We start from the raw sequence: 57,671 nt of genomic DNA, 5'->3' as shown, positions 1-57,671 counted from the left end.
CCTGCACGAACGACAGACACGCCGCCATCGTCAGACCCGGCACAAGCAGCGGCAGATAGATGCGGCGAAACTGCTGCCAGGGGCTCGCGCCGAGCGTCGCGGCGGCGCTCGCCAGCGTCGGATCGATACCGGTCACATAGGAAAGCGTCAGCAGGAACGCGAACGGAAAACCCGACACGATCAGCGAGATCAGCACGCCCCAGAAGTTGTGCGTGAGCCGCACTTCGTCCGTGTACAGATGCAGTCCTTGCAAGGCCTGCGGAAACCAGCCGTGGGGGCCGAAATACGTCAGCATGCCGTCGGCAATCAGCACCGTGCCGAGCGTGACGGGAATCACCAGCAGCGTCGTGACCAGCTTCTGATACGGCGAATGGCGACGCAGCGCGAAGGCCACCGGCACCGACACCCCCACGTTGATCAAGGTCGCGGGCACCGCCAGTTTCAGCGTGACGAGGATGGTGGGCCACATCGACGTGTCGGTGAAGAACGTCACGTAATTGGCCCACACGCCCCCGCCGTTCATGGGCCGGAACGACAGCGCCAGACCATAGGCGAACGGGTAGATGAACAGCGCGAGGATAAAGATCAGCGCGGGCGCGACCAGCCAGCCTTTGGCGTCGCGCGCGGCAACAGGTGGCAAGAGCGCGGGCGCGTTCATGGCGCTTCACCGTTATAGACGAGCGTGCGAACCGGCGGCACGCGCAGGGTAATGCGCTCCCCCGCGACGAAATCGCCAGCCACGCGTGCCCACAAGTCGCCAAACGCGGCCTTCACGCGGATCAGGGAATCGCGGCCGCCGTATTCGACGGTGGTCACCTCTGCCTCGAAGGCGTTTTCTGCGCCCGGCGTGCTGCGCTCCATGTCCTCGGGACGCAGCGCCACGCTGACCCGCTTGCTGTCGAAGCCATGCATGGGCATGCCAAGCAGACGCACGCCATTGGCCGTCACCGCGACGGCTTCGCCCTGCATGCCTTCGAGCGTGAACTCGATCACGTTGCGATAACCCATGAAGCGCGCGACGTGCAGATTCTTCGGCCGCCCGTAAACTTCCTTCGGCGTGGCGACCTGCTGCACGACGCCCTCTTTCATCACGACGATACGGTCGGCCATCGACAGGGCTTCGTCCTGATCGTGCGTGACGTAGATGGTGGCGCGTTCGAGCTGGCTGTGAATGCGGCGGATCTCGGCGCGCATTTCGATGCGCAGCTTGGTGTCGAGATTCGACAGCGGCTCGTCCATCAGCACGAGCGGCGGTTCGATCACGATGGCCCGTGCGATGGCCACGCGTTGTTGTTGTCCACCGGACAACTGGCCCGGCAGCTTGCGCTCATGGCCCACCAGTTGCACGAGTTGCAGCGCTTCGCGGGCGCGGCGCACGGCCTCGCTCTTTGCCACGCCGCGCATCTTCAAACCGAAGCCCACGTTGTCGAGCACGGACATGTGCGGGAACAGTGCGTAGTTCTGAAACACCATGCCGAAGCCGCGCTTTTCCGGCGGCAGCACGTCGATGCGCTGGTCGTCGAGCCAGATGCCGCCGCCCGTCAACGGCTGCAACCCGGCGATGCAGTTGAGCGCCGTGGACTTGCCGCAGCCCGATGGTCCAAGCAGCGCGATGAACTCGCCGCGGCGAATGTTCAGATCCAGACCCTGCAACGCGGCTACCGCGTGTCCTTCGGCATTCGTGAAACTGCGGCTCACCGAGTCGAGACGCAACTGCTCAAAATGATGCTTCATGGCGGTTTCCTGATACTGGCGGCACAACGGGCCGTTGCATGGCCCAAGTGCCGCACGGATCGTGAGAAGGCTGTCGCCCGCTGCGTGCGTCACGCCAGGTGGCCGGCACGACCGGCTCGACCGACGCAACGCCCGCAGGCGGTCCCGGCTTACTGGCTCTTCTGCGCGCCGACTTCGCGATCCCACTTCTGGAACGCGGCAACCATCGCGGCGGCATCCAGCGGCAGCGCGCTCGGATGGCTCGTCAACATCTGCGCATACTCGGGACGGCCGTATTTCTTCAACACCTCCTGGCTATGCGCCGGCGCCTGATCGAGCGTCACGCCCTTGATGGCCGGGCCCGGATAGAAGTAACCGTCGTCGTACGTGAGGGCCTGCTGCGCCGGCTCGAGCATGAAGTTCATCAGCTTGTAGAGCACGTCGAGCTTTTCCTTCGGCACGCCCTTCGGGATCACCATGTAATGCGCGTCGGTCACCCACGTCATGTTGTCGAAGGCGGCTACCTTGAATTCGGCGGGCACGATGCCGAGCGCACGCGGGTTGATGTCCCAGCCCGTGACGGTGACGGTCATGTCGCGCGTGCCCTCGCCCAGTTCCTTCATCACTGCTGAGGTGCCGCCCGGGTAGTACGGCACGCAATCGTTCAGCTGCTTGAGGAAGGCCCAGGTCTTGTCCCAGCCGTGGATCGGATCGCGCGGATCCTTATCGCCCAGCACATACGGCAGACCCATCAGGAAAGCACGGCCCGGACCGGAATTGGCTGGGCGCGCATAGATCAGCTTGTTGGGGTGCGCCTTGCACCATTGCAGCAATTGATCGGGGGTCTTGGGCGGATCGCTGACCTTGGCGGGGTTGTATTCCAGCAGTGGACCAGCCGGCATGTAGGCCACTTCGAGGCCGAAGCCTTGCGCCAGGTCCTGCATCTTGCGCGGACCCGGTGCGTATTTGTCGAGCACGCCGGGGAATGCCGCCGCCTGGTCCGGCATGAGCTTGATCCACAGGTTCTGTTCGATGCCGGCAGCCAGCGCATCGGTGCCGGTCAGCACGAGGTCGATATCGGAGCGGCCCGCGGCCTGCATCGCCTTGATCTTGCCCGGCAGTTGCGGCGCGGGCGCATTGGTGTACGTGATGTTGCCGACCAGGTTCGGATACTTCGCCTTGAACGCTTCGAAGCCCTTTTGCGTCAGTTGCAGGTCACCCGCCACATCGACGATATTGAGCGTGACCGGGTCGGCGTACGCGGGCAACGCCATGCTCGCCCCCAGTGCGGCCCCTACTGCCGCGCACAGGCTCACCACTCTCGCCGACAGGCTGCCAGAACAAATCATTGCATCTCCTCGCTTCTTGGTATGGAAGTCCGCCGGTCGATTTATGGTGCAGGCGGTACGGGTCTCTCAATGGAACATAGCGAACGCAAACTGTTGATGTCAAGCAAATCATCGGATGCGGACGGCAGCCAGCGAAATGCTGCGATCACGCGTGAAGCCTTTAGAGACATAGCCTTGGCGGAAAATTCCCGAGGGCAAACCCCAACTTGCGAAGCACGATTGCAGGGCACTTGTTAGGCAACTTGAGGCTGATTGCGCGTCCGCTCGCGCGTTGCAGCTGAGGTTTCGTGGCTCCGTTGCGCCCGCCGCGTGGGACGAACGGCCCACGCCCACCTGCGATTCCTCAGCCGCCTTTTACGCCTTGCGTGTTCACATACAGCGAGTACAGCCCGTGGCTTGCCGCCATGAACAGACGGTTGCGATGCCGGCCGCCAAAGCAGACGTTCGCGCAACGCTCGGGCAGTGCGATATGGCCAATGGCCTCGCCTTCCGGCGTGAACACACGCACGCCGTCGAGTTCCTCCGTGCCCATGCCCCAGCCGCACCACAAATTACCGTGGATATCGACGCGGAAGCCATCGGGCGTACCCGGGCCCGCGTCGATCAGCACGCGGTTATTTGACAGCGTGGCGCCGTTCACATCGAATGCGCGGATCTTGCGCGGCTCGGCGCGCGATTCGACCACGTACAGCACCGACTCATCCGGCGAGAACGCGAGGCCGTTCGGTCCCAGCACGTCGTCGATCACCATCGTGATTTCGCCGCTCTGTCCATCCACGCGATACACGCAGGCCGGCAACTCCGACTCCTGCAATTCGCCCTCATAGAATCCGTCGATGCCAAAAGTCGGATCGCTGAACCAGATCGAACCGTCGGACTTCACGATCACGTCGTTCGGCGAGTTGAGACGCTTGCCGCGGTAACTGTCGGCCAGCACGGTGATGGAGCCGTCGTATTCGGTGCGCGTGACGCGCCGCGTCAGATGCTCGCAGCTCACGAGCCGCCCTTCGCGATCACGCGTGTGGCCGTTCGCATTGTTCGACGGCTGGCGGAACGGCGTGACCTGCCCGCTCGCTTCGTCCCAGCGCAGAATGCGGTTGTTCGGAATGTCGCTCCACAACACATAGCGGCCATCGCCGAACCAGACCGGCCCTTCCGACCAGCGCGCGCCTTGATACAGGCATTCCACTGAAGCCGACGCGAGGCGCAACGCCTTGAAGCGTGGATCGAGAATGCGGACGGCGGGATCGGGATAGCGTCGGTTGAGGTCTGTCATGCGGGGTCCTGTAAGGGGTTCGTCGAGACGAGCGGCGCATGTCTGGTCTGGACGAGCACGATCCAGACGCGCATGAGCCACTCAAGCCCATCAGCTTAACCGCACCTACTCCTGCGCGAGCTTGCCGTCGCGCAGCCGCCAGAGCTTCAGCGGATTGTCGTCGTGCAGGGCTTCCGGCAACAGTTCAGCCGGCAGGTCCTGATAGCAGACCGGGCGCAGGAAGCGTTCGATCGCCGTCGCCCCCACCGAGGTTGCCCTTGCATCCGAAGTGGCCGGGAACGGCCCGCCGTGCACCATTGCATGCGACACTTCGACGCCGGTCGGAAAGCCGTTCGCGAGAATGCGGCCCACCTTGCGTTCGAGCGTCGGCAGCAGTTGCCGCGCCAGCGCGTAGTCGTCGGGTTCGATCTGCAGCGTCGCCGTCAGTTGTCCTTCCAGATGCTCGGCCACCTTGATCATTTCCTCGACGTCGGCGCACGTCACGAACAATGAGGTGGGTCCGAAGATTTCGTCTTCGAGTTGCGGCGTGGCGAGAAAGTGCGCGGCGTTCGTCTCGAACAGCGCGGGCAAACCGGAGCACGCCGCGTCCGTGGCTGAACCTTGCGCCACGCTCTGCACGCCCGCCTGCTCGCCGCGTCGCGTGACGCTGTCCTTGTACGCAGTGGCGATACCCGCTGTCAGCATGGTCTGCGCGCCTTTTTTCGCCAGCGCCTGCGCGGCGGCGTCGATGAAGGGGCGGGTGTGCGGTCCTTCGAGCACCAGCACGAGACCCGGATTCGTACAGAACTGGCCCACACCGAGCGTGACCGAATCCACGAGGGCACTGGCCAGCGCTTCGCCGCGTTTCGCCAAGGCGCCGGGCAACACGAAGAACGGATTGATGCTGCTCATCTCGGCGAACACGGGAATCGGTTCGCGGCGCTTCGATGCAATCTCGACGAGCGCGAGACCGCCGCGACGCGAACCCGTGAAGCCCACCGACTTGATGGCCGGATGCGCGACGAGCGCCTCGCCGGTTTCATTGCCCGCGCCGATCACGAGCGAGAACACGCCCTCGGGCAAGCCGCTGTCGGCCACCGCTTTCTGGACGGCGCGGCCCACGAGTTCGGAGGTGCCGAGATGCGCGGGATGCGCCTTCACGACCACCGGACACCCCGCCGCCAGCGCCGACGCCGTATCGCCACCCGCCACCGAAAACGCCAGCGGGAAATTGCTCGCCCCGAACACCGCCACCGGGCCCACCGGCACCTTGCGCAGACGCAGATCAGGGCGCGGCAACGGCTTGCGTTCCGGCAGCGCGGAGTCGAGCGTGGCCGTCAGCCAGCGGCCTTCGCGAACCAGTGCGGCGAACAGTTTGAGCTGCCCCACCGTGCGCGCCCGTTCGCCTTCGAGACGCGCCTTCGGCAAGGCGGATTCGATATGTGCCCGCTCAATCAACGCGTCGCCCAGCGCCAGGATGTTTTCGCCGATGGCTTCGAGCAACCGCGCGCGCGTTTCGAGCGGCGCCTCACGGTACGGATCGAACGCGAGCGCTGCGAGTTCGCAGGCACGCTCGACGTCTGCCGTGCTGCCCGCGCCGAAGACGGGTTCGATTTCCGCGTGACGAACTGGGTCGAACGCGCGCAGCGCGCCCTTGCTTCCATGTACCGAGGAACCGCCGATCAGCATGTCGCCGTTAATCTGCATCTTGTCACTCCTGTGAAGCGCGGCACGGCCGGGCAGATGCCAGGCCGTGCCGCGTTGCAATCGAATTGGACCGGGCCGCTGGCGTTGCTGGCGCGCCGTGCAACGGCGCGGCGCTACCAGCAAATGGGCCTCGAGCTACGGTCATCAATGCGCCGGCGAAGTCTCCGCGGCGAACTGGCGTTCGAACGCCAGCAGCGTCTGCGTCGCGCTGTCGATATCCGCATGATGCTCCTTCGGGCTCGAACTGAGCAGCGGCAGCATCGGACCCATGTCGGCGATCTTCGAGAACGTCACCGCGTCGTGCAGCACGCGGATCAGCGAAATATCGTCGCGCAGGGTTTCGAGCGGCATGAAGGCGTTATAGAGACGCTGGGCTTCGCCGAGTTCGCCGGACTTGATGGCGTGCAGCAGCGCCATGACCGCGTGCGAGGCGATGCAGCCCGAACCGGTGGTCCAGGCGGCGAGGCCGAATTCACGCAAATGCACGATGGCCGGCCGCTCGCCCATGCCCGACACCACCTTGGCCGCAGGCACGCTTTGCAGCAGGCGGCGCAGGTAGGCGTCGTCCGACGGGTTCGCGCGCACGATGGCGTACTTCACCGCGAGCAAGGTGCCGCTGTCGACGAGGCGCGCGAGCGTATCCACATCCACGTAGTTTTCGCTCTTGATGTAGAGCGTGAGCGGGATACCGGCGGCATCCACGATGCGCTTGAGCCCGGCTTCCACCCCTTCCGAAGTCGTGAAGCCCGCGAGTGGCAGGACCATCGCCGTGCGGTACTGGGTTTGCGCGAGGATGCGCGCCTGATCGAGCATCTTGCCGTAATCCGGGCCAATGGCCGGAATCACGCGCGTGTCCGGACCGGCGCTTTCCGCAAGCATATCGAGCAGCGCGCGGTATTCGCTGACTGCGACGTGATACAGGTTGGCGTTGCCGCCGTACAGCAAGGTGCGCACGCCGCCCGCCTCGATGTGGCGGATCAGCCTCTGGTTTTCCGCGGCGTCCAGCGAATAATCGGCGCGGCGGGCCAGCGGCGGCACGGCCATGACGGTGGCGGAGAATTCGCTATCCAGAATGGGAGAGACTTTCATGGCACCTCTGCACGGTATCGAAGAATTGATGTCAAGGTAGCACTCGGGCGCTCCAGTTGTCAAACAACATTTCGCTTTTACATCGCCCACGGTTTTGACTGGGCTACCCCCGCTCGGGACGAGAAGTCTTTCCAATCAGTGCTTTCCCTCAGAGCATAGGCGCGCTGCGGCGAATCCTACGCGCTACGAGGTTGTCCTAAGTTCGTTTGACAACCTCATGCGACGGTGGCGGCGCGAAAGACTGCAGCCTCTGTGCCCAGTCTCGCGAGCGCCTGCCCTTTGTGGACTTGTTCTCTGCCGTGAATCGACATCATTCGACCCACGCGCATTATTTCGTTTTACTGTGCCACAGATACATTTGAGACGTACGGTCAAACTAATGCGGGAAATCACCGCGGACAACGACCGCTATATCAGCGCTGCAATATTCTGAAACAATTCACCGAATCACTTCTAGAAACACGCTGTAAAGCAATTGTTAAATCCGGCGAGAGCCTTACCAGTCAAGCGATTTAACGATAAAACCACCGATCTGTGCCGCCTCCAGCCGGTAAACCGAAAGCCTGAATGATTAGGCAATTTTTGGCCAAATGAGGCTATTTTTGAACGATTCGGCCATTTTCCCAAACACGCTTGACGCGACCATGAATCTCCACGCCCGGATTTTGGTCACGGGATAATAAAAAATGATAAATTGGAGAGCAATACATGCCGGTCGCGAGTTCGCGCCTGCGTTTCCGCAGCTAAACCGCTGCGACGGGGGAATGACAGTGTCGCTGCATATTATCGAGCAGATGTCGCCACTACTGGATGCCCCGGATGAAGCGACATGGTTCGACGCAATTGCAAAGCTCGTCGATAGCTGGGGTTTCGACAGACTGCTCGTCGCCATGCTGCCGCGCCCCGGCATGCGCCTGGAAGACGCTTACATGCGCAGCACCTATTCCCCTGCATGGAGACAGACTTATCTGGAGCAGGGCTTCGCGCACATCGATCCAACCGTCGCTCATTGTCTGACGCACTCCACGCCGCTCATCTGGTCGCCGGAATTGTTCGTCACCCGCGCACAACGGGCGCTCTACGACGGCGCCTGCCTGCACGGCCTGCGCTCTGGCGTGTCATTGCCCATTCACGGACCGCAACAGGAAGTCGGCATCCTGAGCGTAGCGAACAACTTCAAGTGTACGGATGCCTTCTGGGAGCAGATCGACGCCGTGCTGCCCAAGCTGGTTTTGCTGCGCGATCTGGTGATCGACACCGGACGGCAGCATCTTCATACGCACATGCAGGCGCGCATGCCGCAGTTGACGCCGCGTGAGCGCGAATGTTTGAAATGGACGGCGCGCGGCAAATCCACGTGGGAAATCTCCCATATCCTCAGTTGCTCGGAAGCGGCCGTGAACTTCCACGTCAAGAATATCCGGGCAAAATTCGGCGTGAATTCACGGCGCGCGGCCGCCGTGATTGCAACTCAACTAGGTCTTATTGATCCGGGCTAAGAAAGGCCGCGGCTTCCTTGCTGTAAATCACCCGCTCTGCACGGCCTAAATCGCTATCTGTAATCGTTTTCGTCAAATAAAGCCCTAGCAGGATAGAAACCGGCGGCGGAATTTCAGCGCCCGATTCAAAGCGGCTGCCGCGCGACTGCGTTACGCCAAATCGCGCCCAGAAACGACGCTGGCTTTCCTTACGGTTTTTGCGAAATGCGATGATCAGGTGACGATCCACCGGAGACGTAGTCTCTTCTGTCTCGTCAGAGGCACGGTTTTGAATACCGAAGGGGGCCTTCCAGTGATTTTCGAGTAATTCCATGATAAATCCCTCGGGTTGAGTGGTTGTTATTTGTATGAATTTTGCAAGACCCGCAAATCCGATACACCTATCCAGGTAGGTAGGTACATTTTCAATTCAACGTGCATATCCCGGTTTGGCGGGATAGAGGGACTCGGCAAGGATTGCCGCTTGCTCACCGCAAACTCACCGCGCGCTCAATTTCAGCTGCGCCGGAACGTGATGTGCGCGATCCGGCGTACCGTGAACGCGGCCACCAGCGCCGCGATGCCGGTTAGCACCACGCCGATATGGATGGATTGCACCAGCACCTGGCGTGCGGCTTCCACCAGCGCCGGCCCGGCCAGCCCGGCCCGGTTGAGTGCGCCGAGCACGCTGTCACGCAGCGCCGGGTCGATCAGAATGCGCGGATCGGACAGCCTGGGCAGCCACGTCGAGGCCACCGGCTCGCCCAACACCCGCAGCGAACTCGCCACGCCCGCCTCGTAGCGCCGGTTGATGATGGTGGCGACGATGCTCGTGCCCAGCATGCCGCCCACCATGCGCGTGGACTGCAGCAGCGCCGTCGTGATGCCGAACCGTTCGCGCCCGGCAATCTCCTGGCCGAACACGTTCAGGTTGTTGAGGATGAAGCCGAGTCCGATGCCGACCGCGCCCATCGCAAGTTCGAGATACAGATGCGGCGTCGCGGGCGTGGCCAGCGCAATGCCGACCGATGCAATCACCAGCAGCATGAAGCCGATGGAGAGGATCAGCGTCGGCTTCGGCATGTGGATCACGATGCGCGTGTTGATGACGCTGCCGAGCGCAATGCAGGCGGCGATCGGCGTAGCCAGCAGACCCGCTTCCTGCGGCGTCAGTCCGAAGCCGCCTTGCAGCAGCAATGGCGCGAAAAAGATCAGCGAGAACATCACGAAGCCAGATAGCAGCGAGAGCGTGAATAGCGTAACCAGTTGCTCGTCCTTGAACAGGTCGAGCGGGATGATGGGATGGGTTGCGCGTCGCTCGCACACCAGCAGCGCGACCGCGCCGACCAGGACCAGGGCGGCGAGCAGCAGGTTGGTGCCGGTCAATCCGGACTTCGGCACGGCTTCGATGAAGGTCTGCAGGCCGCCGAGCACCAGCGCCACCAGCACGGCCCCGCTCCAGTCGATGCGCACCTCGCCCGTCACCGCGCGCCGGTAATTCGGCAGATGCGCCCAGATGAAGTACAACGCCAGCACGCCCACCGGCAGATTGACGAGGAAGGTCGAGCGCCAGCCGAACTGCTGGCTGAGCCAGCCGCCCAGCGACGGCCCCGCCGCCGTGCCGATGCCATACGCGGCCGCCATGATGACCTGCCAGCGCACGCGTGCGCGGGGATCGGGGAACAGGTCGGGAATCGACGCGAACGCGGTGCCGACCATCATGCCGCCGCCCACGCCTTGCAGGCCGCGCGCTACCACCAGAAACGGCATGCTGGGCGCGACGCCGCACAGCAGCGAAGCGAGCGTGAACACGATCACCGCGGCGATCACGAAGCGCTTGCGTCCGAAGTAGTCGCCCAACCGGCCGAACACCGGCACCGTCACGACGGAAGCGAGCAGGTAAGCGCTCGCAATCCACGCGTAGTACTCAAAGCCACGCAGTTCGGAAACGATGGACGGCAGCGCGGTACTGACCACGGTCTGATCGAGCGCGACCAGCATGTTGACCAGCGCGATGCCAAGCATGGCCAGCAACGCATCACGGAAAGGCAGGGGACGGGAAGAATTCACTTGGCAACGGCGCCGTTTGGCGCGCCAGAGAGCCGGACACAAGGCCAGACGGATTGAAAGGAACGGACCGCTCGATGGGTCGCGTTGGTGCGTCGCGTTCATCGGCCAGGTTGGAGGGGCGCTGCACGCACCCCGTCACAGGCCACTACGCCCGCTGACGCGCGGGCCGAAACGCCGACCGCCTCAGGAACCGAACATGCGCTCCAGTGCGTTTTCGAGGTGCGTCTGCATGGCGCGCCCGGCGCCGAGGCTGTCTTTTCTGCGGATCGCCTCGAGCACCGCGAGATGTTCGGCCTGCACGAGCCGCTGGCGCTCCAGCGTCTTGACGAGCGAGAGGTTACGCGACAGGTTCATGCTGAACACGATCTGCTCTTCGATGAAGGACATCACCGTGATGAAGAACGGATTCTTCGAAGCCCGCGCAACAGCCAGATGAAACGAAAAGTCGTCCTTCGCGCCGATGCCCTGGGTCTCGACGATGCGCTCCAGTTCATCCCACGCGCGCTGGATTTCGGCGATGTCTTCCGGCTCGGCTTTCTCGGCGGCAAGGGTGGCCGCGCCCGCCTCGGTGACGATGCGAAACTCGTAGCAACGGCGGATATCGGAGAGCGTTTCGAGCGGCGCGAAGCGGCGCACGTCCGGGTCGGGACGGCGTGCCACCGTCGTGCCGGAGCCGTGCCGCGTGACGATGATGCCGTCGGCCCGCAGACGCGCCAGCGCTTCGCGCACCGTAGGCCGAGAGGTCTCGAAGCGCTCGGCAAGGGCGTGTTCGGTGGGCAGACGCTCGCCCTCCTTGTACTCGCCTTCCATGATGCGATTCAGAATGTCGCCGTAGATCTTGTCCGGCAAGCCGGTCGATTTGCGCTCGTTCATCATGGGAGGATCAGCTTGTCAGAATAGGATTTGATTGTAAGGCAAACGCTGTTGGCCAATCTTCCGAATAACGGTCATTTGCAGTCGCGATACGCCCCGAACCGCGCCAGGCGGCGCTGCGACACTATGACCCCACATTTCGAAATTTGCCAACTGTTTGATTAACATCCTGGCAACAGTGCGACACTTTGGGCGATTATTGAAACGGTATTGAACACGGGATGGCTATGCCGCTCATGCCTGACGCACGCTCAGCGCAAACCCAATCCACCCAGTGTGCAATGCCATGCCCCGAACCCTTCCGACATGGAGTCCGATATGTACAAACGTATCCTCGTAGCGGTCGATGGTAGCCACACTTCCCGCCGTGCCTTCGACGCAGCCCTGAGCCTCGCCAGTTCCGAGGGCGCCGAGTTGCAGCCGTTCTACGTGGTGGAGAACACGCCCATGTATTTCGAGGCGCCGGGCTACGATCCTTCCATCCTGCGCAACCGGCTCATCGAACAGGGCAAGGAACTCGGCACCGAGCTGACAGAAGCGATGCGCGCCAAAGGGGTGACGGGCAGCGTGATGGTGGGCGAGGCGTCCTCCACGGATGATATTTCAGTGGTCGTGCTCAAGGCCGCGGCAGACTTCAACGCCGATCTGCTCGTCATGGGCACGCATGGCCGCCGCGGCGTGCAGCGGCTGTTGCTCGGCAGCGTGGCGGAGCGTTGTGTGCGGCAGGCTGCATTGCCGGTGCTGCTCATCCCGGCGGCCGCCGGGCAAGCCGATCAGCCGGACGACGCGAGCGCCTGAACAAGCGTGCGGGCGGCCGGCTCGGTGGGTGCCGCACCGGACCCGCGCTGGCGTCCCTGCGCGACATGCCGTCGCGAATTCACACGGCATACCGGAGTTCACGGCGCGTGTCGAGTGCAGGCAAAAGCGTGATCTCGCTCAAGCACCGGCGGCGCAATCGCGCGTCATTTTGCCGCGAAACAGCGGGTAATCATGGTGGGACAATGGTTCGGTCTTCTTTCAACCGGCCGTACACCATGCTTACGCCCACCGCAGTGACCTCCGCCCCAGTCCGTCGCATGCCTGGCATCCCGCCTCGCTCCGCCGGGCGCAGCGCCGCACGTTGTTCGAGTTGCGCGATGCGTCAGTTGTGCATGCCGCAAGGACTCTCCCCCGACGAACTCCCCAAACTCGAAGCGCTCATCTGCACCGCGCGCCCGGTGCGACGCGGCGAAGCGCTATACCGTTCCGGCGACTCGTTCGATCATCTGTATGCCGTGCGCTCGGGCTCGCTGAAAACGACGATGGCACACCGCGACGGCCGTGAGCAGGTCACCGGCCTGCGCCTTGCCGGAGAAGCGCTCGGGCTCGACGGTATCAGCGTAGACAAACATGCCTGTAGTGCAACCGCGCTCGAAGACAGCACCGTCTGCATCATCCCGTACCCGGCGCTCAAGAAACTGTGCCGTGAAATTGGCTCGATGCAGGAGCGGCTGCATAAGCTGATGGGCGAGCAGATCGTCCGCGAGGCCGCGCAGATGATGGTGCTCGGCTCGCTTTCCGCGGACGAACGGGTCGCGGCTTTCCTGCTCGACGTGTCCGAGCGCAACGCGGCGCGCGGCTATTCGTCAGCGGAATTCAACCTGCGCATGACCCGTGAGGACATGGGCAGCTACCTCGGCACCACCCTCGAAACGGTAAGCCGTACCCTGTCAAGATTTCAAAAGCGCGGCCTGATCGACACGCAGGGCAAACTCATTCGCATCATTGATCTGGAAGGACTCAAGCAGGTTTAGGCCGCGCGGGGCCCAGCGGGGCGCCCGTGCAAAACTGTTTCGCCTTGGCATGTGTCCTGCGAGCAGGTACAGTCTTTGGACTGTCCCCCTGAAGGAGACCCGGCGAAATGAACCGTGACCCCGCCCCGCATCCTCCGCTGGTCCAGCGTTTGATCGACGCGCGCCATGTGACCGACGCGCTGTTCTCGATCGTCAAACCCGAGTACCTCTACGAACGGCCGATCCGTGAGCGCCACCGGATCGTGTTTTACATCGGCCATCTGGAAGCGTTCGACCGCAACCTGTTCGATCAGCGCCTTTTCTCACTGCCCGCCTTCAACCCGGAACTGGACGCGCTGTTCGCGTTCGGCATCGACCCGGTAGACGGCGGCCTGCCCACCGACGTGCCAGCCGACTGGCCGTCGCTGGAAGTCGTGCGTGGCTACGGCGAGCAGGCGCGCGAGCAGATCGACCGCGCGCTGGCCGCGCTGAACCTGGACGACGCGCCCACTGGTAGCAGCACCCAAACCGGCTCGACAGAGCAATTGTTGAATGTCGCGATCGAGCATCGTCTGATGCACGCCGAGACGCTCGCCTACATGCTGCATCAATTGCCGCACGCGCAAAAAATCGCCCAGCACAGCGAGCCCGCTCCTGCACAGCATCCGCAGCGCACGGGGCCACTGGACACGACGCCAATGCTTCGCGTACCCGCCGGCTCGACCTTGCTCGGCATGCCGCGCGAGGGCGGGCGCTTCGGTTGGGACAACGAGTTCGGCGAACAGCGCATCGACGTGCCGACCTTCGAGATTGACCGCTACATGGTGACGCACGAGGCCTACCGGCGTTTCATCGACGCCGGCGGTTATCACGAGCGCGCGTACTGGACTGACAAGGACTGGGCCTGGAAGGAAAGCGAACACATCGAACATCCAGCCGGGTGGTCGAAGCGCGATGGCAGCGGCGAGTGGACCTTGCGCACCATGTTCGAAGAAATTCCGTTGCCGCTCGACTGGCCGGTGTACGTCAGTCATGCCGAAGCGAGTGCCTATGCGCGCTGGGCCGGCAAGGCCTTGCCCACGGAGGCGCAATGGCAACGCGCGGCGCACGGCGCGCCGCACGCCACGATCGGCAATTTCGATTTCCGCAGCTGGGACCCGCAGGCGGTCGACGCGCATCCAGACAACATCAGCGCATTCGGCGTGGAAGGGCAGTACGGCAACGGCTGGGAATGGACCTCGACCCTGTTCGACGCCCTGCCCGGCTTCGAGGCGTTTCCGTTTTATCTGGGCTACTCCGCCAATTTCTTCGACGGGCAGCATTACGTGCTCAAGGGCGGCTCGGCGCGCACGGCGCAATGCATGTTGCGGCCGGCGTTTCGCAACTGGTTTCAGCCGCGCTACCAGTATGTGTATGCAGGGTTCAGGTGCGTGAAGGTGTGACCAATAAAGCGGAAGTTGAAAAGAAATTGCAGCTTCCGCTAAACGTCACACTCGCTTGCGCACTGAGACGGACGCGCTTCGCCGCTGAAACGGTGACGCTCGAGCATGATGCTTCGGGTCATCATGGCGATATCGTTGGCGATGAATAACTGCTCGCTCGAACTGAACAGGAAGTCCCGTTCCAGTGTCCGCTCAAACATCAATTCATAGTATTCGGGTGCGTCGACGAGAAAATCCGCTTTCTTCACCCCGTACATATGACTCTTCCAGCCGGCAGATTCGGCGCCTGTGATCGTGTTCTTCTGTATCTCGCCATGCTGTTCTGCCAATTCCGGATCGAGGAAATACACAACCAGCATGCGCGATACATTGCACTGGATGTGCAGGCGTAGCGCACCGAGCTGCTGGCTTGCGATCTCGTAGTAGCACTGAATCCGTGTTTCGCTAGGCAGCGTCGTGACGCGGGCCGGGAGCCTGATATCTGCCGACGGCTCCCCGAATCGTCCGGCGGGGCGCTCGATGAGTGACAGGGTGCGCGTAACCTCTTTGGTGAGAAAAGCTTCAGTCCTCGAGAGCAATTGCTCGGTGCTCAAGGTCCGGGAGTTATAGAGCAGGAATACCCAGATACCCAGACCGTAGAACGCGAGCTTGGTCAAATCGAGCACGGTGCTCAGATAAGTTGCCCGGTTCATCACAATCATCGCTGCAATGCCTGTCAGCAGAACCAGGCAGGCAAGCAGCAATGCCCCGGTAATGATGCGTCGCGTCTGGGCGGGAATGAAAGCGAAGTTTGTCAGATTTTCCATAGCAAGACCCGGTATATCGCCGCCGATTCGCAATTCCACCAACCTGTTCAGGCGTGGCTCGATCACGGCGTCCGCCCCTCCGGGCTCGCGCGCGTAAAAATGTTCCGGCACATTATAGTCGCGGGGCGAAAACCCCACGCAATAGAAACATGCCGAAGTGCAATCTCGCACCTGCTGCGGATTGCCATTTGGCTGATGGGTTTTCGTTAGTCGCCACTTCGACAATGCATCAGCATGGCCCAAGTGGTCCCTCTGTCCATTTTAATATGCATACCTTATCAATTAACCTGCACTGCTTGCGGCTCAGAGTGTCGCCGACACCGTTCGAAATTGCCAATTGTGACGAATTGCCGATTCGATTGATGGCGAACTTGTGAAATACCTCGGGGTGTATATTTTTATAAGGTTTTTTGCAAGCGGCACAGCCGAGTGGCTAGATCTAAAAACCGCAAAACGCACCAGCCAGTGGTCGAGTCGCGAGTCAGTCTAAGCGGATGGATCTCGCTCTCATCATGCCCGACGTACAAGGCACGCCCGATACCCGACAGATTCCGATTCAGCGTGTCGGGATTAAAGGAGTGCGTCACCCGATTTCAGTGCGAACACCGAACGGCGGTACACAGTCGACGGTCGGTACATGGAATCTCGGCGTGCATCTAGCCGGGGACGCCACCGTCAGCCTTTGACTTTCCTTTGATACGGAGTTTGTACATGTCAAGCGACACGAGATGCCCTTTCTCCCACACTGCCGGAGATGGTACGACCAATCGCGATTGGTGGCCAAACCAGCTTCGTCTTGATTTGCTTAGTCAACACTCAAGCAAGTCGAACCCACTCGACAAGGGATTCAACTATGCCGAGGCATTCAGGCGAGTGGACTTCCATGCCCTGAAAAAAGACATCGCCGCGGTAATGACCAACTCCCAGTCGTGGTGGCCCGCAGACTTTGGGCACTACGGTGGACTGTTCATTCGTATGGCCTGGCACAGCGCCGGTACATACCGCACCGGGGACGGACGCGGGGGTGGCGGGCGCGGTCAACAACGATTCGCGCCTCTTAATAGCTGGCCAGACAACGTTAGCCTCGATAAGGCGCGACGCTTACTCTGGCCAGTCAAACAGAAGTACGGTCAAAGTGTTTCCTGGGCTGACCTGATCACTCTCACGGGGAACGTCGCCCTGGAAAGCATGGGATTCAAGACGTTCGGATTTGGCGGCGGCCGAGAAGACACGTGGGAGTCAGACCAGGACGTCTACTGGGGTAGGGAGAAAACGTGGCTTGGCGATGACTTTCGGTACGGAAAGGGCTCCGCACCGCGCGACGAAGATTCGGATGGCGTAGTCGTCGCCGACAAGGAGACGCATGGCGAGCAAACCAGCCGCACCTCCAGCGGTCGTCACCTGGAAAATCCACTCGCGTCAGTACAAATGGGCCTGATTTACGTGAATCCCGAAGGCCCAGATGGCAACCCCGATCCGATCGCCGCGACGGTGGACATTCGTGAAGTGTTCGGTCGCATGGCTATGAATGACTATGAGACCGTCGCCCTGATCGCCGGCGGACACACTTTCGGCAAAACTCACGGTGCCGCCCCCGCCAGTCATGTGGGTCCGGAGCCGGAAGCGGCTGGTCTGGAAAACCAGGGTCTGGGCTGGAAGAACAGTTATGGAACGGGCACAGGACCTGACGCAATAACGAGTGGGATCGAGGTCACCTGGAGTAACACACCAACCCAATGGGGCATGGGGTTCTTTCTGAATCTTTTCGGGTATGAATGGGAGCTATCCAAAAGCCCCGCTGGTGCTCATCAATGGGTTGCAAAGGACGCAAAGGCCACTGTTCCACATGCGTACGATTCAACCAAAAAGCTGTTGCCAACGATGCTCACCACTGACCTCTCGCTCCGCTATGACCCGGCATACGAAAAAATATCCCGGCATTTCATGGCAAATCCTGACGAGTTCGCCGACGCATTTGCCCGAGCATGGTTTAAGTTGACACATCGCGACATGGGACCGCGTGTCCGCTACCTCGGTCCAGAAGTACCAGCCGAAGAATTGATCTGGCAAGATCCGGTTCCTGCTGCAGATCATCCGCTTATCGACGATAAGGACGCGGCGACTATAAAGGAACAGGTACTCGCGTCGGGACTATCCATCTCCGATCTGGTGTGGACCGCTTGGGCGTCGGCGTCTTCGTTCCGCGGTTCTGACAAACGTGGCGGCGCCAATGGCGCGCGTGTTCGTCTCGCACCTCAGAAAGACTGGGCGGTCAACGAGCCCCCCAGGCTGCAGCGCGTCCTAGCTGTTCTCGGTGAGATCCGCGACAGCTTTAACAAAACGGCGACGGGCGGCAAGAAAATCTCACTGGCAGATCTGATTGTGTTGTCTGGAGGGGCGGCTATCGAGCAGGCAGCTGAAGCCGCTGGTCACAATGCGCGGGTCCCGTTCACGCCTGGACGCACGGATGCGTTGGTCGAGCAAACCGATGAGCATTCGTTTGCCGCATTGGAGCCGTTCGCCGACGGTTTCCGGAACTTCGTAAAAGGACCATGCGGGGTGCCTGTCGAGCATCAACTGATCGACAAAGCACAACTATTGACGCTGACTGCGCCAGAGATGACCGTGCTCATTGGTGGACTGCGTGTCTTGAAGGCGAACACCGGAAATGATCTTCATGGCGTTTTCACCAACCGCCCGCAAGTACTAACCAATGATTTTTTCCGGAATCTGCTTGATATGGGAACAGCATGGAAGCCAGGTACTTCCTCTCCAGACATATTTGAAGGCTACGATCGAAAATCAGGAGAGCTGAAATGGACCGGAACGCGGGTCGATCTCGCGTTCGGCGCGAACGCGCAACTTCGCGCTATTTGCGAGGTATACGCAAGCGCCGATGCGCAACAGAAATTCCTGGATGATTTCGTGCTCTCATGGTCGAAAGTGATGTCGCTAGATCGATTCGATCTCGCTCGTTGAGACGCCTTGCGTCGTTGCCACCGGGTATGCCCGGTGGCAACTTTGATGAGATGTCTCGTGCGACGACAGGTCATACGCCAAAACGTCGAACATCAGACGCGCTCACGCTCCATTCCTACTTCGGCCCGCAGGCACTCGATATCACGATTTATTGTCGCCACGGCAATCACACGCCCACTGCGCATGTATCGCAGCGCGCAATCGCGCGCTGCGATATTGCCGTCCACTGCGATGGCATCCCAACTTTCTGCGTGCCCAACATAGTTGATCGGAACATCATAGTGCTGGCTCCAGAAGAAGGGGACCGCGTCGAACCTCTCACGACCGCCCAACATGTTCAACGCGCCCGTTTGTCCTTGACGCTGTGCGACGACCCAATGCTCCACTCGTATGTCGGCGCCACTGTGTGGATCGGGCCAGCGGGCGATGTCGCCTGCGGCAAAAATACCTGGAACGCTGGTCTGCAAATACGCATCGACCTTGACGCCTCGGTCGATCGTCAGACCGGCCTGCTCTGCCAGAGTCAGATTCGGCCGCACGCCGACTCCAATCACGACCAGATCAGCATCGATGCTGCCACCCATTTTGAGCGACACCTGTTTCTCATCAATCGCAAGTACGGTATTTTCCAGGTGAAAAATGACGCCGTGGTCCTCATGCAGCCGCTGGATAAAAGCACCCATCTCTGCGCCCAGGACGCGTTCCATCGGACATCGGTCTCGCGCGACAACGTGAACCTCCAGCCCGCGCGTGCGTAGTGCCGCTGCTGCTTCCAGACCTATGAAGCTTGCTCCAACGACCACAGCCCGACGCGCATTCGCCGCACGAGCGCTGATAGCGCGGCTGTCTTCGAGAGAGCGCAGAGTATGCACATGTGGCAGATCCAGACCCGGACCGGATAACCGACTAGCCTCCGCGCCAGTGCAAAGCAACAGGCGATCGAACGGTATCTTGCCTCCATCCCCGAGTTCTACTTCCTTCGAGACGATGTGAATGCGGGCGACGTTCGCGTTCAAGCGAAGGTCAATGCGTTGTTGTGTGTAGAACGCGTCGTCGCGAAGTGGCAGCCACTCCGCAGGCGCTGTGCCCGCCAGATAATCTTTGGAGAGGTTTGGTCGATCCACGGGTGGCGCCGCGTCGTCACTGAGCAACGTGAGGCTACCCGCATAACCGATTCGCCTTAGACGCTCAACCGCTGCAAAACCGGCTGCCCCTGCGCCGACAATGACGATCCTTTGTGGCACTGCTGGGTTCGGTAATGACACGGGACTGGCTGGCGGACTCATCCTTTTCAAAACATAGACTTTGTCACCTTGAACTGAAGTAGACCAACACGCGAGCGGACTAAAAGCCGGCGCCCGCTCCGCTTCGCCCGTACGCAGATTAAAACATGCGTGATGCCAAGGGCACCGCACCGTGTCGCCAACGATCAGACCTTCCGTAAGCGGAGCGTGGTAATGCGTACAAGCCGCATCTACGGCGAGGAAGCTATCACCGACCCGCGCAATCATGACCGCATCGTCACCGACATGTCCTGCGAACAGGCCAGCGTCTCCGATCGAACTGATTGGGACGCCTGCGGTGAGATCCGGATCGGCGTCGTCGTGTGCATTACCGCTCATGTGACCCTCCACACGTAGTCATCCATCCCCGCTCGCACGTCTACGACGCAAGCGTAATACCTCGGGACGGATTCCATAGTTAAGACGTGCGGATCCGCAATCCATCAACCTGACGACGAATTGATAAAGTGGGCGTAGATACTGTCACGATAGCGGCGACGGGCGTGCCGCTGCTTGTTGTATAGAGTGAGAGCGCGATCGGATAGATGAGAGATGAACGAAAGACCCACCGTCCATCGAATCGAAAAAAACCGCCGCCCCAGTGAGGCAAAAATCCGCTATCTGGGGCGGCCTGAAAGGGCACTGACAAGTGCCCTTTCAACAGCGCGTTTCTACAACACGTCAGAACTTGTACGTCGCGCCGATCTGAGCGTAACGGCCCACGTACGAGTACAGCGATGTATCGTAGCCCGTCTGGTCGATGCTGTTGAACCAGTACGGGTCATACGGCGGCGCACGGTTGAAGATGTTGTCGATGCCGGCGTACAGCGTCCAGTGCTTGAAGCCCGTGTATTGCGCGTACAGGTTGAACTGGCTATACGATGCAACCGTCGACGCGATGCCAGGGCCCGAGACCAGTTCCTGCGCGTAAGGACCGGTGTATTGCCACGTCAGCGAGGCATTCCACTGGTGATACGCCCAGTTCAAGGTCGTGTTGCCCTTCCAGCGCGGGAACGAAGCACCGAAAGTTTCGTACATCGCGCTGTTGTTACCGGCAGCGTTAGTCTCACCGTTCGCCAGACCCGGCGTCTTGAAGCTCAACACATACGCCCAGTCAGCCGAAACCGTGAACGTACCGAGCGGCGTGGGCAGCGACTGACGCAGCGTCGCTTCGAAGCCGTCCGTGTTCAGGTAGGACTCGTTGATGTACTCCGTGTTGACGTAGTTGATCAGGCCGGACGGCTGACGCACCACGACGGACGGATCGTTCGCATCCACCAGGCCTTGCAGCGGCTCGATACCGATCACGTTGGTGATGTCGATCTTGTACCAGTCGAAGCCGATATCCGTCGTGCGCGTCGGCGACAGTTCGAAGCCGATGTTGTAGTTCTTCGTGCGTTCCGGTTGCAGATTCGGATTACCCGCGGTCGCTTCCAGGAAGTAGTTGCCTTGCTGGTTGTACTGCGGCGAAGCCGGGTCCGTGTCCACCGCCGACTGATAACCGAAGCTCTTCGCCTGGCCATCTTCGACCAGCGTCGGCGCGCGGAAACCACGGTTGAACGACGCGTAGGTCGTGAAGGCCTGCACCGGCTGATAACGCAACGCGAAGCGCGGCGAGAACGCACCGCCGAAGTCGCTATAGTGGTCGTAGCGGCTCGACTGGCTGAACGTCAGGTTCTTGATGATAGGAATGTCGATCTGATAGTAGACGGCCGCCACGTTGCGCTGACCGAGCACCGTCTGATACGCCGGCGAAATGAACGAGCCATCGGCCCAGCCCGCGGCCGTATCGATCGATTCGCTCTGATGCTGGAACTGCGCACCCAGACCGAAGCCAACATCGCCAGCCGGCAGCGTGAACAGGTTCGGCGTCGAAACTGTCGCGTCGACCGTGTCCAGCTTCGAGATGGCCTGATCCTGCAGCGTGCCGAACACGCCATTCAAACCATTCGGCGTCGAAGCCGGGTTGTTGAAGTTGTAGCCGCCCGCCAGCAACTGGTTGTAGCCGGCCGCCGTGATTTCGTTCGAATACGAGTTCGACACTTCGCTTTGCGAGTGGCCGTACGACGCCGTCCAGTTCCAGTCGCCCCAATGCGGAACGCTGAAATCACCCTTCAAGCCCGTCGAAAGACGATAGAAGTTCGAAGTCGTCGTGACGTCCTGCGGATTGTTCAGGAACGGATAGTTGAGTTCGGTATCCGCGCCGTACGGGTTGTACGGATTGCTGCCGGCCACCAGGTTGGTCGTGTTGAGCGAAGCAGGCGCGCCGAGGCTCGGGCTGTAGATGGTCGGCGTGGACAGCCACGAAATACCGCCTACACCCGTCGTGCCGTGCAGCGTGGTCTGGTTGTAGCTCTCCCACGCATCGACCCAACCCTGGATGTTGTCGGTAATCTTGAAGTCGCCGTGGACCTTGATGTTCGAACGGTCCGACTCAGGGGTGAGCGACTGCAGATTGGAAATGCTGGTCTGGCAAACGGTGCCACCGAGCGCGCCGTAGGTCGAGCCGGCGTTGGCTGCGGGCACGATCTTGCCATTGGTACAGGCGCCTGCGGGTTCCGCGTTGCCCGTGTTCGGGTTCACCCAGAACGACGCCGGCGACCACGTGTTGATGCCGGAGGTCGTATCGCGCTCCGACATCGTGATGCCGCTGCTGTGATAGAAGCTGCCTGCGGCCGTGAAGTTGTAGCCGTCTTCGGTCAGATTGCCGAAGCCACCCAGAATGCTCAGGTTGTCGGTACCGTTACCACCGTGCTGCGCCCCGCCGATGCTGCCATCGAGCTGCAGACCCTGAAAGTCATGCTTGGTGATGATGTTCACCACCCCGGCGATGGCGTCCGAACCGTACTGCGACACCGCACCGGTCTTGACGATTTCGATCCGGTCGATCATGTTCGTCGGCAGCGTGTTCAGGTCGAAGAACGAATCGGTGCCGTTCACTGCAAAGGCGTAGGGGGCCGCGCGCTGACCGTCGATCAGCACCAGCGTGTACTTTTCACTCAGACCACGCAACGCGATACCTGCGCCGCCGGGCGCGAAGCTGTCCGGGTTCGCATCGCTCCAGCTACTCGCCGAGTTGGCGCTGGTTTGACGCAGATAGTCGGACACCGTCGTGGCGCCGCTCTGCTGAATGTCTTTCTGCGAAATGACCTGAACCGAATTGAAGCCCGTCTTGTCTGCCTGACGGATCAGCGAACCGGTCACCTCAAACGTCTTCAACTGCTTGACGTTCTTGGTGGCAGCGGCGCCTGAGGCCGCGTCCGGTGCGGCTGCCGCTGCGGTGCCCGTTGTTGCCGCAGCAGATGTAGCTGGTTGGCTTTGTGCCAATGCCGGAACCGCTATGGCTGCCGACAACGCAAACTCCGCCCAGATTATTCTTCTTATGGCCAAGGCCAATGCCCTTTGCTTCATTTTTCCCCTCATACGGAACGGTAAGGCCACACGATGTTGAACGGGGCGACGTCTTGTGAATATCGCTCCGCGACTCTCGGCTTCAATGCGCCGAATTCTTTTTGAACCATGCTGCAAGCGCATCTTCGTGCGTTCTTCTGGTCGAGGTACGAGGTTCGCGGGGACAGCAAAGCGTCATCTGCCATTGAATCGGATTACTAAATATTTCCTGTTTTGCGGCACAGCAAAATCCGGATCCGTCGAGATGATGTGAGCACCTCGATCCAGCTAACGGTTAGCTGATCGCCCAGACGTTTTGTCTTCCCACCTACCCGCACCCGATCCCGTTCAAGGCCGGCAAACCCTCTCTCAGACGGGTATCACGCGTTGCGGAACGATATTACTCACGTCAAAATTTGTTAGACAATAGCTAATGTTTTTTAAGTACTTCCGTGGTAGCCGCGCAACATGCCTGCACAGCTTTTTTTGGTTGTCGTTGGTGGCGAGCATTTGATGCCCGGCTCGTCGAGCGGAGGTTTCCAGCGCTTCGATAGCAACGACATTGGCTGGGCTATCTGATCAGGTGGGGTATTGATTGATTGCGGATTAGACTCGCGCGTGTCTTGCCTCGCGCAATTGATAGCGAGTTGTAAGCCTCTCAACATTGTGCCGGCGCGGATGCTTGTGCGATGGCCTGGCAGCGCTTGCCATACCCATGTTGGGTTCTGAAACGCTTATGGTTTTTTTGTTTCTGCAAGCGCGGCTATGGAAGGAAACTCGGCGACAAAGGCGTCGCGCGCGCGTAGCCCGACTGGCTTTTGTCCCGGCGTTGCAGCGTCATCCTGGATGAGCCGCGCAAAGACCAGCGTTTTGCCATTTCGCGTGGCCCAGCCGACAAACCATCCCCAGCCGTGAGCCTCATCGTCCGAACCGTCGGAGTTGGCGGGAAATCCTGTCCCGGTCTTGCCATGCGTGTCCCACCCACCGGCCAACGTGGCGACTTCGGTGATCTGGCTGGTCATGTCGTAGGCGTGCCCGCTAACCGGCAGCGTGCGATTGACGACTTTCGTTAAAAACGCGACCTGCTCCAAAGGCGAAATCTGCAGGGACGAGTCGATCCACGCGTGAGTGAGACCGTCGTGCCGGCTGTCCCCGCGAACATCGGCGTTACCGAAGGCAAATGCCCTGGTGTAGTTTGCAAAACGCGTCATGCCCAAAGATTGGGTAACCTGCTGGGAGAACCAGACCACCGAGTATTTGATCCACCGGCTCGGGTCGGTGGGTTGCCGCCATGCGTCGCCGCCCCAGTCAGGATAACCCGTGCGATACGGCAGCGTCGGGGTGTGAGCGTCCTTCAGGAAACCTGAGTCGAAACCCATCAGGCTGATGGCAATCTTGAAGGTGGAAGCCGGCGTGGTACGAAAAGCGCAATCGCCTTGCTGGGTGATGACGTGGCCACTGCTTGCGTCCGCAACGAGCGTGCAGATGGTATGGGCGTTTGCTGACGGCGTTGTTAGCGTCATTGCGGCTGCTATTGCCAATGCGAGCATTCGAAACCGGGATTTCATCTTTTTTTGATTCTCTTCGATTTACCAGGTTAAGCATAAGGCATACAAGTTTTAACACACCAAATGACGAACGCGACCAATAAACCTAAGCAAACGATTGCGCCAGATTGCACGCCATTTCCATAATCTCGGCCAATGTGCGCTTATTAACGTCCAATCATACAAAGGACACGCTAGACTCTAAAGAAGCAATCGCACGTGCCGTTATTCGCTAAAGAACGAGAGCATCTTCCATTCGCCACTGCCAACATAATGAATTAAATCATGAGCCAAAGCGAGCCGGTTTGGGGATTCGTGGACACAGAAGTGCGCGAAAGCGCTGGCCGGTTTCAGACAGATCTTCGTTTCGACATCGCATTGGGCTCGCGTCTGCGTAAGGGGTGGGGCGAGGTACGGGCGCGATCGTTCGAGAGCAAAGGCATGCTGCGCCTTTCGCATGATCGCGTATCCATCCAGACAACGGTTTCACGTTTGTTGAGCGCCGACCTCAACACCGATCTGCAATTGAGCCATTCCGACATTTTCAACGTGCGGGTCAACGGAAGGCTCGTCCAGTTTGATCTACTCAACGGTCCCGGCGAACTCGAGCCAATCATTCTGCGAGCGCACGACAAGAACGATGCTGCCGCAATCGTTGCCGCGATGCCGCGCCAGATGACGCCGCGCTACGCAACGGAAAATCACCAGCGACTTCGCTTCCTCGAACAGATTACGGCACGCACGCCCCATCTGTGGTCCACGTGGGCCATCGTTATCGTTACGTCGCTCGTTTATCTGGCAATGGCTGGAGGCGGTGCGGGGTTTTTAATCGCAAAGCCCTCGTATTTGATCGACCACGGCAGCAACTATGGTCCCTATACGTTAAACGGGCAGTGGTGGCGGCTACTGACTTCCGTCTTCCTGCACTTTAGCCTGACTCACATTACCTTCAACATGATCGTGCTGGTGCAGACCGGGCGCATTGCTGAACGGCTGTTCGGCAATGCGCGTTTCATGGCGCTCTATCTTTTTGCCGGTCTGACGGGCAGTCTGATGAGCTTGCTTTGGAACCCCGGCGTCAACAGCGCGGGGGCCTCGGGCGCGATCTTTGGCGTATTGGGCGGCCTGCTCGCTTACGTCTTGCGCTACGCCGAATTCATCCCACGCTCCATCTTTATCCGGCACTTCCGTTGGGCTGCGTTTTTCGCCGGCTACAACCTCTTCTGGGGTTTCACGCATCACGGTATCGACAATGGCGCGCATGTCGGTGGGCTCATCGGCGGTTTCATGCTTGCTTGTGTGCTTGCCCCTCCAGTCAGCAATGCAAGCTCGCCTGATGAACGGACCGCCGTGACCCTGGGTGCATCAGGCGCCCTCGCCTGCGCCGTCATTAGCGGACTCATATGGACGCTTTTGTCGCTGTCCACGCGTCCCGACAGACAGGAGGCGATGCATTTTACCGAGGCGCTGCATCGACTCGCCCCCACACTCGCCCAGGCGAGCACCGACCTGCGAGCGTTGCCACGCAAACCTACGACGCAAGCGCAGCGCGTCGAATTCGCGCAGCGGATAAGGTCCACTGTCTTGCCAGAATGGAATCAACTTTATGGCACCGTTTCCGGTCTGCAAGTAACAGCCGGTTCGGCAGAAGCGACGCGCAAAGACCGCATGCTGCACTATTTCAGCGATGTGTGCCAGGGACTATCACTGGCAGCGGACGTAGCTGAGGGCAAGCGACGCCAGGACCCTGTCGCGCAGGCACAGCTCCAGGCAATTCTGGACGATGTGAAGCGGACAGAGCGGCGTTGAGATCGCCCTACCCACCCCTCCGCCCCACCTGCCGCTCCCGCTTCGCCTGATACATCGCCGCATCGGCCGCGCCAATGGCCTGATCCACGGACAGAAACCGCACCGCGACCACGCCGGCACTCGCACCCGAGTAAGTCAGACGCGCTTCACGTAACGTATAGACACCCGCGGTCACCGCGGCGGCGCGCGTCGCCAGCTCGGCAGCGGCAAGATGCGCCTCTTCTTCGTCGACAGGACCCGGCCCGATGAAAGCAAACTCGTCACCGCCAATGCGCGCCAGCATGTCCGTCTCGCGGATGATCCCGGACAGCCGCGCCGCGCACTGCTTCAGCAGTTGATCGCCCGCAATGTGTCCATACTGGTCGTTGATCTGCTTGAAGCCATCCAGATCGAACATGCCGACCAGCACATAGGAACCGTCCCGCGCCGCGCGCGCCAGCAGGCGTCCGAGTTCATCGTGCAGCGCCTTGCGGTTCGGCAGTTCAGTGAGCGAATCCGTGAGCGAGAACCGGGTGAGATACTCGTTCGAACTTTGCAGTTGCGCGAGCAGCCGTTCGCGCTCGATATGCTGCGCAATCAGCTTTGAAAAGAGGTTCAGCGCGCTGCGCGCGCGCGGGCTGAGTTTCCGGCTGGTCTTGCCCGCCGCGCACAGCGTGCCGATCACCTCGCCGTTGCTGCCGCAGATCGGCGCGCTCGCATACGTCTCGATGCCAAGTGCCGCGGCTGCCTGAGAATCGCCCCACACTTCACTGACGTTGGACACATCGCGCCGGCCCTGATCCAGGCAGCGCTTGCACAGCGTGTCGGACCACGGCACCGTCAAGCCTTCTGGAATGAGCAGCTCGCCGGTGTTGCGGGCAATCTCGATGGACTGGACCGCGTTCTCCTAGTCGATCGACGTCAGGTAAGTCGATTCCAGCCCCGTCACAACCTCGAGCATCTCCAGCAGGGGTCGGGTGAGCGCCTCCAGACTATCTGCCGTCGCGACCGTCCGCGACAGACTTTCCAGCTTTTCCTCCATCCTTCGTTCCTCGCTATTCGGATTTTCTATAGAAACTGCTGTCTGAGCAGCATGCAGCACATCAGTCGTGCGTTCATTCGGTCACGCATTATCGCGCAGTGCGTGCAGATGCCGGACCTTGCCAAAAAGCCACTGAAAAATGGACTGGCCGTGCGCCTTTTCAGCGGGCATATGCGCATTCAGTTCGTCGAACATGTCTTTCCGGCTGGCCAGAAGCTGAACCAGTTGCGTCGCGACTTCAGGATGTCCCTGTAAAAATGAAGTCATTTCATCTTTCCCGAGCCGATACAGCACGGTGGGAATCAGCGTGGACACCGTCACGGACACGGGCAGCCCCGCGAGCAGGCCGATCTCGCCAAACGCATCACCCGGCCCCGGACGGGCAATTTCGCGCACGCCGGAGGCATCACTGAACTTGACCGAGAGCACCCCCGCGTGAACGATGGACAGACTATCCGGAATCGTTCCCGGCGTGATGATCACCTGGTTCGCGTCGTATTCGTGGCGGGAAAGCCGTTGTGCGAGCCACGTCACGTCGTCGTCCGTCAGGCTCGCGAACAGACTCGTGCGGCGGATCAACGCCTCCTTGAGGTCACGCGCGCCGTTGGCTGGTGCGGGCACGCTCAGCGCACGCAACGTCACGCCGGCGGCGGCAAGGTGCCGGTGACAGAGATCGAACAGTTCGTTGGTGGCGGCCCGCTTCTTGTCCATGTCATTGACGAAGCCGACCACTTCGTACTGCACCGAATTCAACGTCGTGCACTTCATGCTGGCATGCGGAGACGGTGAACCTAGAATCGCGTTGCAACCTGTCAGTGCGCGGCACAATGCATCCAGTACCGTTTTTGGCCGTGCTTCGGGTTCGATCTCGAGAATGATCGAGAAGCCGTGCACATTGTCAGGCCGGCTGTTGTTGAGGATCTTTGCCTTCGATGCCACCGCGTTCGGCACGATCAGCGTATTGCCCTGCCCGGTCAGCAAATGCGTGGCGCGCCAGTTCATCTCGACGACCTTGCCTTCCACGTCGTCAATCACCACCCAGTCCCCCACCGAATACGGCGCCGTGGTGTTGAGCACGATGCCCGCGAACACATCGCTTAGCGTGCTCTGAATGGCCAGACCCAGCACGATGGCAAGCGCCCCCGAGGTGGCCACCAGCCCTCTTACCGGCAACTCGAGCACGAAGCCAAACGCAGCCACACCCGCGGCCAGATAGACGACTGCCGCCAGCACATCCGAGAACAGACGCTGTTCTCTCCAGGAGCGCGGCAACACGAGCGCCTCGACGAAGAGCGTCAACAGCCGCGCGCCCTTCATCCACCAGATCACTTCGAGAACCTGCCCTGGCCAGTGAATCTCGGCAACGTTGGCAAAGGGCGCTGCGTGAAAAGGGTTGAAGCCGGCGCTGAACAGCACCCAGCTCAGCGCAGCGAACAGCGCGAGCCGGATGAAGAGCCGCAGAAGCTCATGCGTCGGATGCCGTGAACGCCACACCACGACATCGACGATGACGATCAAAAATCCCAGCAGCAAAGGGTAATTCATGGCCCGTTTCCGTGAGGCGGTGTCAGTTTGACTCGCGCAGCGTGCGCAAGCGAGTGCAGCTTGCCGGCGTCAAAATCCCGCCAGGGAACAGGTCTATCGCTTTCCTGAACGCAGTGCCGGCATCGAGCTGCAAACATTCGAGCCGCGCCGGCTCATGCAGGCCCTCGGCCACCCCGGGTTGGAGAATGGGCGCTAGCCCCTGCGGAATGTTCGTCGCCTTGATATCGTCAATCTGCCGATAAAGATGAGGGGCGCAGCGCAGCAGATTGCCTGGAAGACGCGGTGAAAGCGAACTGAAATGAGGTTCACCCAAAACCTGCTGTTCTCGCGGCAACAGAGCTTTCGTTGTGTAAGCAGGGCCGTCCCATCAGCCGAATCGGTCACGCCGCAGTGCGGAAACGATTATTCATTGTTTGGTTCCCGCGTCAATCGCGAGCGGCTATTTCCACGGTTGCTGCGTGGTCTTCATCGGCCAGCAGCGCCCAACGCTCGTGATCGCGCCACGCTCCGTCAATGCGCAGATAACGCGGCGAGAAACCTTCCTGCTTGAAACCGACACGCCGCACGAGCGCGATCGAAGCGATATTTTGCGGCTGGATATTCGCTTCGAGACGATGCAAACCAAGTTCATCGAAGGCATAGGCGGCCGCGGTCCGCAGCGCTTCTGTCATCAGGCCGGTCCGATTGAATTCCGACATGCCGTAGTAGCCGAGGTAAGCACTCTGAAAAACACCCGCCACGATCTCGCTGAGATTGATGACGCCGACCACCTTGTTCGACGCGACTTCTCGCGCAACGAGGCCCAGTGTCGATCCTGTCAGTCCGCGCGCAAACCAGCCATCGAATCCTTCCTGATCGGTGAATGCCGTGACCCACGGCCGGTGGTAATCCTGATTGGCGCGATTGGCTGCGATCAGATCGTCGGCGTCCGCGCGGGTCGCGCGACTCAGGCGAATAGGGCTCATGGTCGGTGTTTGACAGAATCGTGGGCCCTGCATTGTCGCTGATTCGCCAAACCCGTTGGCGTTTGACCGTTTGATGCATCCTGGCAACGCCCTGAGAAGAGGGAAACGTTTGGCACATTGACACTTTAATTTTGGTCGCCGATTAACACAGAACAAAACGTGGCTGGCGCGAATCGAGCGGTATCACAACCGCCTGGCATTCGGGGTTTGCATCGAGGGCATGCATTCGGCCGCAAAAACTCTGTCTGGACAAAGACCAAATTGACCATGCCTGGAACCTTGCGCGCGCGGATTACGGCCACCTGCGTCGCGATTGTCGTAGGTGCGTTGTGCTGCTCGGGATTCGTTTCGTACACCATCAACGCACGCGTCGACGAAGCCACCTTAAAGCAGAATCTACGCACCATTGCCGAGGGCAACGCGCAGGCGCTCGACGAGTGGGTTGCCTCACGTTCACTGGCGCTGGAGGCGTTCTCCGTTGACAGTCTGACGGACCCCTTACGATCGCTCAAGCAACTGGAGGCGTCCGGCGGTTTTGCGCTGGCTTATGTGGGCCTGCCGGACAAGCACGCCGCCGTGTTCTCTCACGATGTCGGCATGCCGCCTAATTACGATCCCACCACCGGGTCGTGGTATCCCGAGGCAGTGGCCGCCGGCAAGCTGTTCGTGCCGACGCCCTACACCGACATCATGTCGAAGAAACTGGTGCTCACGTTCGAGCGCCCCATTCTGGACGGCGGACAGGTCAAGGCCGTCGTAGCCGCGGACATCAATCTCGACCGCGTCGATGCCATTGTCAGCGGTATCCAGCCCTCGCCCGCCAGCTTCGCGTTCATCGTCGACGATCGCGGCGTCATCATTTCTCATCCAGAGGCCCGCTTCGATCTGAAGCCCGCCACCACCCTGTCTGCCGCGCTGACGCAAACCGCCCTGAGCGGCTTGTCCGCGAGCCACGATCCGTTCGAGGCGCAGATAGGCGGGCGCGCCAAACTGCTGCAGGGCGAGCCCATCGCCGGCACCAACTGGAAGCTGGTCGTCGCGCTGGACAAGGAAGACGCCATGACGGGCCTGCACAACAGCGTCAGCGCCACGCTCGTAACGGCGCTGGTGATCGCGCTGATTGCCGGTTTGATCGTGAGCGTCGCTACCGGATCAGCCTTCCGCCGTTTGTCAGCGGTACGTGCCGCGATGGACGATATCGGCTCGGGCGATGGCGATCTCGCCACCCGCCTGCCCGTCCATGGTCGCGACGAAGTGGCCCAGATCGCCCTGTCGTTCAACCGCTTCGCCGACAAGCTGTCGCGCGTGCTGCGGGAGATCCGCACCACCAGCGATTCAGTGAAAGTCGCCGCGGCGGAGATTTCGCACGGCAACCGCGACCTGTCGGCGCGTACCGAGCAAGCCGCGGCCAGCCTCGAAGAAACCGCCGGCACGATGGAAGAACTGGCCGGCACCATGCGCAATGCCGCTGACGCAGCGACGCGCGCCGGCGAGATGGCGCAACGGGCATCGAGCGTCGCCCAGCAAGGCGGCGCGGTGGTGGCGGACGTGGTCTCGACGATGGACGAGATCGCCGTGGCCTCGTCGCGCATCCAGGACATCATTGGCGTGATCGACGGCATCGCGTTTCAGACCAACATCCTCGCGCTCAACGCGGCGGTGGAAGCGGCCCGCGCGGGTCAGCAGGGACGCGGCTTCGCAGTCGTCGCAGGAGAGGTGCGGGCGCTCGCGCTGCGTAGTGCCGAAGCAGCGCGGCAGATCAAGGACCTGATCACCGACTCCGTGAATCGCGTCGATGCGGGCACCCAACTCGTGCAGCGCGCCGGTACGACGATGACGGATATCGTGGCGAACGTGCAGAAGGTCACCACCACGCTCACGGAGATTTCAGCCGCTGCAGCGGAGCAAAGCGCGGGCATCCTGCAGGTCAACCAGGCCGTCGCACAGCTCGACAACGCGACGCAACGTAACGCGGCGCTCGTTGAACAGGCCACGGGTGCGTCCGATCTGCTGCATGAACAGGCGAGCCGTCTCGCGGAAGTGGTGAACCAGTTCCAGCTCGGTTAACAGGTTCGGTGGTGGTTTTGCAGGCAGCTTTGGATGCGCACCTGGGCGAGCAAACGCGTGCCTGACCGATCAAGGCACGCTCACCTGCCGCCAGGGTTCCGCATGCTCCGGTGAATTCGCGAGGCAGATGTCCAATAGTTGTTTCGCACCCGCAAATCGTGCACTACACTCCAGTTCGCCACGCGCCTTTAAGCGTGGCTGACTCACGAAGTCACTCTCGTGTGGATTTGCGTGCTTCCCTTTAGCGCGCGTCCACCAACAACCAGGCAACGCGTGACAGTCTGGTGAAGCGCTTTGCCACCATCCCGTTGGCGCACCTTAGCGCTTCTCGCCCCACATCCCTGAGCAGACCGCTGTGACGACAGCCCTCCTACGTTCTCGCTGATCCCACATGGCACGGTAGCCCATTACATCTGCGGCTGCTTCGATTTCACTGTTTTAAGGCTCGTTCAAAGGAGACGTCGATGCGTGCATCCCTGCTCACATTCATGCTCGCTTGCAGCGCAACAGTGGCTTACGCGGCGGGTGGATTCGATTCACCGGAACCCCACGGCGTGGACCGTTACACGCCCAATGTCTACGACGCCCAAGGCAAATTCGTAGGACCCCTTGCTTCCGCGTCCGGCGTAAGTGGCGTATTCCTGACCGTGAATGGTGCGCTTACTTTCGTTCCCATCATTCACAGTGCCAAAAACTTTGCGCTCGGGAGGCTGGAGGCCGAACGATCGGCATCGCAGTACCAGTGGTCGGATGCGGAAAGCGAGGCTTTTGCTTCCGCCGACTGCGCGGGCAATCCGGTCATCACTCAAACGGGAGAGACGGAAGACAATTCCGTGGGACGCCCATCCATGCTGATCAGAAACGGCACCGACGTGACGCTATACGTCGCAGCCGATACCTATTCGAGCCTAAACATAGTGAACTCGGCGCGCGACCTGCTTCAGGGTACGCCGGGCTCATGCGTGGGTGAGAGTCCCGCCAACTTCATTGATCCCGCGTGGCCCGTGGAGAGCGTGTATCCGATCACGCAGCATTATCCCGAGCCGCTTAGAGTAGGCTTCGGCGAACGCTAGCTAACGTTCGGGCACGCAACGCGCTCCGCGCGTTATGTCAGGAAAGATTTTTCGTTGTTGTGCCGCGTGACGCGCTCTTGAACTTGCCCGTGACGGGCAGCATCGCGACGAATGCGTCGATGGCGGCGTTCAGCCTCGCGCGGCCCGCGCCATCGTGGGCGTGCACGGCGAGGCCGGTGAACAGCACCGCACACATCATCGAAAGACCGTCGATATCCGTGCCCGGCGCGAATTCGCCGTCATCCATGGCGAGCAACATGCGCTTGCGGATCACGTCGACAATCTGCTTTTGCCGTTTGTGCAGCAGTGCGCGCAATTCTTTTTGCTCGGCGCTGATGTTCAGGGTGCCGAGCATCACCATGCAACCGCGTGGTTGAGGCCCACGCGTGAACATCTCTACGCTGCGCTTGAGCATCGTACCGAGCGCATCCTGAATGCGACGCGGCCCTGCCAGCGCGGCTCGGGTCGCTTCGCCTTCGAGCGTACCGTACAGATCGACTGCCTCACGAAACAAGGCTTCCTTGCTGCCGAATGCGGAGTAGAGGCTCGGGGAATTGATGTTCATGGCGACCGTCAAATCGCTGATCGCACAGCCGTCAAAGCCTTTTTGCCAGAACATTTCCATTGCGCTAGTCAGCGCTGCATGCCGGTCGAAGGTTCGGGGTCTGCCGACCTTTTTTGGAGCTGCTGCATCAACGGAATCAGTCATCACCTTCCTCCACGTCTCTGAGCAGGGCATCACCGCGCCGTCCGGCATATTGTCCAGTTGAATCTGCCCTGTAACTTCGTCTATTTTGTAACGACCATAACAAAACACTGGATTTGCGTCAAGTTTTGCGCTTTAATATTTTGTATCGATCATCACATATTTAGCCGCAACCGTGTGAACGCGTGACCGTGCCATCTCCGGCATGCATTTTTCCCCTATATCCCTATCGAAACAGAGCCCGAAATGAAATCCGTTCTTCACACCTTGATCGCGGCCGCGATTGCCGTGGCCTCATCAGCCGTCTTCGCGCAGGCAGCGCCCGCAACCAGCCAGGCGGCCGCGGCCACGCCCGCGAAAAACTTCGATGTGTACGTCGACAAGCCGACGGGGTTCACCTTCGTCAAGCTGCCGGAAGGCTGGAAGTTCGCGGGCAAGGTGAACGCCAACGACATGCAGCATCTGCCAGCCACGGTGTTGACGTCCGTCGCGCCCGATCAATCCTTGCAGGTGGCGGACAATCGCACCCGCAAGTAAGCGTTCAAATCAGCGCGTTAGTGTTTGAAAATCACGCTTCGTTAGGCCCACGCAGGCGGAAACCGGCGACGATCTCGTTGAGTTGCCGCCCCTGATCTTCCAGTGAACGCGACGCCGCCGCGGCTTCTTCGACCAGCGCGGCGTTTTGCTGGGTGACGTCGTCCATTTGCGTGATCGCCAGATTCACCTGGGCGATGCCACGGCTTTGTTCGTCGGACGCGGCGGCGATCTCGCCCATGATGGTCGTCACCTGGTCGACCGCATCCGTCACTTCGGACATGGTGCGCCCTGCTTCGGTGGCAAGCACCGAGCCCTGCTGGATCTTGCCCACCGATGCGCCGATCAGTTCCTTGATTTCCTTTGCTGCGGTCGACGAACGTTGCGCGAGACTGCGCACCTCGCTCGCCACCACGGCAAAGCCGCGGCCATGCTCACCCGCACGCGCCGATTCGACCGCTGCGTTGAGCGCGAGAATGTTGGTCTGAAAGGCGATGCCTTCGATGATGCCGGTGATGTCCGCGATGCGGTTCGAGCTTAGGCTGATGTCGCTCATCGTATCCACGACGCGTTCCACCACGTCGTTGCTACGGCGCGCCACATCCGAGGCATTTGCCGCGAGCGAACTGGCCTGGCGTGCGCTTTCGGCGTTCTGCTTGACCGCCGCCGTCAGCTCTTCCATGCTCGCCGCCGTTTCTTCGAGTGCGGCAGCCTGTTGCTCGGTACGCGCCGACAGGTCGGCATTGCCCGCCGAAATCTCGCCGGTGGCGACGCGCAATGTTTCGCTGTTGGCACGCACATCCAGCAGGACATGGTTGAGCTTTTCGACGAAGGCGTTGAACTGCGCGGCCAGCACACCCACTTCATCCTGGCTCGTAACCGGCAGACGTTGCGTCAGATCGCCGTCGCCGGAAGCAATATCCTGCATGCCGTTCGACACCTGCCGCAGCGGTGCAGTCAGGCGCCGGCCGAGCGCCGTGGTCAACGCCAGCGCTGCGACGAGCACCAGCAGGCCGCCCGCGACCAGAATTGCGCTGAGGCGGTTGGCCGACGCCATCATTTCCGCGTGCGGAATCAAGCCGATGTATTTCCAGCCGAGTTGCGGCGATGTGTAGATCACGCTGTCGTAGCGTTGACCGTCTATATCGACCGCATGCGTGCCGTCGCCGAGATCCGCAAGTTGGCTATAGCCTTCGCCGAGCTCCTTGAGCGGCTTGAAGTTGTGCGCGGCTTCGCGCGGATCGACCAGCACCGTGCCGCTGTCTTCGACCACCATCAAATAGCCAGTCTCGCCAAAGCGCACCTGCTGGATGGTTTTCGCAAAGCCATCCAGTGAAATATCCATCCCCAGCACGCCAAGCGGTTTGCCCTGCGCATCCTGCACGGTTCGCACGAAACTGATGATGACGTTCTTGTCGCCACCCGAGTTGGCATACGCAGCGGTGCGGCGCACCTCGCCTGCGGCCTGCATGCCCTGCGTGAACCACGGGCGTTCGCGCGGATCGTAGTGATCGCTCGTAAATTTGCCCTTGGGCCACTGCACGTAGCCGCCCCATTTGGTGCCGACGTATACGTATTGCAGATCCGGATGACTGTCGCCGAAACGCTGCAACTCGTGGAAGATGTCTGTTTCAACGCCGCCGTTGGTATCGGGCGTCATCTGGCCGCCGTGCGTCAGATAGTTCGCCACCGACTCATTCGCCGATTGAACCACGGGTGTGTCCGCCAGATAGGTGACGTTGTCGTGGATGCGTTTGAAGGTGTCCCGCAGACTCGCGTCGATCTGGCGAATCTGTCCATTGCTCGCGTCGTTGAAGCTGTCCACCGCCTCGCGACGCACGTTGAGCGTCGCAAAGACGGTAATGGCGAGAATGGTGGTTGCGAGCGCTGCGCCAAAAATAACACTTAGCTTGACTGCAATGGATTGTAGGTTCACGCGCACGGCTCTATTCATGAGGTATTGATACTTGCACTTGAACGGGGAATGCATCGCCCGTACCAGGCGCAAGCAATGGCATTGCTAGCCGTGTATTACGGCACCCTGTCCGTGTTTTTTAGGCGAGTCAATTCTCACAATTGCATCGTTCCTCGCAGGCGCGACATGCGGAGGCGGTGATAGAGCGACGCGGCTGCGGCTACAGATGCAACCTGATCTGCGCCGCAAAGGCGCGAATCACGGCTTCGTTGCGCGCCAGAAAGGCCCACTGACCAACCCGCGTGGAAATGAGCAGCCCTGCTTCCACCATCACGGCCACGTGCGCAGACACCGTGGATTGAGAAAGCCCGCTGCGCGCGTGGATCGCATTGGCAGGCACGCCGTAGGCGAGATCAATATGGTTGCGGTCGAAGTACTGTTTCGGCGTCTTCAACCACTTCAACACCTCACGCCGAAACGGATTGGCGAGTGCCTTGTGAATCCGGTTTTCGTCGGCTGGGGAATTCAACGCCGGGGAATTCAAGGTATCGGGGCTGCGAGTCACGACATCCTCGACAACGACTGCGTGACGCGCTCGGCGAGTTCTTCACCCAGATCTTCCTTGACGAGCGCGAGGGCCACCGCCACTCCGTCGCTGAAACCGCAGGACGAATACAGATTGCCGTCTTTCATAAAGCGATGGCCACGTTTGACGTGCGCGTGCGGGTACTCGTCGGACAGACGCTGTGCGTCGCGCCAATGCGTCGTCAACGCACGATGGTCGGCGAGCCCGGCACGCGCAATCAGAAATGCGCCATTGGAGACCGATGCAAGCCGCCGCACGGTCGGTCCCGTTTGACTGAGCCAGTCCACCAGTTCACCGTTCTCACGCTCCGTACCCGACACGGGTGAACCCGGCACGACGACGATATCGAAGGACGTATGCATGTCCAGCAGACAATCCGTCGTCCCCACCGCTACGCCGTTCGAGCACAACACCGGCCCCGGCGACGGTCCGACAAGATGCTGCTCGTACCAGGTGTCACCGCTCAAACGGTTTGCTGCGTGAAAGACATCCATTGGGCCCGTTACTTCGAGCAGCCGGAAGCCTGTGTACAGCATCATCGCCACATGCATGCGCGGTCACTCCATGAGTAGTAAAAAAGGCAGCTTTAGCCGTATGCGTGCAGGCCAGTCTAATCAGCCGATACAGACGAGGGAACATGAGGATGCCGTCGTGCCAGGCCATTCGATGCGTGATTCAGGCCACCGGCGCAAACGCGTGCTTTGATTACACAGACGCAAAAGACAATTACCGCCTAGTGTGTCCCTGTTTCCGAACGCTTACGGTAAGCTGCGATACCGCCCGTGAACACAGATTTGCAGGCTTGCTCCGTTGTCGTTGGGGCGAAGCCAGCCGGGTCGCCGGAAACAGCAACGGGCTTACTCACACGAAGGTCACGGCATGAAAGTCGCCATTGTTATATTCGATGGTGTGCAGGCGCTCGATGTTGCAGGCCCCCTCGACGTGTTCGCCGAAGCCAATACGTTGCTTCCCGAGCAGCAGCACTACAAGGTCACGCTCATCGGCCCCACGGCCGGCACCGTGACCTGTTCGAACGGCATGCAGTTATCGGTGCCATTCGGCTTCGCGGATCTCGACACGCAATGGGACCTGCTGCTGGTGGCAGGCGGCCCGCAATTGCCGGATGCTCACCCGTCCAGTGCCTTTCTGACGTGGCTGCAAGACCAGGCGCGTGGCGCGCCGCGCTTCGGCTCGGTGTGCAACGGTGCGTTCGTGCTGGCGCATGCAGGTTTACTCGATGGAAAAGACGTGACCACGCACTGGGCCGACGCGAAGCGCCTTGCTGAAGAGTTTCCGCGCGCCAGTGTGCAGCCCGACAAAATCTTCGTGCGCGACGGCAGCCTGTTCACTTCGGCGGGCGTAACGGCCGGCATCGATCTGTGCCTGTCACTCGTCGCGGAAGACTGGGGACACGAACTCGCGGTACGCGTCGCCAAACGTCTGGTGGTTTATATCCAGCGCGAAGGCGGCCAGTCGCAGTACAGCCCGTATATGGGCACGGGACGCGATGAAGATCCGATCATCGGCAAAGTGCATCAGTACGTGACCGAACATATCGCCGACGCGTTGTCGATCGAACAACTGGCGGCTGCCGTCTCGGTCAGCCGCCGCACCTTCTCGCGGCTCTTTGCAAAGTACGCGAAGGTGACGCCGTCCGTGTTCGTCGAACAGGTTCGCGTGGATACTGCGAGGAAGCTGCTCGAAGAAACCGACGCGCCATTGAAAACCGTAGCGTACAAATGCGGCTTTCGCAGCGCGACCCACATGCGCACCACGTTTTCCCGCCGCCTCGAGGTCACACCGAAGCAATATCGGCAACGCTTTCGCGGTGAGCGGATCGAAGCGCCGCCGCGCGTGGAGAAGGTCGCGACACGGCCGGTTGCGCTTCAAGGAGTGTCCGCGCTGTGACTGAACTTGACGCCCAGCCCGCGCTTCCCACGCTGCCTGATTTGCTCGAACCTGGTTTGACAATGGTATTTTGCGGCATCAATCCTGGCATGCGTGCGGCGTCGAGCGGCTATCACTTCGAAGGACGAAACAATCGCTTCTGGCGCGTCATGCATCTGGCCGGCTTTACGCCCGAACAGATTCGTCCCGAAGACGGTCATACGTTGCTTCGATACGGTTGCGGCCTCACCACGGTCGTGCCGCGAGCCACGGCGCAGGCTGCCGAACTGACGAGAGCGGAGATCGAACAGGCAGGCGATGAGTTTCGACGCAAGATCGAGCACTTCGCGCCACGGCACGTCGTGTTCCTCGGGAAAATGGCGTTCGCCGCACTCTCTGGCACGCGCACGATCGAATGGGGCCGGCAAGCCGAGCCGTTTGCCGGCGCATGCGCGTGGGTCGTCCCCAACCCTAGCGGACTCAACCGGTCCTTCACCCTCGATGCGCTCGTCACCGCTTACCGGGAAGTTCACACCGCCGTCATTGCCTCGCCCTGAAGGTGCTCGTTGTTGCGTAGCGTCTCCGTGACGAATTCTGTGAATGCGCGAATCTTGCCGCTGCCGCTGCGCCGCTCCACATGCAGCAGGTTCATCGGAATCGGTTCGGGCTCGTACGCGGTCAGGATCGGTTGCAGCAAACCCGCCGCTACTTCAGCGGCGGCCTGATACGACAGCAACTGAATGATGCCCACGCCATCCGTCGCGGCAAGCACGGCAGCGGAACCGAGATCGACGATCATGCGTGGCCGCAGTCTCACGGGCAACCTCGAACCGCCATCATTGAATACCCACTCGAGCGGCAGCGAGACGCCCGTGAAGGACACGCATTGGTGATCAGTCAAATCTCGCGGATGTTGCGGCTCACCATGCGCGGCAAGGTACGCAGGCGATGCGTAGGTTTTGCGCCGCACCACGCCCAACGGTATGGCGAACGTGGATGAGTCGCCCAGATGACCGAAGCGGATCGCGATATCGACACCTTCCTCCAGCAGCCGTGTGTTCCGGTCCGCGTACACCGCGTTGACGGTCACATCCGGATAGCGCAGCGCAAAAGCGTTGATGAGCGGTGCAACGTAGCGCTGCCCGAACAGGACCGGCGCAGACACGGTCAATGTGCCCACCGGGTTGAGTTGATCCGCTGCGAGGTTGGCTTCCGCATCCGTGATGGTGTCCAGCACCTGACGGCACACTTCGAGGTAGCTCAAACCCGCATCCGTTGGACGAACCGTGCGCGTGGTCCGCGCCAGCAGTTCGGCGCCGAGGCGCGTTTCGAGCGAATTCACCGCGCGCGACACCGCCGCGGGTGACATACCCAGTTTGTCGGATGCACCCGTAAAGCTGCCCCGGTCGACGATGGCGACGAACACCTCCATCTCACGCAATTTGTCCATTCCACTTCCTGCTCTGATTACCGCGTCTACACGGCCCGATTCTATGCGCTGCAATCGGCCTTCAGATGATCGCCGCCGCGCAATGGCCCATGGATGACACTAAATGTCCCGCGCCGAATCGTTTCCGTGAACGCAAGCTCGCTTGCCGTGGTCGCCCAGTTCAGATGGATTTTGCCTTAGCGGCCCGCAAAAGACTTTTTCCGTTGACGAAGGTTATGGCCGCGTTCATGACCAGTTGGCAAAAATCGACCACTCATTGGCCTGATTTCTCACTAGCTTGGGCTCCGAAGCATTAGGGGTATCCCGGACAATTAGCTCATTGCCACGGCTCGTGGCCAACCGTCGAAAGAGGTGTCCATGTTTTCCGCAATGCTCGAAGTGAATCCCATTCCCGCCCAGTTCGATGCCTATCTCGGCATGGCCAAAATGCTGCGGCCCGAACTCGAAAAGATCGACGGGTTTATCGACAACAACCGTTACGCTAGCTTGACGCGCGAGGGGTGGCTGCTTTCGCTATCCAGTTGGCGCGACGAGAAGGCGCTCATCCGCTGGCGCAGCCAGGAAACGCATCACAAGATCATGCAGGCCGCGCGTGACCGCGTATTTGCCGACTATCGACTGCGCATCGGCCAGGTGGTCAGCGACAACCAGCTTCCTGAGGGACAGGTATTGCGCGAGCAACGCCTCGATGTGACCGAAGTGGGACAAGGCACAGCCGTCACGCTGCACGACGGCAGATTCGCGCCCGAGTGGGTCAAGGAAACGGGCGCGCAAAACGTGGCGAAAGCACTCGGCGTGGATACCAGCGCAGTGGGGCTCGTTTCGTGGGACGTATTCGACGCGTTGATGGCACCGGGCGACGTAATCGCAGTGTTGACGTGGCAAGACCACGCCGCTGCAGAAGCGTATCTGCGCGCGGCGGAGCACGCAGATAGCACGCGTCAGCGCAACGTGCGCATCGTCCGCGAGTACGGCATGTTCGATCGCCGCGAAGCGCCGCAATTTTTCAAAGCGGCAGAAGCCAAGGCCTGAAACGCGGGTTTGAGGGCGAACTGGTTCATGAAACAGCCCGCCTTTCAAGCTAGTTAGGCATCCTATCGTCATCAATACAACAACAGGACTTGCATGCATACGGGGAGTGCAACATCCGCACCGTTCGAGACACAAGTGCCTACGCAACCGAAGCCGGCGCAAGCGCAGTTGACGCTGCGCCTCGCCACCGGCCTCGTCGGCATGCTGCTGGCGTCCCTGCTGGCGATTCTGAATGAACAGGTCACCGCGCAGGCTCTGGCGGACATTCAAGGTGCACTTTCGATCGGACACGACGACGGCACGTGGCTAACCGCGCTTTTCGAGGCGGCCAATGTCGCCACGATGGTGTTCGCGCCGTGGTTCGGCATCACGTTCACGCTCAAGCGCTTCACCATCGCCGCCGTGATCGCTACTCTGTTTTTCGGCATCCTGTGTCCGCTCGCGCCAAACCTCGTTTCGCTCTATATGCTGCGGGTTCTGCAAGGCATGGCGGGGGGCTGCCTGCCGCCCATGCTGATCATCGTCGCGCTGCGTTATCTGCCACCCAAAATCAAACTGTATGGTCTGGCCGGCTACGCCCTCACCGCGACGTTCGGTCCGGCGCTCGGCACACCGCTCGCTGCGTTGTGGACCGAGTACGTGGGCTGGCAAATGGCGTTCTGGCAGATCGTGCCGCTCGGCATGGTCTGCTGCGTTGCTATTCAATGGGGATTACCTGCCGACGCACTCAAGCTCGAACGGCTCAAGGCCTTTAACTGGAGCGGATTTCTCACGGGGTTGCCAGCCGTGGCCATGCTAGTGATCGGTCTCCTGCAAGGCGATCGTCTCGATTGGCTCGATTCTGAATTCATTCGCGTCATGTTTTTTGGCGGCGGCCTGTTGCTGGTGTGCTTCTTCGTCAACGAGTGGTTTCACCCGCTGCCGTTTTTCAAGCTGCAAATGCTGTCGCGTAGAAACTTCACGCACGGACTCGCCACGCTCGCGGGTGCCGTCATTCTGCTGGTCGGCGTGGCCGCGATACCCGGCCAGTTCCTTGCGAAGGTGCACGGCTACCGGCCGCTGCAAACCGCACCGTTGTCGCTGCTGGTGGCGCTTCCGCTGCTTGTGGTTCTGCCGCTCACCGCGGCCGCGCTAAACCTGCGACGCGTCGATCACCGCTGGGTCATGGCCATTGGCCTGTGCCTGATGACGAGCACCTGTCTGCTGGGCAGCTTCGTCACGTCCGAGTGGATCCGTGACAACTTCTACTGGCTCCAGTCCATCCAGATCGTCGCACAACCAATGGTGATCCTCGCCATCCTGATGGGCGTGACGACCGGCTTACCGCCTACCGACGGTCCGTTTGCATCGGCGATGTTCAACTCGCTCAAGACGTTCTCTGCCGCGCTGGCCACTGCGCTCATCGAAGGACTGGGGACCGCTCGCGAACGGCTTCACTCCAACATGCTCGTGGATCATCTCGGCAATCACGCGCTTGTCACGAGGCAGAGCATCGACACGGCGCAGGGTCTGGGCGAGCTCACCCATCGCATCCATATCCAGGCGCTGGTTTTGACTACCGCGGATCTTTATTGCGTGATGGCAGGCGTAGCGATTGCCCTGCTTTTCCTCGTGCTCGTGCTACCCGTGCGCATCTATCCGCCGTGGTGCACGACACCTCCCTCTTCCCACTAAGGGTCGTACTCATGTCATCCGTTGCTCGATCTCCTCTCAACATCGTTCGCGTTGCCGCGCTGGTCGTGGTCGTCGGCGTGGCTGTATGGGCCTGCTCACAACTCATTGGAGGATCGAATACCGAATCCACCAATGATGCCTACGTTGAGGCCGATTTCACGCTGGTGGCACCGCGTGTTGCCGGTCAGATAGCAGACGTGTTCGTCGAGGACAACCAGTCGGTCAAAGCCGGGCAACTGCTGATGCGTATCGACGATCGCGACTACCTGGCCGCCTTGGCGAGCGCAGAGGCCGACGTGTTCACCGCCAAAGCCGCCGTCGCGAACTTCGATGCGGAAATGGCGCGGCAGCCTTCGCTTGTCGCACAGGCGCGCGCCACCCTTGGCGCGGATGACGCGGCCATCGCGTTTGCGCGTGCCAATGCTGCGCGCTACCAGAATCTTTCTGCTGCCGGCGCGGGAACGACGCAGGAGCAACAACACGCCGCCAGCACGCTCGCGGAGCAGCTTGCGCAACGTGCTCACGACGAAGCGGCGCTGACCACCACCGAGCAGAACCTCCTCGTCTTGCAGACTCAACGCGACAAGGCGTCGGGTGCGCTGGCACGCACTCAAGCCGCTTACGAACAGGCGAAGCTGAATCTGTCCTATACGGAGATTCACGCGCCTGTAGACGGCAAGGTGGGCCGGCGCTCGGCGAGGGTCGGCGCATTCGTGACGCCCGGTGAACCGCTTCTCGCCATCGTGCCGCTCGCCGATGCGTATGTCGTCGCCAACTTCCAGGAAAACCAGCTTGCCAGCATGCGGCCCGGAGAAGCGGTCCGCATCAAGGTGGATAGCCTGCCCGGCGTGGTGATTCACGGCCATGTCGATAGCCTGGCGCCGGCAACTGGTGTGAGCTTCGCGCCCATCGCCCCGGACAACGCCACGGGTAACTTTACGAAGGTGGTCCAGCGCGTGCCGGTCAAGATCACGATTGATCGCGGCCAGGAAGCCGCCGCTGCATTGAGCGTGGGATTGTCCGTCGAAGCGGAAGTTTTTATTGCCAGGCAAACCGAATCGTTGACGGAAGGAGACGGCAAATGAATGCCAAAGATTTCCCCTTCGCTGCATTAGCCCTGGAGATCCTGGCGTGCCTCGCGATAACGGGCTGCACCGTTGGCCCCGATTTCAAACGCCCCACCTCGTCTGCGCCGCCGCAGGTGTTCGAGCGTACTCAGGCGGCACAGGCTGCGAGCAAGGCAGTCGAGTCCGGCTTTAACCCGGATTGGTGGACCCTGTTCAACGATCCGACGTTAAACGCGCTGGAACAAAAACTCGCCAGCGCGAACCTCGATGTCGCCGCCGCCTCCGCGCGTCTGCGCCAAAGCCGGGCGGAACAGCGGGTAGCGGGGGCAGAGGAATATCCCACCCTCGACAGCGCTGCCTCGTATAACCGTGAACGCGCCAGCCCGAACGGCATTCTGGGTTTGCTGGGCGTAGCGCCGACCGGCACGCCACTGCAATCCGCGTCGGGGAGTAATCCGCTTGGCGCTGCGGCATTGCCGGGACCCCGCGGTTCGCCGGCCTATAACCTCTATCAGGTTGGCTTCGACGCGTCATGGGAGGTGGATATCTGGGGCGGTGTCCGCCGCGGCGTCGAAGCCGCGTCTGCACTGGCGGACGCATCTTACGAAGATCGCAACGGCGTTCTGCTGTCTGCGCGCGCCGAACTCGCACGCGACTACATCTCGTTACGCGACACCCAATCGTTGCTCGTGATTGCGAAGCGAAACCTCGAGATTGCCCGCAATACGACGAAGCTCACTCAGGTGCGGATGCACGAAGGTGTCACCACGGATCTCGATGTCGCGAACGCCTCGGCGCAAGCGGCGTCCATCGAGAGTTTGATTCCAACGCTCGAATCGCAGAGCGAAACTACCATCAACGCGATCGGCGTATTGCTCGACGAGCCACCGGGCGCGCTCGAACCCATGCTCGGTGAGGCGCACGACGTGCCGGCGTTGCCGGCCGAGGTGCCTATCGGCTTTCCATCGGAGCTGGTGCAACGCCGGCCCGATATCCGCAAAGCGGAAGCGAATCTGCATGCCGCCACGGCTTCGATCGGTATGGCGAAAGCCGATTTCTATCCGCGCATTTCGCTAAACGGCAGTGCCGGTTTCCAGAGCCTGCAGCTTTCGAATCTCGCCAACTGGGCGTCAGGACAATTCGTGGTGGGTCCATCCATTACGTTGCCGATCTTCGAGGGCGGACGTCTGAAGGGAACGCTGCATCTGCGTGAAGCACAGCAGCAGGAAGCCGCGATCGTCTATCAACATACGGTGCTGGACGCATGGCGCGAGGTGGACGACGCATTGGTCGTGTACAACGCCGAGCAATTGCGTCGCGACAAGCTGACCGCCGTGGTCGCGTTGAATCAACGCGCACTGGCGGTCGCTCAGCAGCGCTACAAGGCCGGTGCCGTGGATTATCTGGAAGTGCTCAACGTGCAGAAGCAATTGCTCGAAGGTCAAAGCCATCTCGAACAAAGCGAGGCTGCGGCAGCGGCCAATCTCATCACGCTTTGCAAGGCGCTGGGCGGCGGTTGGGAATCCACTTACGCGGATGCTGCGGTGATGCGCTAAAACTGCATCATCAGAGCCAACCCCTTCGCATGCGATCGAGGTTGGCTCGCCTCATTGACGTATGAGGATTCGTTGCGCCCGAATGACTAGAACATATCCGCTGGCGTCTGTTGGCCTGGTCCTTTAGCCTCTTCATCGCGCTCCGAGCGCGACGGAATGAACGGCCCGGTGATCATGCCCGCATAGCTTTGGCCTGGTCCGACCATCGGAAACACGTCTGCGTTGTAGTCGATCATGACTTCGAGGAAAGCGGGCCCGTCGAATGCCACGAACGCGCGCAGTTTTTCCTCGACTTCACTACGCGTATCCACACGCTGCGCAAATTCGAAACCATCGGCCTTTGCCGCCATGACGAAATCCTTGCGATGCAAGGACTTGTCGCTCACCATCAGACGTCCGTCGTAGAAGAGGCGCTGCCACTGGCGGATCATGCCGTCACCCACATTGTTGAGCAGCAGCACCTTGACGGGCGCGCCATATGTGGTGGCCGTCTCCAGGTCGCCGATGTTCATGCGGATACTGCCGTCACCGTCAATGTCGATCACGAGCGCATCCGGCCGTCCCATCTGCGCGCCAATGGCCGCCGGTAATCCAAAGCCCATCGTACCCATGCTGCCCGAGGTCAAGAAACTACGCGGCTCGACAAAATCGAAGAATTGCGCGGCCCACATTTGATGCTGCCCCACACCTGTGGTGATGATCGCGCGTCCGCCGGTAATTTCACTGAGCTTCTCGACCACGTATTGCGGCTGGATCAGCGGGCTATTGCGGTCGTAGTTCATGCCGTGAACCCGCTTCAGCGCCTGGACGTGGTCGAACCACGCGTCTGGTGCCTCGACCTCACTTCCGTGCTGCATCAGCGAAAGCAAGGCGTCTTTCGCATCGCCAATATGTGCCCAGTCTGCGCGCTTGACCTTGTTGATCTCCGCCTCGTCGATGTCGATGTGGGCAACGTGTCGCGCATTCGGCGCAAAAGCATGCGGACGACCACCGGCGACGCGATCGTCGAAACGCGCGCCCACAGCAATCAGGAAGTCGCAATCTTCCACCGCGTAATTCGCACACGCCGAGCCGTGCATGCCCAGCATGCCGACCCCGAGCGGGTGTTTGACGGAAATGGTGCCAAGACCCATCAGCGACGTCACGACAGGAATGCGATAGCGCTCGGCAAACTGACGCAACTCCGCAGTCGCACCGCCGGTGATGATGCCACCGCCCACGTAAAGCAACGGTCGCCGGCTTTCTGTGAGCAAATGGAAAAACTCGCTGCGCTTGTCGTCTTCGAGTCGCGCACCTTTCGCTACCTTGCGGAGCCGGTCGGAATAGCCGCGATATTCGAGCGTACCGTGTCCACGGTAAGTCCCCGTCCAGTTCTGGATGTCCTTCGGCACATCCACCACCACTGGACCAGGCCGCCCCGTGCGCGCAACTTCGAATGCGGTGCGCAGCGTCTGTTCCAGCTTTTCCGGATCGGTCACCAGAAAGACCTGTTTTGCGCAGGCCGACATGATGTTGAAAACCGGCGCTTCCTGGAAGGCGTCGCTACCAATCGCAGCGCGGGGCACCTGTCCGCTGATCATCACCACTGGAACCGAATCTCCATTGCAGTCGGCAATGGGTGTGACGGCGTTGGTGGCGCCGGGGCCAGACGTCACCATGAACACGCCCACCTTTCCGCTGGCGCGTGCGTAACCCGCTGCCATGAAGCCAGCCGTCTGCTCGTTGGCAGGAACCACGAGGTTGATCTGGCGTTCAGGATGGGCGGCATGCATTTCGTTGAAACGAAATACGGCGTCATAGGTGGGCAGAATCGCACCGCCGCTATAGCCGAAAACGGTGTCGACGCCCTGTTCGCTGAGTACGCGCAGAATGATGTCGGCACCTGACATCAATTCGCCGTTAGATGAGGCTGGAAGAAGCGCTGCTAACGCCGTGGATGGGTGTTGGGTCATGGCTGGCTCGTATGGAAATAGGCGCTGGCGATGTCAGCGGCCACAATCAAAGGACAATTTCCCTTCCAACTCGAGAACAGCGTATGTTCCGTACCAGCTTGCGGGCGCGCGCGCTAACGGGTTCGCCGTTGTCGGCACTGCGCGTTCAGCACGTTTTTGATGTGCATCTGGATGAATCGTGAGAAATGGCTCTGTTCATTCTGACAATGATTGCCGCTGTGCGTGCTTGCGAAGAAGGTCTTTCGTGGGCCAACATGGTTGGCCTATGGGCCATGAGCGACCCTATGAGCGAACCACGCTGGTAGACCATGCACACGCGAAGCCAACGCCGCGCGGGCAACTCATTCGTTCCCGAACGGCGCAGGTTTCGCACACCGTGCTCCTTGCACTACCTACGCGCTATCAGTCAGCGAACGCACTCGATAGTAGCGCCGCCTGCCTTGCCGTGTGCGCCGCGTGATAACCGGGCGCGGTCGAAGCCGACGCTGCCGGACCCGCATACTGCAACCGCGCGGAAGATGGCACGATTTCACGCAACTGCGGTTCGACAAAACTCCACGCACCCTGATTCTGCGATTCCTCCTGACACCAGATCACTGTCCTCAGATCCGGATAGCGCGCGAATTGAGCCGCCAGTTGCTGCGCGGGAAACGGATACAACTGTTCGATGCGGATCAGCGCCACATCCACGGCGCCGGATGTGCGACGATGTTCGAGCAGATCGAAATAGACCTTGCCCGATGAGACGATAACGCGCTCGACATTTGCCTCGCGTGACGGATCAACCGGTGTGTCAGCGAGAATTTCACGAAACGCGCCGGTGGCGAGCTCGTTGAACGTGCTGACCGCTTCGGGATGACGCAACAGCGACTTCGGCGTCATCACCACAAGTGGGCGACGCTCGAACACAGTAGCCTGCATCCGTAGCAAATGGAACATCTGCGCGGGCGTGGTGGGTTGCACGACCCGCATGTTCTGCTGGGCACACAGTTGCAGATAACGTTCGAGCCGCGCCGATGCGTGCTCCGGCCCTTGCCCATCCTGCCCATGCGGCAGGAACAACGTCAGTCCGCTGAGTTGCCCCCACTTGGCCGCGCCCGCTGCGATGAACTGGTCGATCACCACCTGCGCGCCATTCGCAAAGTCACCGTACTGCGCTTCCCACACCACGAGCGCGTTTTGGTGGACGGTCGAATAACCGTACTCGAAGCCCAGCACCGCGGCCTCGGAGAGAATGGAGTTGGTCACGCTAAAGCGACCCCGCGCGTTATCCACGTGATGTAGCGGAACGTACACACCTTCCGTGCGGTCCGTGCGCTTCTGATTGTGCAGAACGGCGTGACGGTGGCTGAATGTGCCTCGCGCACTGTCCTGACCACTCAGGCGCACGTCGACGCCAGCCTCCAGCAACGACGCGAAAGCCAGGTGTTCGCCCATGCCCCAATCGAGCGGACGCTCTCCCCCCGCCATCTCCCGTCGCGAGGAGATGACCTTGCCGACCAGCGGGTGAAGTTCATACCCATCCGGAACGGTGGTGATCTGTTGCGCCAGATTCTTTAGCTGCGCCATTGGTGCGGCACCATATTGCCTGGGTCCGGCATAGTCGTCGAGAAACTGCGGCCATGATGGGATTTCCTGCGTAGCAGCGGCAACCGGTGCTTCGACCTGGCGCGCCCGCTCGAAGCCATCGCGCGTTGCACTGACATAGCGCTCGGCCTCGGCGGCCGTCACCACGTGTTCCTCGATCAGACGTTGTGCGTACAAAGCCCGTGTTCCTGGGTGATTGGCGATCGCGCGATACATAAGCGGCTGCGTGATACCCGGCGTGTCCTGCTCCTGATGCCCGTATTTGCGGAAGCACACCAGGTCGATCACGACACTGCGATTGAATGCCGCGCGATAGTCGAGCGCAAGCTGCACCGCCATCGCCACCGCTTCCGGGTCGTCGCCATTGACGTGCAAAACCGGCGCCTCGATCATCTTTGCGATGTCGGTGGTGTAGAACGTGGAGCGTGTATCGCGTGGATCTGAAGTGGTAAAACCGATCTGGTTGTTGACGACCACATGAACGGTGCCGCCCGTGCCATGACCTCGCGTATAGGAAAGGCTCAAGGTTTCCATCACCACGCCCTGACCCGACATGGCCGCGTCGCCGTGAATCTCGACGGGCAGTACATCGCGGCCGTCCCCCGTGCCTGCAAGGTCTCCTTTTGCTCGTGCCATACCCTGCACGACAGGATTGACGATTTCCAGGTGCGACGGATTGAAGGCCAGCAGCACCTCGACCGGCCCGTCATCCGTTTGCGTTACGCTGCTGTAGCCCTTGTGGTATTTCACATCTCCGGCGGGCAGAGGATTGTCGATCTTGCCTTCGAACTCGTCGAACAGCGCGCGAATCGGTTTGCCCGCAATGTTCACCAGCACATTCAGACGGCCGCGGTGCGCCATGCCCATCACCACTGTGCCGATTTTCTTTGTCGCGCCATAGCGCACCAATTCGTCCAGCAGCACGATCAGCGATTCTCCACCTTCCAGCGAGAAGCGCTTTTGCCCCACATAACGTGTGTGCAGATACTTTTCCAGACCCTCCGCGGCGCTCAGGCGCTCGAGAATCCGCTTTTTCTCCGCGACCGAAAATGCCGGCTTCGCACGCGTGGACTCGAGCCGCATCTGCCACCAACGCCGTTCGCCGGCATCGGTCAGATGCATGAACTCCGCACCCAGCGTGCCGGTGTAGGTTTTTTCGAGCGCCGCGACGATTTCGCGGAGTGTGGCATCCTCGTCAAATAGGAACGTGTCTGCCGTGCTGAACTGCGTGGCCATATCGGCTGGCGTCAAGCCATAAAACGCAGGCGTGAGTTCGACCAATGCGCGTGGCGGCGACCACATCAGCGGGTCAAGATTGGCTGTACGCGTACCGACCATGCGAAACGCGACAATTAACGACTGCACGGCCACCTGCTTTCTGGCGATGGCAAGTCCGTCATCGCGAGCGACTGCGGCGATACGTGGCTGCCGCGTGAGTTCACGGAAGGTGGAGACGACCGGCGCATGCGGTTCGTCATCGCGGTCGCTGCCGTCAATGGCAGGCGTCTCGCGCAAGGCGTCGAAGTAGGCGCGCCATTCCGCTTCGACCGATGCCGGGTCGGTCAGATACAGCTCGTATTGCTCCTCGACATAGGGAGCGTTCCCTCCGAACAGGAAGGAACTTTGGCGGTTTTGCATCATCATGATGATTCTGTCCTCGATTGGCGTTGGGTCCGATTCCGGTCCCACACGCGAGCATTCCCGGTGCGCTGGCGTTCGACGCGCCATGCCGCATTCATGACTTAAAGAATAGATAGTCGATGCAGCAACGGGAATACGCAGATAGCGCGATGGCGGGCCAATCGGGGCGCGATTTGGGCCATGCTCAAGGACATGAAATGGATCTGCACGGCTTCAGGAACAGTGTTTTCTCTTTCGCATGACAATGAAAACTTTCAGCACTCATAGACCCGTAGGCGTCCTTATTATCTAAAGTGAAGAGAGCTTCACAATAGAAACGGTGGCGGCACGGATGCCGCCACCGTTTTCAGGCTTCGAGAATGCTGGCTTCCAGGTTCTCGTCGTCGAAAGCGACAAAAAACTCTTCCGGCATGAGCCATGAATCTACGCTCACCGTCCTCGTATCCAGGTCGACATCGACCTTGGCGTCGGCATCCACGCTCTTCATCGCCCGTTCGATCTTCGACACATCGTCTGGGCGGATATCGTTGTTAATCGAGAATTTCACTTGTCACATCTCCCGTCGATCACATCTGATTAGAGCAGCCGCTACCCACCATCCGTTGCTAGCAGCATCGTGGCTACGATTGTACGCACTCGCGGTTAAACCAGCCGGCAACGCGTCACGCGCTTTTCGATCCCTGTCGCGGCTATTAGCTGAATGGAAAAAGACTCTTTCCGGGTACAGCGATCGTCCTCGCATGCGTGCCGCGGCACAGGATGATTTGTGAATGGAACCGATAGATACGCGGCCTTTGTTGGCTGCAAGAAGCGGACCCGTCTTCTAATATGAACTCAATCCATCGCGCGTCGGCGATCCCTCACTGAATTGATTCGTATCACTATGGGAAAGCGCCCGCCACGTGCTTTCCCAGGCACTGCGCAGGCGAGAGAGACCGCCCAGTTCATTACCCCAATCGACACTCGTAGCCTTGCGGACACTCATGAATACCGCCAAGCCAGAGAAAGACGGAACCGAAGATCGCACGCTCGCGCAGACGCCAGCACCGGCTCCAGCACCCGAAGCAGGAACCCCGTTGCAACCGGCACCCAAAGAGCCTGAATTGCCACTTCGTCTGGCTATTGGCTTGATCGGCATGCTGTTCGCTTCGCTCATGGCTATCCTGAACGAAAACGTCACTGCCATTGCGTTGATGGATATTCGCGGCGCCCTCTCCATTGGCAACGACGACGGCACCTGGGTGACCGCACTTTTCGAGGCGGCCAATGTCGCCACGATGATATTCGCGCCCTGGTTCGGCATCACGTTCACATTGAAGCGATTTGCGATCGGCGCAGTACTGGCCACGCTATTGTTTGGATTCCTCTGCCCGTTGTCGCCAAACCTGCTGAGCCTATACGTCTTGCGTATCCTGCAGGGCATCTCCGGTGGCTGTCTGCCGCCCATGGTGATCATCGTCGCGCTTCGCTACCTGCCGCCCAGAATCAAGCTATACGGACTCGCCGGCTACGCGGGCACCGCGACCTTCGGCCCCGCGCTCGGCACGCCGCTCGCAGCGTTATGGACCGAGTACGTCGGCTGGCAAGTGGCGTTCTGGCAAATCCTGCCGCTTGGCCTGTTGAGTTGCGTCGCGATCTACGCGGGGCTTCCCTCGGAGCCGCTCAAGCTCGAACGGTTTCGCCAGTTCAACTGGCGCGGGCTCGTGCTGGGCTATCCGGCCGTTTCCATGCTGGTGATTGCCCTTTTGCAGGCCGACCGGCTCGACTGGCTGAGATCCCCTTTTATCTGCGTGCTGTTCGCAGCGGGGACGGTGTTGCTCGTGGCCTTTCTGATCAACGAGTGGTTTCATCCCCTGCCCTTTTTCGGGCTCAGACTGCTGGCCCGCAGAAACTTCACGCACGGACTCATGACGCTCTTCTGCGCCGTCGTTCTGCTGGTGGGCATTGCCGCCATACCTAGCCAGTTTCTTGCTCACATTCACGACTACCGGCCGCTTCAGACCTCGCCGATGTTTTTGCTGGTGGCCGCACCACTTTTGATATCGCTGCCGCTAACCGCCGCTGTTCTCAATCTCAAGTGGATCGACCACCGCTGGGTGATGGCGTTCGGCCTTTGTCTGATGGCTGCGACGTGCCTGATGGGAAGTTTCATGGAGTCCGAGTGGGTGCGCGAAAACTTTTACTGGCTTCAGTCGCTGCAGATTCTCGCGCAACCCATGGTCATCATCGGAATCCTGATGGGTGTCACGACCGGTCTACCGCCCACGGAAGGACCGTTTGCCTCCGCGATGTTCAACACGGTGAAGACATTTTCCGCAGCGGTGGCCACCGCCATTCTCGAAGGCGTCGGCACCGCTCGCGAGCATTTTCATTCGGCCATGCTGGTGGATCGCCTCGGTAACACACCGCTCGTGCAGCATCTGGGCAACAACCCGTTTGCCGGTGGCCAGACTATCGAAGCAAGTCACGGCTTTGAAGAACTCGCGCGACGCATTCATGAACAGGCGGAAGTGCTCACCTCCGCCGACCTCTATCTCGTGATGGCCGGCTTTGCCATCGTCTTCCTGCTCGTGATTCCGTTTTTACCCGTGCGCATTTATCCGCCGTGGAGCACTACGCCCCCTCCGTCCCGTTGAGCAACGATACCTATGTCCACCACTTCTTCTTCCCGGCTTAAAACGTTGGGCTTCATTGCGTGCGTCGTCATTGTCGGCCTCGTGGTATGGGCCTGCGTGGCGTTGCTTTTCGATCCCCACAACGAGACCACCAATGATGCCTACGTGGTAGCCGATTTCACGCTGGTCGCGCCGCGCATACCGGGTCAGCTTTCAGAGGTGCTCGTCGAAGACAACCAGCAGGTCAAGACCGGGCAATTGCTGGTGCGTATCGACGATCGTGACTTCCGCGCCGCATTGGCAAGCGCTCAGGCCGACGTGGAAGCGGGCAAAGCCTCCGTGTCCAACTACGATGCCGAGATTGCCCAGCAACCCTCGCTGGTCGATCAGGCGCGCGCCACGCTCAAATCGGATGAAGCTGCCGTTGAATTTGCCCGTCAAAATGCGGCCCGCTATCAAAACCTTTCGGTGGCAGGAGCGGGCACCACGCAGGAGCAACAGCACGCGTCGAGCGAACTTGCCGAACAACTCGCACAGCAGGCGCACGACCGCGCCGCGCTGCTGGCCATCGAGCAGAACCTCGAGATTCTGCGCACCGAACGCGCCAAAGCGGCTGGCGCGTTGTCCCATGCGCAAGCCGAACTTCAACAGGCCACACTCAATCTTTCGTATACGGAGATTCACGCGCCAATCGACGGCAAAGTGGGGCGACGTTCCGTGCGCGTGGGCGCCTACGTGACGGTGGGCGAGCCGCTGCTCGCTATCGTGCCGCTTTCCGAAGCCTACGTGGTGGCGAACTTTCAGGAAAATCAGCTTACGCATATGCGCCCCGGTCAGAGCGTGCGCATCAAGGTGGACACGTTCCCCGGTGTGGTGATTCAGGGTCACGTGGATAGCCTTGCGCCAGCAACTGGTTTGAGTTTTGCGCCTATCGCACCAGACAACGCAACCGGCAACTTCACCAAGATCGTTCAGCGCGTGCCCGTGAAGATCACGATCAACCCCGGACAACAGGCCGCGTCGTTGTTGAGTGTGGGGCTCTCCGTCGAGGCGAAAGTCGCTATCGACAGGCATGCCGACACGCGGGTTGCAGGAGCAGATGTGCCATGAACACGAGCGAACTCCGCGAACTGGCACTACAGGTGCTGGCCTGTCTTGCGATCACCGGTTGCACGGTCGGGCCCAATTTCGAAGCGCCGCACTCGAGCATACCGAACGTCTTCGACCGTACACAGCAAGCGCAGGCAGCGAGCAAGCCGGTTGAAGCCGAATTTAGTCCGCAATGGTGGACGCTTTTCAATGATCCAACGCTCGACGCGCTCGAACAACAACTCACTGATACGAATCTCGACGTGGCAGCGGCGTCCGCGCGGTTGCGCGAAAGCCGTGCCGAGCAGCGCATAGCTGGCGCGGACGAATACCCCACGCTGGACGCAGCCGGCTCCTACTACCGGGAACGCGCGAGTCCGAATGGCGTGCTGGGACTGCTGGGCGTAGCGCCGACAGGCGCCCCATTGCAGGCGGCGCAAACCATTTCAGCCGCGGGCAACACACCGTTTGGTGTGGCGGCATTGCCGGGCGCGGCGAGTACTTCGAACAAGACGGGCTCATCGGGCTCACCCGCTTACAACCTGTATCAGATGGGTTTCGATTCCTCCTGGGAAATCGACATCTGGGGACACGTCCGTCGCGGCGTGGAAGCCGCGACGGCGCTCTCCGATGCGTCGTACGAGGACCGCAGCGCGGTTTTGTTGTCGGCACGCGCGGAACTGGCTCGCGACTATATTCAGTTGCGTGACACTCAAACGCTATTGCAGATCGCACGACAGAATCTGGAGATTGCCCGCAACGCGACGAAGCTCACGCAAAAACGCGTCACCGAAGGCGTGACGACCGATCTCGACGTGGACAACGCGCAGGCGCAGGCTGAGTCCATCGAGAGCCTGATTCCCACGCTCGAATCGCGTTGCGACACGACGATCAATGCGATCGGCTTGCTGCTTGCCAAAGAGCCCGGCGATCTGAAGCCGCTGCTCGATGAACCGCACGATGTCCCGGCATTGCCTGCGCAAGTGCCCATCGGTGTTCCGTCTGAACTGGTGGAGCGTCGCCCCGATATCCGCAAGGCGGAGGCACAACTTCATGCAGCCACGGCGAGCATCGGCATGGCGAAGGCTGACTTTTATCCGCGCATTTCGCTAAACGGCAGCGCCGGTTTCGCCAGCCTGCAACTGACGAATCTTGCCGATTGGGCCTCCGGGCAGTTTGTCATTGGCCCCTCCATCACGCTCCCTATCTTCGAAGGCGGACGCCTCACCGGGACGCTGCATTTGCGCGAAGCACAGCAGCAGGAAGCAGCGATTCTCTATAAGCGCACCGTGCTCGATGCGTGGCGCGAAGTGGACGATGCGTTGGTGGACTATGACGCCGAACAACGGCGACGCGATCGTCTGAAGAAAGTGGTGAGTCTGAATCAAAACGCGCTGACAATTGCAGAGCAACGCTATAAGCAAGGTGCGGTTGATTTTCTCAACGTGCTCAACGTGCAGAAGCAGTTGCTCGATTCGCAGAGCGACCTCGAACAAAGCCAGGCTACGGCAGCCGCCAACCTGATCACGCTGTGCAAGGTGCTGGGGGGTGGCTGGGAATCGACCTATGCAAAGCAGGATGGTTTGCATTGATGCGTTGAACGCAGGCACGCCAGGGTGGCGTCGCCTGCGTATTGCATCGCGCCTAGCGCAGCGGACGGAAGCTCACACGCAGTTCTTCCGAGAAAGCTTGCGGCTGTTCCCACGCTGCAAAGTGACCACCCTTTGGCAAACGGTTGTAGTGAATCAGCTTCGGATACGCCCGGGTCGTCCAGCTTTGCGGCGCAGCGTAAATTTCATCCGGGAAGACGCTGACGGCAACCGGAAGCGTGACATGCTTGGGCGCAAAGAAGTTGAGTTTGTTTTCCCAATACAGGCGCGCCGAGGACACCGCTGTGTTCGTGAACCAGTACAGCGACACATTGTCGAGCACGTCGTCGCGTGACAAGCCTTCAGTCTGCCCGTCGAATACACGCGCAATCAACGCCTGGCTGGCGGCATCGTGATCGAGCATCCACGCGGCGAGGCCAATGGGTGAATCTTCGATTCCATACAGCGTCTGCGGACGGTTAGCCATTTCGAGCGCATAGCCGAGGCCATGCTTGTAGAAATAGTCGAGTTGATCGAACGCGTGTTTCTCGTCCGGTGCAAGACCTGCCGGTGCCGGTTCGTTGAGCTTAAGCGCCTGTGCAATGTCGTCTGGCACGGTAGCCGGCATGTTGGTGTGAATGCCGAGCAGTCCCGGCGGAGTCAGCAGGGCCATCTGCTCAGTGATGGCATTGCCCCAGTCGCCGCCTTGCGCAACATAACGCGTGTAGCCCAGACGCTGCATCAGGACGACCCAGGCGCGTGCGATGCGCGCAGGATCCCAGCCGGTTGCAGCCGGCTTGCCCGAAAAGCCGTAGCCCGGCAGCGACGGAATCACAATGTCGAAAGCGTCCGACGCCGAATTGCCATATGCGGTCGGATTGGTGAGCGGGCCGATGATCTTCAGCTGCTCGATGATCGAACCTGGCCATCCGTGTGTGACGATGACCGGTAACGCATTCGGCTCTTTCGAACGAACGTGGATGAAATGAATGTCGAGCCCGTCGATCTCGGTCACGAACTGCGGCAGTGCGTTCAGGCGTGCTTCCACCTTGCGCCAGTCATAGCTGCTGGCCCAGTAACGGGCGAGCTTTTGCATGGTGGCGAGTTGCACCCCTTGCGATGCATCGCTCACGGTCTCCTGCTCGGGCCAGCGGGTTGCCTTGATGCGGCGCTTCAAGTCGATGAGTTGCGCTTCCGGTACGTGCACGCGCAGCGGACGAATCGCGGTCTTGTCACCGCTGGCCGCTTGCGTGACTGCGGTGATGGCCGGGTTCGTGTCCGCGAAAGCGAGTCGGCTCAACGAGGCCGCTGCAGCGGTTGCCGCGGCCACGGCGATAAAGCGGCGGCGCGACGGCGTTTGGATAGGGGTATCGTCAGACATACAAATTCCTGCTAGCAAATAGGTACGGTTAGATGAAGCGATGAGTGCGGCAGCAACGCCATATCCTGAGAAAGACCTGTCACGATTGTCCGATTGAGCCGTCTTAAGAGACCTGCATCCGGCAGGCCTCACATCGTTACCGCCACGCAGACACAACCTTGGTTGGTAGTCCGCTGT

46 protein-coding genes and 1 pseudogene (1 of these 47 only partly in view) are annotated in these 57,671 nt (G+C 60.6%); 20 read left to right on the top strand and 27 right to left on the bottom strand.

Going from position 1 to position 57,671, the window contains the following annotated elements; translation table 11 throughout:
• The 6 genes from D0B32_RS03390 to D0B32_RS03365 all read right to left on the bottom strand — a co-directional run.
• A protein-coding gene (locus D0B32_RS03390) for an ABC transporter permease (RefSeq protein WP_117332255.1) crosses the window boundary here: on the bottom strand, positions 1 to 658 show its 5' portion. 221 nt of this gene lie to the left of the window's left edge; only the first 658 of its 879 coding nucleotides appear in the window; the start codon lies at positions 656 to 658; its stop codon lies beyond the left edge, outside the window.
• The gene (locus D0B32_RS03385) at positions 655 to 1,734 is read right to left on the bottom strand and encodes an ABC transporter ATP-binding protein (RefSeq protein WP_117332254.1); all 1,080 of its coding nucleotides are present in this window, start codon (positions 1,732 to 1,734) and stop codon (positions 655 to 657) included. Before D0B32_RS03385 ends, D0B32_RS03390 begins: the two co-directional genes overlap by 4 nt.
• A 149-nt stretch (positions 1,735 to 1,883) precedes the next feature.
• On the bottom strand, positions 1,884 to 3,062 hold the full coding sequence (locus D0B32_RS03380; protein ID WP_117332253.1) for an extracellular solute-binding protein: 1,179 nt from the start codon (positions 3,060 to 3,062) through the stop codon (positions 1,884 to 1,886).
• Between the two features lie 343 nt (positions 3,063 to 3,405).
• A complete protein-coding gene (locus D0B32_RS03375; RefSeq protein ID WP_117332252.1) occupies positions 3,406 to 4,338 on the bottom strand; it encodes an SMP-30/gluconolactonase/LRE family protein in 933 nt (310 codons plus the stop codon).
• A 105-nt stretch (positions 4,339 to 4,443) separates the two neighbouring features.
• Positions 4,444 to 6,024, bottom strand: coding sequence for an aldehyde dehydrogenase (NADP(+)) (locus D0B32_RS03370; protein ID WP_117332251.1), 1,581 nt, complete (start codon positions 6,022 to 6,024; stop codon positions 4,444 to 4,446).
• 144 nt (positions 6,025 to 6,168) lie between these two features.
• Complete coding sequence (locus tag D0B32_RS03365; protein WP_117332250.1) at positions 6,169 to 7,113, bottom strand: dihydrodipicolinate synthase family protein; 945 nt, start codon at positions 7,111 to 7,113, stop codon at positions 6,169 to 6,171.
• 794 nt (positions 7,114 to 7,907) lie between these two features.
• Here D0B32_RS03365 and D0B32_RS03360 point away from each other — a divergent pair.
• A complete protein-coding gene (locus tag D0B32_RS03360) occupies positions 7,908 to 8,612 on the top strand; it encodes a LuxR family transcriptional regulator (protein WP_117333436.1) in 705 nt (234 codons plus the stop codon).
• Here D0B32_RS03360 and D0B32_RS03355 read toward each other — a convergent pair.
• The 3 genes from D0B32_RS03355 to D0B32_RS03345 all read right to left on the bottom strand — a co-directional run bounded on the left by D0B32_RS03355 (position 8,596) and on the right by D0B32_RS03345 (position 11,534).
• Positions 8,596 to 8,925: an XRE family transcriptional regulator gene (locus D0B32_RS03355; RefSeq protein WP_117332249.1), complete on the bottom strand. Its 330-nt coding sequence runs from the start codon at positions 8,923 to 8,925 to the stop codon at positions 8,596 to 8,598. The two genes, D0B32_RS03360 and D0B32_RS03355, sit on opposite strands and share 17 nt — an antisense overlap.
• 182 nt (positions 8,926 to 9,107) lie before the next feature.
• Positions 9,108 to 10,616, bottom strand: coding sequence for an MFS transporter (locus tag D0B32_RS03350; RefSeq protein ID WP_117332248.1), 1,509 nt, complete (start codon positions 10,614 to 10,616; stop codon positions 9,108 to 9,110).
• A 228-nt stretch (positions 10,617 to 10,844) separates the two neighbouring features.
• The gene (locus tag D0B32_RS03345) at positions 10,845 to 11,534 is read right to left on the bottom strand and encodes a FadR/GntR family transcriptional regulator (protein ID WP_117333435.1); all 690 of its coding nucleotides are present in this window, start codon (positions 11,532 to 11,534) and stop codon (positions 10,845 to 10,847) included.
• Positions 11,535 to 11,852: 318 nt separating this feature from the next.
• On the opposite strand from D0B32_RS03345, the gene D0B32_RS03340 reads away from it, so the two are divergent.
• The 3 genes from D0B32_RS03340 (at position 11,853) to D0B32_RS03330 (ending at position 14,748) form a co-directional block, all read left to right on the top strand.
• Positions 11,853 to 12,332 carry a universal stress protein gene (locus tag D0B32_RS03340; protein WP_117332247.1) on the top strand — a complete coding sequence of 160 codons (480 nt, stop codon included), beginning with the start codon at positions 11,853 to 11,855 and terminating at the stop codon, positions 12,330 to 12,332.
• Positions 12,333 to 12,568: 236 nt separating this feature from the next.
• A complete protein-coding gene (gene fnr, locus D0B32_RS03335) occupies positions 12,569 to 13,327 on the top strand; it encodes a fumarate/nitrate reduction transcriptional regulator Fnr (RefSeq protein ID WP_404935531.1) in 759 nt (252 codons plus the stop codon).
• Between the two features lie 107 nt (positions 13,328 to 13,434).
• Positions 13,435 to 14,748 carry an SUMF1/EgtB/PvdO family nonheme iron enzyme gene (locus D0B32_RS03330; RefSeq protein WP_117332245.1) on the top strand — a complete coding sequence of 438 codons (1,314 nt, stop codon included), beginning with the start codon at positions 13,435 to 13,437 and terminating at the stop codon, positions 14,746 to 14,748.
• 38 nt (positions 14,749 to 14,786) lie between these two features.
• Here D0B32_RS03330 and D0B32_RS03325 read toward each other — a convergent pair whose 3' ends face one another.
• Positions 14,787 to 15,797, bottom strand: a complete 1,011-nt coding sequence (locus D0B32_RS03325; RefSeq protein ID WP_147329484.1) for a hypothetical protein — start codon at positions 15,795 to 15,797, stop codon at positions 14,787 to 14,789.
• 251 nt (positions 15,798 to 16,048) lie between these two features.
• Between D0B32_RS03325 and D0B32_RS03320 the strand changes: the two are divergent.
• Both D0B32_RS03320 and katG read left to right on the top strand, forming a co-directional pair.
• Positions 16,049 to 16,222 (top strand): annotated as a pseudogene (locus D0B32_RS03320) (GTP cyclohydrolase, FolE2/MptA family); the annotation flags it as partial.
• Between the two features lie 43 nt (positions 16,223 to 16,265).
• Positions 16,266 to 18,533 carry a catalase/peroxidase HPI gene (gene katG, locus D0B32_RS03315; RefSeq protein ID WP_117332242.1) on the top strand — a complete coding sequence of 756 codons (2,268 nt, stop codon included), beginning with the start codon at positions 16,266 to 16,268 and terminating at the stop codon, positions 18,531 to 18,533.
• A 92-nt stretch (positions 18,534 to 18,625) separates the two neighbouring features.
• Here katG and D0B32_RS03310 read toward each other — a convergent pair whose 3' ends face one another.
• The 3 genes from D0B32_RS03310 to blaOXA all read right to left on the bottom strand — a co-directional run bounded on the left by D0B32_RS03310 (position 18,626) and on the right by blaOXA (position 24,774).
• Positions 18,626 to 20,155 carry an FAD-dependent oxidoreductase gene (locus D0B32_RS03310; RefSeq protein ID WP_117332241.1) on the bottom strand — a complete coding sequence of 510 codons (1,530 nt, stop codon included), beginning with the start codon at positions 20,153 to 20,155 and terminating at the stop codon, positions 18,626 to 18,628.
• 342 nt (positions 20,156 to 20,497) lie between these two features.
• Positions 20,498 to 23,227, bottom strand: a complete 2,730-nt coding sequence (locus tag D0B32_RS03305) for a TonB-dependent receptor (protein WP_117332240.1) — start codon at positions 23,225 to 23,227, stop codon at positions 20,498 to 20,500.
• 713 nt (positions 23,228 to 23,940) lie between these two features.
• Positions 23,941 to 24,774 carry a class D beta-lactamase gene (gene blaOXA / locus D0B32_RS03300; RefSeq protein ID WP_117332239.1) on the bottom strand — a complete coding sequence of 278 codons (834 nt, stop codon included), beginning with the start codon at positions 24,772 to 24,774 and terminating at the stop codon, positions 23,941 to 23,943.
• Between the two features lie 264 nt (positions 24,775 to 25,038).
• Here blaOXA and D0B32_RS03295 point away from each other — a divergent pair, with 264 nt between their 5' ends.
• Complete coding sequence (locus D0B32_RS03295) at positions 25,039 to 26,562, top strand: rhomboid family intramembrane serine protease (protein ID WP_117332238.1); 1,524 nt, start codon at positions 25,039 to 25,041, stop codon at positions 26,560 to 26,562.
• A 7-nt stretch (positions 26,563 to 26,569) separates the two neighbouring features.
• On the opposite strand, the gene D0B32_RS03290 is transcribed toward D0B32_RS03295, so the two are convergent.
• The 5 genes from D0B32_RS03290 to D0B32_RS03275 all read right to left on the bottom strand — a co-directional run bounded on the left by D0B32_RS03290 (position 26,570) and on the right by D0B32_RS03275 (position 30,093).
• Positions 26,570 to 27,379 carry a sensor domain-containing diguanylate cyclase gene (locus tag D0B32_RS03290; RefSeq protein WP_310591178.1) on the bottom strand — a complete coding sequence of 270 codons (810 nt, stop codon included), beginning with the start codon at positions 27,377 to 27,379 and terminating at the stop codon, positions 26,570 to 26,572.
• A 69-nt stretch (positions 27,380 to 27,448) separates the two neighbouring features.
• Positions 27,449 to 27,583 (bottom strand): hypothetical protein, encoded by a 135-nt coding sequence (locus D0B32_RS33085; protein WP_310591177.1) that lies wholly within the window; start codon positions 27,581 to 27,583, stop codon positions 27,449 to 27,451.
• 81 nt (positions 27,584 to 27,664) lie between these two features.
• A complete protein-coding gene (locus tag D0B32_RS03285) occupies positions 27,665 to 29,128 on the bottom strand; it encodes a mechanosensitive ion channel family protein (RefSeq protein WP_117332237.1) in 1,464 nt (487 codons plus the stop codon).
• Between the two features lie 22 nt (positions 29,129 to 29,150).
• Positions 29,151 to 29,462 (bottom strand): hypothetical protein, encoded by a 312-nt coding sequence (locus tag D0B32_RS03280; RefSeq protein WP_147329483.1) that lies wholly within the window; start codon positions 29,460 to 29,462, stop codon positions 29,151 to 29,153.
• Positions 29,463 to 29,553: 91 nt separating this feature from the next.
• Positions 29,554 to 30,093: a GNAT family N-acetyltransferase gene (locus tag D0B32_RS03275; RefSeq protein WP_117332235.1), complete on the bottom strand. Its 540-nt coding sequence runs from the start codon at positions 30,091 to 30,093 to the stop codon at positions 29,554 to 29,556.
• A 267-nt stretch (positions 30,094 to 30,360) separates the two neighbouring features.
• Between D0B32_RS03275 and D0B32_RS03270 the strand changes: the two genes are divergently transcribed.
• Together D0B32_RS03270 and D0B32_RS03265 are read left to right on the top strand one after the other, a co-directional pair.
• The gene (locus D0B32_RS03270; protein WP_117332234.1) at positions 30,361 to 32,160 is read left to right on the top strand and encodes a methyl-accepting chemotaxis protein; all 1,800 of its coding nucleotides are present in this window, start codon (positions 30,361 to 30,363) and stop codon (positions 32,158 to 32,160) included.
• A 464-nt stretch (positions 32,161 to 32,624) separates the two neighbouring features.
• Entirely contained in the window at positions 32,625 to 33,233 is a 609-nt protein-coding gene (locus D0B32_RS03265) for a hypothetical protein (protein ID WP_117332233.1), read from the top strand.
• 37 nt (positions 33,234 to 33,270) lie between these two features.
• On the opposite strand, the gene D0B32_RS03260 is transcribed toward D0B32_RS03265, so the two are convergent.
• The gene (locus D0B32_RS03260) at positions 33,271 to 33,852 is read right to left on the bottom strand and encodes a TetR/AcrR family transcriptional regulator (RefSeq protein WP_259294925.1); all 582 of its coding nucleotides are present in this window, start codon (positions 33,850 to 33,852) and stop codon (positions 33,271 to 33,273) included.
• Here D0B32_RS03260 and D0B32_RS32855 point away from each other — a divergent pair.
• Positions 33,797 to 34,003 (top strand): hypothetical protein, encoded by a 207-nt coding sequence (locus D0B32_RS32855; protein WP_259294936.1) that lies wholly within the window; start codon positions 33,797 to 33,799, stop codon positions 34,001 to 34,003. The genes D0B32_RS03260 and D0B32_RS32855 overlap by 56 nt on opposite strands.
• A gap of 182 nt (positions 34,004 to 34,185) precedes the next feature.
• Entirely contained in the window at positions 34,186 to 34,476 is a 291-nt protein-coding gene (locus tag D0B32_RS03255) for a hypothetical protein (protein WP_117332231.1), read from the top strand.
• 31 nt (positions 34,477 to 34,507) lie between these two features.
• Here the strand turns inward: D0B32_RS03255 and D0B32_RS03250 are convergent, their stop codons facing one another.
• From D0B32_RS03250 to D0B32_RS03240, 3 genes are all read right to left on the bottom strand, one after another.
• The gene (locus D0B32_RS03250) at positions 34,508 to 36,427 is read right to left on the bottom strand and encodes a methyl-accepting chemotaxis protein (protein WP_181969700.1); all 1,920 of its coding nucleotides are present in this window, start codon (positions 36,425 to 36,427) and stop codon (positions 34,508 to 34,510) included.
• 181 nt (positions 36,428 to 36,608) lie between these two features.
• Entirely contained in the window at positions 36,609 to 36,953 is a 345-nt protein-coding gene (locus D0B32_RS03245) for a helix-turn-helix transcriptional regulator (protein ID WP_259294864.1), read from the bottom strand.
• The gene (locus tag D0B32_RS03240) at positions 36,950 to 37,525 is read right to left on the bottom strand and encodes an AraC family transcriptional regulator (protein WP_117332228.1); all 576 of its coding nucleotides are present in this window, start codon (positions 37,523 to 37,525) and stop codon (positions 36,950 to 36,952) included. Before D0B32_RS03240 ends, D0B32_RS03245 begins: the two co-directional genes overlap by 4 nt.
• 328 nt (positions 37,526 to 37,853) lie before the next feature.
• Here D0B32_RS03240 and D0B32_RS03235 point away from each other — a divergent pair, with 328 nt between their 5' ends.
• Both D0B32_RS03235 and mug read left to right on the top strand, forming a co-directional pair.
• Complete coding sequence (locus D0B32_RS03235) at positions 37,854 to 38,882, top strand: GlxA family transcriptional regulator (RefSeq protein ID WP_117332227.1); 1,029 nt, start codon at positions 37,854 to 37,856, stop codon at positions 38,880 to 38,882.
• Positions 38,879 to 39,418: a G/U mismatch-specific DNA glycosylase gene (gene mug, locus D0B32_RS03230; protein ID WP_259294863.1), complete on the top strand. Its 540-nt coding sequence runs from the start codon at positions 38,879 to 38,881 to the stop codon at positions 39,416 to 39,418. Before D0B32_RS03235 ends, mug begins: the two co-directional genes overlap by 4 nt.
• On the opposite strand, the gene D0B32_RS03225 is transcribed toward mug, so the two are convergent.
• On the bottom strand, positions 39,391 to 40,311 hold the full coding sequence (locus D0B32_RS03225) for a LysR family transcriptional regulator (RefSeq protein ID WP_117332226.1): 921 nt from the start codon (positions 40,309 to 40,311) through the stop codon (positions 39,391 to 39,393). The two genes, mug and D0B32_RS03225, sit on opposite strands and share 28 nt — an antisense overlap.
• Positions 40,312 to 40,668: 357 nt before the next feature.
• Between D0B32_RS03225 and D0B32_RS03220 the strand changes: the two genes are divergently transcribed.
• The 4 genes from D0B32_RS03220 to D0B32_RS03205 all read left to right on the top strand — a co-directional run bounded on the left by D0B32_RS03220 (position 40,669) and on the right by D0B32_RS03205 (position 45,640).
• Positions 40,669 to 41,343 (top strand): antibiotic biosynthesis monooxygenase, encoded by a 675-nt coding sequence (locus D0B32_RS03220; protein WP_117332225.1) that lies wholly within the window; start codon positions 40,669 to 40,671, stop codon positions 41,341 to 41,343.
• Between the two features lie 93 nt (positions 41,344 to 41,436).
• Positions 41,437 to 43,017: an MFS transporter gene (locus D0B32_RS03215; protein ID WP_117332224.1), complete on the top strand. Its 1,581-nt coding sequence runs from the start codon at positions 41,437 to 41,439 to the stop codon at positions 43,015 to 43,017.
• Between the two features lie 11 nt (positions 43,018 to 43,028).
• The gene (locus tag D0B32_RS03210; protein ID WP_117332223.1) at positions 43,029 to 44,102 is read left to right on the top strand and encodes an HlyD family secretion protein; all 1,074 of its coding nucleotides are present in this window, start codon (positions 43,029 to 43,031) and stop codon (positions 44,100 to 44,102) included.
• Complete coding sequence (locus D0B32_RS03205) at positions 44,099 to 45,640, top strand: efflux transporter outer membrane subunit (protein WP_117332222.1); 1,542 nt, start codon at positions 44,099 to 44,101, stop codon at positions 45,638 to 45,640. Before D0B32_RS03210 ends, D0B32_RS03205 begins: the two co-directional genes overlap by 4 nt.
• 86 nt (positions 45,641 to 45,726) lie before the next feature.
• Here the strand turns inward: D0B32_RS03205 and ilvB are convergent, their stop codons facing one another.
• The 3 genes from ilvB to D0B32_RS03190 all read right to left on the bottom strand — a co-directional run bounded on the left by ilvB (position 45,727) and on the right by D0B32_RS03190 (position 51,367).
• A complete protein-coding gene (gene ilvB, locus D0B32_RS03200) occupies positions 45,727 to 47,592 on the bottom strand; it encodes a biosynthetic-type acetolactate synthase large subunit (RefSeq protein ID WP_181969699.1) in 1,866 nt (621 codons plus the stop codon).
• A 402-nt stretch (positions 47,593 to 47,994) separates the two neighbouring features.
• Complete coding sequence (locus tag D0B32_RS03195; RefSeq protein WP_117332220.1) at positions 47,995 to 50,823, bottom strand: 2-oxoglutarate dehydrogenase E1 component; 2,829 nt, start codon at positions 50,821 to 50,823, stop codon at positions 47,995 to 47,997.
• A gap of 343 nt (positions 50,824 to 51,166) precedes the next feature.
• On the bottom strand, positions 51,167 to 51,367 hold the full coding sequence (locus D0B32_RS03190; RefSeq protein ID WP_117332219.1) for a copper chaperone: 201 nt from the start codon (positions 51,365 to 51,367) through the stop codon (positions 51,167 to 51,169).
• A gap of 436 nt (positions 51,368 to 51,803) precedes the next feature.
• On the opposite strand from D0B32_RS03190, the gene D0B32_RS03185 reads away from it, so the two are divergent.
• Genes D0B32_RS03185 through D0B32_RS03175 form a run of 3 tightly spaced genes read left to right on the top strand, consistent with a single transcriptional unit; the run spans position 51,804 to position 56,116 of the window.
• On the top strand, positions 51,804 to 53,456 hold the full coding sequence (locus D0B32_RS03185) for an MFS transporter (protein WP_117332218.1): 1,653 nt from the start codon (positions 51,804 to 51,806) through the stop codon (positions 53,454 to 53,456).
• Positions 53,457 to 53,468: 12 nt separating this feature from the next.
• Complete coding sequence (locus tag D0B32_RS03180) at positions 53,469 to 54,545, top strand: HlyD family secretion protein (protein WP_117332217.1); 1,077 nt, start codon at positions 53,469 to 53,471, stop codon at positions 54,543 to 54,545.
• The gene (locus D0B32_RS03175) at positions 54,542 to 56,116 is read left to right on the top strand and encodes an efflux transporter outer membrane subunit (RefSeq protein WP_117332216.1); all 1,575 of its coding nucleotides are present in this window, start codon (positions 54,542 to 54,544) and stop codon (positions 56,114 to 56,116) included. Before D0B32_RS03180 ends, D0B32_RS03175 begins: the two co-directional genes overlap by 4 nt.
• Before the next feature lie 52 nt (positions 56,117 to 56,168).
• Here D0B32_RS03175 and D0B32_RS03170 read toward each other — a convergent pair whose 3' ends face one another.
• Positions 56,169 to 57,494: an epoxide hydrolase family protein gene (locus D0B32_RS03170; protein WP_117332215.1), complete on the bottom strand. Its 1,326-nt coding sequence runs from the start codon at positions 57,492 to 57,494 to the stop codon at positions 56,169 to 56,171.
• Positions 57,495 to 57,671 lie beyond the last annotated feature (177 nt).

It is taken from the genome of Paraburkholderia sp. DHOC27, assembly GCF_003429005.1.
Taxonomy (GTDB): domain Bacteria; phylum Pseudomonadota; class Gammaproteobacteria; order Burkholderiales; family Burkholderiaceae; genus Paraburkholderia.
The sequence above is the reverse complement of the archived record's forward strand: the minus strand, read 5'-3'. Positions and strand labels throughout refer to the sequence as shown.

What these genes read in the sequence shown, in the direction of transcription:
- D0B32_RS03240 (WP_117332228.1), bottom strand. Translation starts at nt 37,525, where the DNA reads ATGCATGTGGCGATGATGCTGTACACAGGCTTCCGGCTGCTCGAAGTA.
- blaOXA (WP_117332239.1), bottom strand. Translation starts at nt 24,774, where the DNA reads ATGAAATCCCGGTTTCGAATGCTCGCATTGGCAATAGCAGCCGCAATG.
- fnr (WP_404935531.1), top strand. Translation starts at nt 12,569, where the DNA reads ATGCTTACGCCCACCGCAGTGACCTCCGCCCCAGTCCGTCGCATGCCT.
- D0B32_RS03360 (WP_117333436.1), top strand. Translation starts at nt 7,908, where the DNA reads ATGTCGCCACTACTGGATGCCCCGGATGAAGCGACATGGTTCGACGCA.
- D0B32_RS03365 (WP_117332250.1), bottom strand. Translation starts at nt 7,113, where the DNA reads ATGAAAGTCTCTCCCATTCTGGATAGCGAATTCTCCGCCACCGTCATG.
- D0B32_RS03375 (WP_117332252.1), bottom strand. Translation starts at nt 4,338, where the DNA reads ATGACAGACCTCAACCGACGCTATCCCGATCCCGCCGTCCGCATTCTC.
- D0B32_RS03270 (WP_117332234.1), top strand. Translation starts at nt 30,361, where the DNA reads ATGCCTGGAACCTTGCGCGCGCGGATTACGGCCACCTGCGTCGCGATT.
- D0B32_RS03340 (WP_117332247.1), top strand. Translation starts at nt 11,853, where the DNA reads ATGTACAAACGTATCCTCGTAGCGGTCGATGGTAGCCACACTTCCCGC.
- D0B32_RS03170 (WP_117332215.1), bottom strand. Translation starts at nt 57,494, where the DNA reads ATGTCTGACGATACCCCTATCCAAACGCCGTCGCGCCGCCGCTTTATC.
- D0B32_RS03210 (WP_117332223.1), top strand. Translation starts at nt 43,029, where the DNA reads ATGTCATCCGTTGCTCGATCTCCTCTCAACATCGTTCGCGTTGCCGCG.
- D0B32_RS03385 (WP_117332254.1), bottom strand. Translation starts at nt 1,734, where the DNA reads ATGAAGCATCATTTTGAGCAGTTGCGTCTCGACTCGGTGAGCCGCAGT.
- katG (WP_117332242.1), top strand. Translation starts at nt 16,266, where the DNA reads ATGTCAAGCGACACGAGATGCCCTTTCTCCCACACTGCCGGAGATGGT.
- D0B32_RS03295 (WP_117332238.1), top strand. Translation starts at nt 25,039, where the DNA reads ATGAGCCAAAGCGAGCCGGTTTGGGGATTCGTGGACACAGAAGTGCGC.
- D0B32_RS03380 (WP_117332253.1), bottom strand. Translation starts at nt 3,062, where the DNA reads ATGATTTGTTCTGGCAGCCTGTCGGCGAGAGTGGTGAGCCTGTGCGCG.
- D0B32_RS03195 (WP_117332220.1), bottom strand. Translation starts at nt 50,823, where the DNA reads ATGATGATGCAAAACCGCCAAAGTTCCTTCCTGTTCGGAGGGAACGCT.
- D0B32_RS03305 (WP_117332240.1), bottom strand. Translation starts at nt 23,227, where the DNA reads ATGAAGCAAAGGGCATTGGCCTTGGCCATAAGAAGAATAATCTGGGCG.
- D0B32_RS03275 (WP_117332235.1), bottom strand. Translation starts at nt 30,093, where the DNA reads ATGAGCCCTATTCGCCTGAGTCGCGCGACCCGCGCGGACGCCGACGAT.
- D0B32_RS03370 (WP_117332251.1), bottom strand. Translation starts at nt 6,024, where the DNA reads ATGCAGATTAACGGCGACATGCTGATCGGCGGTTCCTCGGTACATGGA.
- D0B32_RS03205 (WP_117332222.1), top strand. Translation starts at nt 44,099, where the DNA reads ATGAATGCCAAAGATTTCCCCTTCGCTGCATTAGCCCTGGAGATCCTG.
- ilvB (WP_181969699.1), bottom strand. Translation starts at nt 47,592, where the DNA reads ATGACCCAACACCCATCCACGGCGTTAGCAGCGCTTCTTCCAGCCTCA.
- D0B32_RS03185 (WP_117332218.1), top strand. Translation starts at nt 51,804, where the DNA reads ATGAATACCGCCAAGCCAGAGAAAGACGGAACCGAAGATCGCACGCTC.
- D0B32_RS03310 (WP_117332241.1), bottom strand. Translation starts at nt 20,155, where the DNA reads ATGAGCGGTAATGCACACGACGACGCCGATCCGGATCTCACCGCAGGC.
- D0B32_RS33085 (WP_310591177.1), bottom strand. Translation starts at nt 27,583, where the DNA reads ATGGAGGAAAAGCTGGAAAGTCTGTCGCGGACGGTCGCGACGGCAGAT.
- D0B32_RS03330 (WP_117332245.1), top strand. Translation starts at nt 13,435, where the DNA reads ATGAACCGTGACCCCGCCCCGCATCCTCCGCTGGTCCAGCGTTTGATC.
- D0B32_RS03350 (WP_117332248.1), bottom strand. Translation starts at nt 10,616, where the DNA reads ATGCTTGGCATCGCGCTGGTCAACATGCTGGTCGCGCTCGATCAGACC.
- D0B32_RS03215 (WP_117332224.1), top strand. Translation starts at nt 41,437, where the DNA reads ATGCATACGGGGAGTGCAACATCCGCACCGTTCGAGACACAAGTGCCT.
- D0B32_RS03250 (WP_181969700.1), bottom strand. Translation starts at nt 36,427, where the DNA reads ATGAATAGAGCCGTGCGCGTGAACCTACAATCCATTGCAGTCAAGCTA.
- D0B32_RS03260 (WP_259294925.1), bottom strand. Translation starts at nt 33,852, where the DNA reads ATGTTCTGGCAAAAAGGCTTTGACGGCTGTGCGATCAGCGATTTGACG.
- D0B32_RS03175 (WP_117332216.1), top strand. Translation starts at nt 54,542, where the DNA reads ATGAACACGAGCGAACTCCGCGAACTGGCACTACAGGTGCTGGCCTGT.
- D0B32_RS32855 (WP_259294936.1), top strand. Translation starts at nt 33,797, where the DNA reads ATGGCGACCGTCAAATCGCTGATCGCACAGCCGTCAAAGCCTTTTTGC.
- D0B32_RS03180 (WP_117332217.1), top strand. Translation starts at nt 53,469, where the DNA reads ATGTCCACCACTTCTTCTTCCCGGCTTAAAACGTTGGGCTTCATTGCG.
- D0B32_RS03345 (WP_117333435.1), bottom strand. Translation starts at nt 11,534, where the DNA reads ATGAACGAGCGCAAATCGACCGGCTTGCCGGACAAGATCTACGGCGAC.
- D0B32_RS03255 (WP_117332231.1), top strand. Translation starts at nt 34,186, where the DNA reads ATGAAATCCGTTCTTCACACCTTGATCGCGGCCGCGATTGCCGTGGCC.
- D0B32_RS03225 (WP_117332226.1), bottom strand. Translation starts at nt 40,311, where the DNA reads ATGGACAAATTGCGTGAGATGGAGGTGTTCGTCGCCATCGTCGACCGG.
- D0B32_RS03355 (WP_117332249.1), bottom strand. Translation starts at nt 8,925, where the DNA reads ATGGAATTACTCGAAAATCACTGGAAGGCCCCCTTCGGTATTCAAAAC.
- D0B32_RS03220 (WP_117332225.1), top strand. Translation starts at nt 40,669, where the DNA reads ATGTTTTCCGCAATGCTCGAAGTGAATCCCATTCCCGCCCAGTTCGAT.
- D0B32_RS03285 (WP_117332237.1), bottom strand. Translation starts at nt 29,128, where the DNA reads ATGAATTACCCTTTGCTGCTGGGATTTTTGATCGTCATCGTCGATGTC.
- D0B32_RS03235 (WP_117332227.1), top strand. Translation starts at nt 37,854, where the DNA reads ATGAAAGTCGCCATTGTTATATTCGATGGTGTGCAGGCGCTCGATGTT.
- D0B32_RS03265 (WP_117332233.1), top strand. Translation starts at nt 32,625, where the DNA reads ATGCGTGCATCCCTGCTCACATTCATGCTCGCTTGCAGCGCAACAGTG.